Annotated in this window: 45 protein-coding genes and 1 riboswitch (1 of these 46 only partly in view); of the genes, 15 read left to right on the top strand and 30 right to left on the bottom strand. The window is 57.0% G+C overall.

Annotation, left to right across the window (positions count from 1 at the left end):
- Nucleotides 1-1,951, bottom strand: the 5' portion of a protein-coding gene (locus ACI5FR_RS12695; RefSeq protein ID WP_405454880.1) for an Ig-like domain-containing protein. Its footprint begins 1,433 nt before the window's first position; 1,951 of the gene's 3,384 nt are visible here — the first part of the coding sequence; the start codon lies at nt 1,949-1,951; its stop codon lies off the left edge, out of view.
- 259 nt (nt 1,952-2,210) lie between these two features.
- Between ACI5FR_RS12695 and ACI5FR_RS12700 the strand changes: the two genes are divergently transcribed.
- Together ACI5FR_RS12700 and ACI5FR_RS12705 are read left to right on the top strand one after the other, a co-directional pair.
- Nucleotides 2,211-2,915, top strand: a complete 705-nt coding sequence (locus tag ACI5FR_RS12700; RefSeq protein ID WP_405454881.1) for a sterol desaturase family protein — start codon at nt 2,211-2,213, stop codon at nt 2,913-2,915.
- On the top strand, nt 2,900-3,730 hold the full coding sequence (locus tag ACI5FR_RS12705; protein WP_405454882.1) for a hypothetical protein: 831 nt from the start codon (nt 2,900-2,902) through the stop codon (nt 3,728-3,730). Before ACI5FR_RS12700 ends, ACI5FR_RS12705 begins: the two co-directional genes overlap by 16 nt.
- On the opposite strand, the gene ACI5FR_RS12710 is transcribed toward ACI5FR_RS12705, so the two are convergent.
- Nucleotides 3,727-4,605: a DUF6999 family protein gene (locus ACI5FR_RS12710; RefSeq protein WP_405454883.1), complete on the bottom strand. Its 879-nt coding sequence runs from the start codon at nt 4,603-4,605 to the stop codon at nt 3,727-3,729. The two genes, ACI5FR_RS12705 and ACI5FR_RS12710, sit on opposite strands and share 4 nt — an antisense overlap.
- Nucleotides 4,602-6,467 carry a 3-oxoacyl-[acyl-carrier-protein] synthase III C-terminal domain-containing protein gene (locus ACI5FR_RS12715; RefSeq protein WP_405454884.1) on the bottom strand — a complete coding sequence of 622 codons (1,866 nt, stop codon included), beginning with the start codon at nt 6,465-6,467 and terminating at the stop codon, nt 4,602-4,604. The genes ACI5FR_RS12710 and ACI5FR_RS12715 overlap by 4 nt, the downstream gene beginning before the upstream one ends.
- 653 nt (nt 6,468-7,120) lie before the next feature.
- Here ACI5FR_RS12715 and ACI5FR_RS12720 point away from each other — a divergent pair.
- The 5 genes from ACI5FR_RS12720 to ACI5FR_RS12740 all read left to right on the top strand — a co-directional run bounded on the left by ACI5FR_RS12720 (nt 7,121) and on the right by ACI5FR_RS12740 (nt 12,646).
- Nucleotides 7,121-8,164: a LacI family DNA-binding transcriptional regulator gene (locus ACI5FR_RS12720; RefSeq protein ID WP_405454885.1), complete on the top strand. Its 1,044-nt coding sequence runs from the start codon at nt 7,121-7,123 to the stop codon at nt 8,162-8,164.
- A 29-nt stretch (nt 8,165-8,193) separates the two neighbouring features.
- A complete protein-coding gene (locus ACI5FR_RS12725; RefSeq protein ID WP_405454886.1) occupies nt 8,194-9,867 on the top strand; it encodes an extracellular solute-binding protein in 1,674 nt (557 codons plus the stop codon).
- A gap of 120 nt (nt 9,868-9,987) precedes the next feature.
- The gene (locus ACI5FR_RS12730; RefSeq protein ID WP_405454887.1) at nt 9,988-10,878 is read left to right on the top strand and encodes an ABC transporter permease; all 891 of its coding nucleotides are present in this window, start codon (nt 9,988-9,990) and stop codon (nt 10,876-10,878) included.
- 21 nt (nt 10,879-10,899) lie between these two features.
- Complete coding sequence (locus tag ACI5FR_RS12735) at nt 10,900-11,784, top strand: carbohydrate ABC transporter permease (RefSeq protein ID WP_405454888.1); 885 nt, start codon at nt 10,900-10,902, stop codon at nt 11,782-11,784.
- A 52-nt stretch (nt 11,785-11,836) separates the two neighbouring features.
- Nucleotides 11,837-12,646, top strand: coding sequence for an endonuclease/exonuclease/phosphatase family protein (locus ACI5FR_RS12740; RefSeq protein ID WP_405454889.1), 810 nt, complete (start codon nt 11,837-11,839; stop codon nt 12,644-12,646).
- A gap of 53 nt (nt 12,647-12,699) precedes the next feature.
- Here the strand turns inward: ACI5FR_RS12740 and ACI5FR_RS12745 are convergent, their stop codons facing one another.
- The gene (locus ACI5FR_RS12745; RefSeq protein ID WP_405454890.1) at nt 12,700-13,752 is read right to left on the bottom strand and encodes an alpha/beta hydrolase family protein; all 1,053 of its coding nucleotides are present in this window, start codon (nt 13,750-13,752) and stop codon (nt 12,700-12,702) included.
- 63 nt (nt 13,753-13,815) lie between these two features.
- The gene (locus ACI5FR_RS12750) at nt 13,816-15,162 is read right to left on the bottom strand and encodes an ABC transporter substrate-binding protein (protein ID WP_405454891.1); all 1,347 of its coding nucleotides are present in this window, start codon (nt 15,160-15,162) and stop codon (nt 13,816-13,818) included.
- A gap of 395 nt (nt 15,163-15,557) precedes the next feature.
- Here ACI5FR_RS12750 and ACI5FR_RS12755 point away from each other — a divergent pair, with 395 nt between their 5' ends.
- Entirely contained in the window at nt 15,558-16,952 is a 1,395-nt protein-coding gene (locus tag ACI5FR_RS12755; protein WP_405454892.1) for an extracellular solute-binding protein, read from the top strand.
- A gap of 79 nt (nt 16,953-17,031) precedes the next feature.
- Here the strand turns inward: ACI5FR_RS12755 and ACI5FR_RS12760 are convergent, their stop codons facing one another.
- The 5 genes from ACI5FR_RS12760 to ACI5FR_RS12780 form a co-directional block, all read right to left on the bottom strand.
- Nucleotides 17,032-18,222 (bottom strand): trans-sulfuration enzyme family protein, encoded by a 1,191-nt coding sequence (locus ACI5FR_RS12760; protein ID WP_405454893.1) that lies wholly within the window; start codon nt 18,220-18,222, stop codon nt 17,032-17,034.
- Nucleotides 18,219-19,388 (bottom strand): aminotransferase class I/II-fold pyridoxal phosphate-dependent enzyme, encoded by a 1,170-nt coding sequence (locus ACI5FR_RS12765; RefSeq protein ID WP_405454894.1) that lies wholly within the window; start codon nt 19,386-19,388, stop codon nt 18,219-18,221. The genes ACI5FR_RS12760 and ACI5FR_RS12765 overlap by 4 nt, the downstream gene beginning before the upstream one ends.
- Before the next feature lie 17 nt (nt 19,389-19,405).
- Nucleotides 19,406-20,335, bottom strand: a complete 930-nt coding sequence (metA, locus tag ACI5FR_RS12770) for a homoserine O-acetyltransferase MetA (RefSeq protein ID WP_405454895.1) — start codon at nt 20,333-20,335, stop codon at nt 19,406-19,408.
- 88 nt (nt 20,336-20,423) lie between these two features.
- A riboswitch (SAM riboswitch) is annotated at nt 20,424-20,553 on the bottom strand.
- A 533-nt stretch (nt 20,554-21,086) separates the two neighbouring features.
- The gene (locus ACI5FR_RS12775) at nt 21,087-21,923 is read right to left on the bottom strand and encodes a sugar phosphate isomerase/epimerase family protein (protein ID WP_405454896.1); all 837 of its coding nucleotides are present in this window, start codon (nt 21,921-21,923) and stop codon (nt 21,087-21,089) included.
- A 30-nt stretch (nt 21,924-21,953) separates the two neighbouring features.
- Nucleotides 21,954-23,027, bottom strand: a complete 1,074-nt coding sequence (locus ACI5FR_RS12780) for a Gfo/Idh/MocA family protein (RefSeq protein WP_405454897.1) — start codon at nt 23,025-23,027, stop codon at nt 21,954-21,956.
- 175 nt (nt 23,028-23,202) lie between these two features.
- Between ACI5FR_RS12780 and ACI5FR_RS12785 the strand changes: the two genes are divergently transcribed.
- The gene (locus tag ACI5FR_RS12785) at nt 23,203-24,123 is read left to right on the top strand and encodes an AraC family transcriptional regulator (protein ID WP_405454898.1); all 921 of its coding nucleotides are present in this window, start codon (nt 23,203-23,205) and stop codon (nt 24,121-24,123) included.
- 451 nt (nt 24,124-24,574) lie between these two features.
- Entirely contained in the window at nt 24,575-25,510 is a 936-nt protein-coding gene (gene corA, locus ACI5FR_RS12790) for a magnesium/cobalt transporter CorA (protein ID WP_405454899.1), read from the top strand.
- A gap of 448 nt (nt 25,511-25,958) precedes the next feature.
- Here the strand turns inward: corA and ACI5FR_RS12795 are convergent, their stop codons facing one another.
- Nucleotides 25,959-27,020 (bottom strand): HRDC domain-containing protein, encoded by a 1,062-nt coding sequence (locus ACI5FR_RS12795; protein WP_405454900.1) that lies wholly within the window; start codon nt 27,018-27,020, stop codon nt 25,959-25,961.
- Between the two features lie 345 nt (nt 27,021-27,365).
- On the opposite strand from ACI5FR_RS12795, the gene ACI5FR_RS12800 reads away from it, so the two are divergent.
- The 3 genes from ACI5FR_RS12800 (at nt 27,366) to ACI5FR_RS12810 (ending at nt 29,005) form a co-directional block, all read left to right on the top strand.
- Nucleotides 27,366-28,259, top strand: a complete 894-nt coding sequence (locus tag ACI5FR_RS12800) for a cation diffusion facilitator family transporter (protein ID WP_405454901.1) — start codon at nt 27,366-27,368, stop codon at nt 28,257-28,259.
- A 65-nt stretch (nt 28,260-28,324) separates the two neighbouring features.
- A complete protein-coding gene (locus ACI5FR_RS12805) occupies nt 28,325-28,624 on the top strand; it encodes a DUF3055 domain-containing protein (protein WP_405454902.1) in 300 nt (99 codons plus the stop codon).
- A 96-nt stretch (nt 28,625-28,720) separates the two neighbouring features.
- A complete protein-coding gene (locus ACI5FR_RS12810; protein ID WP_405454903.1) occupies nt 28,721-29,005 on the top strand; it encodes a hypothetical protein in 285 nt (94 codons plus the stop codon).
- Nucleotides 29,006-29,068: 63 nt separating this feature from the next.
- On the opposite strand, the gene ACI5FR_RS12815 is transcribed toward ACI5FR_RS12810, so the two are convergent.
- From ACI5FR_RS12815 to ACI5FR_RS12840, 6 genes are read right to left on the bottom strand one after another with little or no spacing between them, the layout of a single operon-like run.
- Nucleotides 29,069-29,353, bottom strand: coding sequence for an RNA-binding protein (locus ACI5FR_RS12815; protein ID WP_405454904.1), 285 nt, complete (start codon nt 29,351-29,353; stop codon nt 29,069-29,071).
- A 42-nt stretch (nt 29,354-29,395) separates the two neighbouring features.
- Nucleotides 29,396-29,590 carry a YezD family protein gene (locus ACI5FR_RS12820; RefSeq protein ID WP_405454905.1) on the bottom strand — a complete coding sequence of 65 codons (195 nt, stop codon included), beginning with the start codon at nt 29,588-29,590 and terminating at the stop codon, nt 29,396-29,398.
- 32 nt (nt 29,591-29,622) lie between these two features.
- Nucleotides 29,623-30,684, bottom strand: a complete 1,062-nt coding sequence (locus ACI5FR_RS12825; protein ID WP_405454906.1) for a sulfate/molybdate ABC transporter ATP-binding protein — start codon at nt 30,682-30,684, stop codon at nt 29,623-29,625.
- A 6-nt stretch (nt 30,685-30,690) separates the two neighbouring features.
- On the bottom strand, nt 30,691-31,584 hold the full coding sequence (cysW, locus tag ACI5FR_RS12830) for a sulfate ABC transporter permease subunit CysW (RefSeq protein ID WP_405454907.1): 894 nt from the start codon (nt 31,582-31,584) through the stop codon (nt 30,691-30,693).
- Nucleotides 31,585-31,603: 19 nt separating this feature from the next.
- The gene (gene cysT / locus ACI5FR_RS12835; protein ID WP_405454908.1) at nt 31,604-32,440 is read right to left on the bottom strand and encodes a sulfate ABC transporter permease subunit CysT; all 837 of its coding nucleotides are present in this window, start codon (nt 32,438-32,440) and stop codon (nt 31,604-31,606) included.
- A 60-nt stretch (nt 32,441-32,500) separates the two neighbouring features.
- Complete coding sequence (locus ACI5FR_RS12840; RefSeq protein WP_405454909.1) at nt 32,501-33,607, bottom strand: sulfate ABC transporter substrate-binding protein; 1,107 nt, start codon at nt 33,605-33,607, stop codon at nt 32,501-32,503.
- A gap of 554 nt (nt 33,608-34,161) precedes the next feature.
- On the opposite strand from ACI5FR_RS12840, the gene ACI5FR_RS12845 reads away from it, so the two are divergent.
- Nucleotides 34,162-35,010 carry a glycerophosphodiester phosphodiesterase gene (locus ACI5FR_RS12845; RefSeq protein WP_405454910.1) on the top strand — a complete coding sequence of 283 codons (849 nt, stop codon included), beginning with the start codon at nt 34,162-34,164 and terminating at the stop codon, nt 35,008-35,010.
- A gap of 72 nt (nt 35,011-35,082) precedes the next feature.
- Here the strand turns inward: ACI5FR_RS12845 and ACI5FR_RS12850 are convergent, their stop codons facing one another.
- The 3 genes from ACI5FR_RS12850 to ACI5FR_RS12860 are packed head-to-tail and all read right to left on the bottom strand — an operon-like array spanning nt 35,083 to nt 37,530.
- Complete coding sequence (locus ACI5FR_RS12850) at nt 35,083-35,955, bottom strand: 5'-3' exonuclease (RefSeq protein WP_405454911.1); 873 nt, start codon at nt 35,953-35,955, stop codon at nt 35,083-35,085.
- Between the two features lie 60 nt (nt 35,956-36,015).
- Nucleotides 36,016-37,113 (bottom strand): site-2 protease family protein, encoded by a 1,098-nt coding sequence (locus ACI5FR_RS12855; protein ID WP_405454912.1) that lies wholly within the window; start codon nt 37,111-37,113, stop codon nt 36,016-36,018.
- 45 nt (nt 37,114-37,158) lie between these two features.
- On the bottom strand, nt 37,159-37,530 hold the full coding sequence (locus tag ACI5FR_RS12860) for an arsenate reductase family protein (protein WP_405454913.1): 372 nt from the start codon (nt 37,528-37,530) through the stop codon (nt 37,159-37,161).
- 204 nt (nt 37,531-37,734) lie between these two features.
- Here ACI5FR_RS12860 and ACI5FR_RS12865 point away from each other — a divergent pair, with 204 nt between their 5' ends.
- Nucleotides 37,735-41,592 carry an S-layer homology domain-containing protein gene (locus ACI5FR_RS12865; RefSeq protein WP_405454914.1) on the top strand — a complete coding sequence of 1,286 codons (3,858 nt, stop codon included), beginning with the start codon at nt 37,735-37,737 and terminating at the stop codon, nt 41,590-41,592.
- 76 nt (nt 41,593-41,668) lie between these two features.
- Here the strand turns inward: ACI5FR_RS12865 and ACI5FR_RS12870 are convergent, their stop codons facing one another.
- The 10 genes from ACI5FR_RS12870 to ACI5FR_RS12915 all read right to left on the bottom strand — a co-directional run.
- Nucleotides 41,669-42,100 (bottom strand): threonine/serine exporter family protein, encoded by a 432-nt coding sequence (locus ACI5FR_RS12870; protein WP_405454932.1) that lies wholly within the window; start codon nt 42,098-42,100, stop codon nt 41,669-41,671.
- An 8-nt stretch (nt 42,101-42,108) separates the two neighbouring features.
- Entirely contained in the window at nt 42,109-42,909 is an 801-nt protein-coding gene (locus ACI5FR_RS12875) for a threonine/serine exporter family protein (RefSeq protein ID WP_405454915.1), read from the bottom strand.
- Between the two features lie 47 nt (nt 42,910-42,956).
- Nucleotides 42,957-43,262: an MGMT family protein gene (locus ACI5FR_RS12880; protein ID WP_405454916.1), complete on the bottom strand. Its 306-nt coding sequence runs from the start codon at nt 43,260-43,262 to the stop codon at nt 42,957-42,959.
- A 5-nt stretch (nt 43,263-43,267) separates the two neighbouring features.
- Nucleotides 43,268-44,233 (bottom strand): RluA family pseudouridine synthase, encoded by a 966-nt coding sequence (locus ACI5FR_RS12885; protein WP_405454917.1) that lies wholly within the window; start codon nt 44,231-44,233, stop codon nt 43,268-43,270.
- Nucleotides 44,233-44,805, bottom strand: coding sequence for a cob(I)yrinic acid a,c-diamide adenosyltransferase (locus ACI5FR_RS12890; protein WP_405454918.1), 573 nt, complete (start codon nt 44,803-44,805; stop codon nt 44,233-44,235). Before ACI5FR_RS12890 ends, ACI5FR_RS12885 begins: the two co-directional genes overlap by 1 nt.
- 7 nt (nt 44,806-44,812) lie before the next feature.
- The gene (locus ACI5FR_RS12895; RefSeq protein ID WP_405454919.1) at nt 44,813-46,372 is read right to left on the bottom strand and encodes a cobyric acid synthase; all 1,560 of its coding nucleotides are present in this window, start codon (nt 46,370-46,372) and stop codon (nt 44,813-44,815) included.
- Nucleotides 46,369-47,481, bottom strand: a complete 1,113-nt coding sequence (cobD, locus tag ACI5FR_RS12900) for a threonine-phosphate decarboxylase CobD (protein ID WP_405454920.1) — start codon at nt 47,479-47,481, stop codon at nt 46,369-46,371. The genes ACI5FR_RS12895 and cobD overlap by 4 nt, the downstream gene beginning before the upstream one ends.
- 13 nt (nt 47,482-47,494) lie before the next feature.
- Nucleotides 47,495-48,316: an adenosylcobinamide-GDP ribazoletransferase gene (gene cobS, locus ACI5FR_RS12905; RefSeq protein ID WP_405454921.1), complete on the bottom strand. Its 822-nt coding sequence runs from the start codon at nt 48,314-48,316 to the stop codon at nt 47,495-47,497.
- A complete protein-coding gene (cbiB, locus tag ACI5FR_RS12910; RefSeq protein WP_405454922.1) occupies nt 48,289-49,293 on the bottom strand; it encodes an adenosylcobinamide-phosphate synthase CbiB in 1,005 nt (334 codons plus the stop codon). Before cbiB ends, cobS begins: the two co-directional genes overlap by 28 nt.
- 45 nt (nt 49,294-49,338) lie before the next feature.
- Nucleotides 49,339-49,666 (bottom strand): bifunctional adenosylcobinamide kinase/adenosylcobinamide-phosphate guanylyltransferase (locus ACI5FR_RS12915; RefSeq protein ID WP_405454923.1); only part of this gene is annotated, 328 nt, incomplete at its 5' end.

The raw sequence follows: 49,666 nt of genomic DNA on the forward strand, positions 1-49,666 counted from the left end.
TGACGGTGCTCGAATCGCCTTTACGCAGGGAAAGGGACTTCTTGTCCACCTCGAGCTTCCGGGCTACGCTCACGTCGACGGAGATATTGACCGTCTTGGAGCCGTACGAAGCGGTGATCGTCGCTTGGCCGTTCTTGTACGCCGTAATCTTCCCGCTGGCCGACACTTCGGCGATATCTTCGTCGTCAGAGCTCCAGTTTGCCAGAGTAGTCACGTCGATCGGGTTCCCGTCGGCATATGTCGCCGTCAGCTTCAGCTGCTCCGTCCCGTTCACGCGAAGGAACACGTCGTTCTTATCCACTTCCAGCTTCTTAGCAATTTCTACGTTCACGGTCACGTTAGCCGTCATGTCGCCGAACTTGCCTGAGATGACCGCGGTCCCCGTGCCGATCGCCTTGACTTCGCCCTTATAGACCGTGGCAGCCTCGCTCTTGTCCGAGCTCCACTCCGCTTGCTGGGTGACATCTTCCGTCGTGCCGTCGGCATACGTGACGGTGAGCTTGATCGAGCGCTTGTCATTGACGCGCATATCCAGCTTGGATACATCCGCCTTCAGCCCTTGAGCCGTATCGACCCGCACCGGAATCGTAATCGTCTTGTCGCCGTATTGGGCGGTGATCTCCGCTTCCCCTTTGGTATACGTCCGTACCGTGCCCTTGGACACGTAGGCTACGCTCTCGTTGTCGGAGAACCAGTCCGCCTTGCTCGTGACGTTCTCGGTGCTGCCATCTGCGTATGTAGCCGTCAGGGTGAGATTTTCCGTAGCATTGCGGCGCAGCTGGAGATCGCTCTTGTTCGCTTCCAGCTTTCTCGCTACGCCGGAGTCCACGGTGATCGTCACCGTCTTGTTGCCATAGGCAGCCGTGATCGTTGCTTGGCCGACCGCTTGCGCCACGATGACCCCATCATCGACTTCAACTACGGAGTCGTCGCTGCTGGTCCAAGTCGCTTGCTGGGTGACGGTTTCCTTGTTGTTGTCTGCATATGTAGCCTCAAGCTTGATGGATGCTGTATTGCCCGGTTTGATGAAAATATCGGTCTTGTCCGCCTCCAGCTTCCGCACCGTCTCGACATTGACGATGATGGAGGCCGTCTTGCCGCCGTACCTGGCGGTAATCGTAGCCTGGCCCGCTCCATAAGCGGTGATCGTGCCCTTGATCGCGTCGGCTACGCCTTCCTTGTTGGAGGACCATTCCGCTTTGTCCGCGACGTCCTGGGTCGTGCCGTCCTCGAACATGCCGATCAATTGAATTTTCTCGGTTCCTTTGATCCGCAGGTCGAGTGTATCCTTGTTCGGATCCAGACGACGCACCACATCGACCGCGACGGGAACCGTCACCGTCTTGCCGCCGTAACGCGCGGTCACTACCGTTTCGCCCGAGCTCTTCGCGGTCACTTTGCCATTGACCACATCGGCTACGCTATCATTGTCGACGCTCCACTCCGCCAAGCCGGATACGTCCTCCGACGTGCCGTCCGTATAGGCGGCGGTCAACGCGATCTGTTCGAACTTGCCGACTCGCAGCGTCAAGCTTTGTTTATCTTTGCTGAGGGTGCGTACCTTTTTCACCACGGTTACATTAACGACTTGTGTCTTCCCCATAAACGTAGCGGTCACTATGGCCGTTCCTTCCGCCTTCGCCGCAATGGTACCCGAATAGACGGTCGCTACCGCCGGATCGCTCGAGTTCCAATCCGCCTTGATGGTAGCGTCGGCCGTAGCTCCGCTCACGTAGATCGCCGTAGCCGTTAAGGATATGGAATCCCCTTCCGCGACCGAAACTTCATTCTTCGAGAGCACCACCCGCGATATTTCATCCGCAGCCAGAACCCCCGCCGCTCCAGGGCCTATGATCAAAGTTAAGATCAGTACGAGTTGTACGATCGCGCGGTGAAGCCGCGCTCGGTTCCGTCCGGCCGTACCGGACGACGTATGCAAGCTTGAGTCCATCAGTGAAGTCCATTCCTTTCTTTTGTAAAATCCATACAAGAAAAAAAGGTACCCTATGTTTATCGGCCAGGCTTGTCCGATAGTTTAGGTGTCCATAAAAACTACACATTTAGTCCTAACTTGGACATCGACGGGAGAAGCAGGTTGAAGGCACTTGTACCGTTACCCGAGACAAACAATCCCTTAATCAGGTAAAATTAAGAAAGAATATGGGTTCCCCAGTCGTTCTAAATCTATTCAGAGAAAGTGAGAGACCAACGTGCTCGACTATACAAGTCTATTCGCGATTACCACCCTGGGGTTTTCCGGCCTATATTTCGGAAGCGCTTGGCTCTGCATATGGCTCATGGCAAGATCGAAGGGCGAGCGTATCGATGCCAGGGTCGTCCAACCGGCACAAGTCCGGATGGAGATTGTGCACTCCCTCATCTCCATTGCGATGTTCGGCCTCCTCACCGTCTTTACTTTGTGGCTTGTCAACCGCGGCTGGCTGCATGTATCCTGGACAATGTCGTTGAGTAAGCTCCCTGTGGAAATTCTAGCCCTCTTTCTCTGGAACGAAATTCACTTCTACTCGTGTCACCGCCTGCTGCATACGAAATGGTTGTACCGGCACGTCCATTATAAGCACCATCAATCCAAAACACCGACTCCGTACTCGACCTTCAGCTTTCACTATATCGAAGCTTTGCTGCTCGGAAGCGTGATGACCACGGCGCTAATCTTTTATTCTTTCTCTGTCATCTCACTGCTCACCTTGCCGCTCATGAGCATCGTCCTGAACACACTGGGACACTGCAACTTCAACTTTTTCCCGGGCCGCCCTGCCGACAGTCTGCTGAGCTTTACCGTCCGACATAGCGACCATCATGAGCGGAATACCGGCAACTACGGATTTTTCCTTCCCTACTTCGATCAGTTGTTCAAGACTTCCAGCAAAGAGAGAAGGTGGCGTTCATCGTAAGCCTGATCTGTTTTTGCCTAGGGTACTACTTGCTCGCGGCTCTCGTTCTTAGCGTCGGCTATCACCGAGCACTAAGCCATCGGGCGCTAATCCTGTCCGGCTGGCTGGAGAAATCGATGATTACGCTAGGGCTCGCCGCCGGAACCCCCGTCCAATGGGCCGGCAATCATCGTTATCATCATCAGCACACCGACGATGCCTTGGATCCGCATTCGCCGGTGCAAGATGGGTTCTGGTATGCGCATTGCGGCTGGTATCTGGGGACGAAAAATCCGATCCTTTGCGCGCTTTATGCGGTAGCAGGACCGATACGCACCCTGTTCGACGCCTTCTGGCGACCCAGAACGAACCAACAGCACAACGAGCTAGCTGCGGACGTGAAGCAAATCAAGTATTACGCTTGGCTCAGTAAGCCGATGCCTTATGCAAGCATCATCCTGATGCACATGGCCCTCCTGCTATGGGGCATGGTGTCGATGTGGGGAACCCCAGGTCTCATCGGTCTTTATTTCACGTATTTGGCGATCTATACCGTGGGGGATTTCACGGATAGCCTCGCACACCTCTATGGCAAACGCCCTTATCCGGTAAGCCATATGGCCAGGAACAACTGGATTGTCGGGATTTTCGGCGCGGGCGAGTGGCATGCCAACCATCATACCTTCCCTTCCAGTGCGAAGATGAGCCTGCAGAGAGGCCAATTCGATCTCTCCTGGCAGTTCATCAAGCTATGCAGGCGGTTAGGGTTAGCCAAGCAGATCAAAGTCGCCCCTTTGCAAGACGGGCAGACAGCCAAACAAACAGGCCCCCATTAGGAGGCCTGTTGTTTGTGCTTGAGCTCGACGAGCAAGGCATGCATCTGTTCCGTAGCGAGGCCGTGCAGCACCAGGCGGAATCCGGCGCGGAGCGTCGTGAGCGGAACCATCGGATGCTTGTTGTTGATGAGGGCGAGCCGGTCGTTGTTGCCGATGATTTTGGATGCTAAAATGCCGATCGTTTCATCCAGCTGCAGGGAATTCGTTGCCCGCCAGAAGTCGTTGTCCGTCAGGAACAATTGATACACCGGGGTGAAGCATTCGATGGCCGTCGTCAGATCGAGAAAGTTGGTCCACCGCTTCGGCATGGGCTCGATCGGAATCGGGTCGGAGGTGATGGCGTCAAAGTTCAATCGGTTTTGCTTGGTCACCTCGATCTGTTTCTCGCGAATTTCCCGGTTCAAGTTAATCACGAAGTTGTATAAGTTCAGGTCGTGCACGAGGAACAGGTCGTCCTTCACCGGCTTGAGGTTCGTCGGCTTCAGCGGATTCATCTCCACTTGGACGCCGGGAACATTGTCGCGGATGAACTGCAGCACTTCGGACCCCAGGTAGAAATGGCGCAATATCATATAGTTCGCATCGGGACTGACGAACGTCTTCATCCCCCAATACAGAACGCGATGCAACGCGCGGGAGGAGGTGAAGGCTTTTGGCACCAGGATTTTGTAGATTTGGAATAGCACGATAAGGAGGCGTGCCAACGGACGTAAGACCGGAAGCAGGAATTGCCGGGATTTACTTGAGCAGTCCTTGAGGTAAGCCGCTTTCGCTTCCTCGTTGAATGGAATGCTCTGGTCCAAGTAAATCGCCAGGAACGGGTTCGGGTCCCGCTTGTCGTGCGGCATGAGGTTGAAATAATCGGCCTGGCTCATGTGTTCCCCAGCTCCTCCAGTTGGAGTAAATACAGCCGCGCCGTCGTCTTGGCCGTCTTCACCATTCGGGCGGCGATCTCCAGCGTCAACAGCGGATGCTGCACCACAGCCTCCAGCCGTTCGAAATGCTTCTCATCCGAGTCGCTGTGATAGAGCAGGAAGGAGACATGCTCGTCTTGAAGACCCAGCTGGTCCCGGATCATCTCCCCCCAGTAACGGGCCATTCGACAGCCTAGCCCTTCTATAATCCACATCGCCCCGATTAAATCGACCGGATTGTCCCGGCTGGCCCGCTGGAACAAATAGGCGGATAGAGCCTCGCTGCCGATGTTTTTCTCCCCGGACTGGATATCCGTAAGCTTCCCGCCGATCGCGAGATAATTTCGCTCCAGAATCTGAAAGTCCCGATGCTCGTCGCGTGCGTGCGCAATAAACAAGGAACGCAGGTCGATATGATCGATCGAGATATAGGAAGCGGCGCGGGCAATCCACTGCGACCCGTCGATCACCTGCTGGCGGATGTTCTCCATCAGCAGCTTATAGTCTTCCAGCGTGAATTGCCCGTGATAAAGCTTATGAATGATCGGCACCTGGGCCAGCTTTTGCTCGAAATCGATCCAGATTTGAACGAACTGGCGAACCAAGTAGGATTGAATCTCATGTGTTTCGTCGAACTCGAGATGGGGCGCTTCCGGCTGTCGCTCGAGGAACGCCGTCGTTTCCTCGCTCTTGGAACCGACTACGGTCAGCAGCATGTAGGAAGTCTGGAACCGACCGCTCTCCGGGACCATGCAGAGGATTCGCTCCCCGGGAGCCAGCCGCCCTTCGTTCAGCAGCTCCTCCAGCATGATGTAGATCGAGGCTGCCCCCGTATTGCCTTTGGTGTAGAGGTTCGTGAACCATTTCTCCTCGGGAATCATAAGCCCGCCGAGCCGCAACAGCCGGAAGATCTCTTCCCGGAAAAAATGCGACGAATAGTGGCACACCATCCAATCGATCGCGGCCGGGTTCACTCTGCCTTCCTCGACGAGCTCGAAGTAGCGTTGTACCCCAACCTTGGGCATCTCGTTCACGAGTCGAATGTCCTGCTTAAGATTGATCGCGCCGGCGTTGGCTGCATCCCGGATTGTGGCATAATCCATCCAGGACGCGATCGGCTCCTCCGACTCCTTGTTCATCCCCGCATACATACATACGTCGTACAAAGGTGCGTAGGATTGGTTGTCGATCCACTCGATCCGCAAGGACAAGCCCGTACGGCTGGGCCGGTTCTGCAAGACCGCGGCGCCCGCTCCATCCGACAGCATGAACCGGAGGAAGTCCGTGTCGAAGGGGATGGCGCGGTCCGCATAGCTGCCCTGATCCTCGAACCGGGTGTGCTTGAACACGCGGCTGGGGAATTCGCTGGCGCAGGCGATGGCCGCTTCGTTCTCCCCGGACTGAATATGCAGGTACGCGTTCTTCATCGCTTGCATCCCGCTGCCGCATACCCCCTGGTGGGTCGCGATCTCCATCACCGGCAAACCCGTCTCCGCATGCACCATGCTGGCGAAGCCGGGCACGAGCAAGTCCCCCTGCGTCGTCCCTACGGCGAGAAATTCAACGTCGTCGGATCTTACGTTACCGTTGCGCTCCAGGGCGTCGCGGATGGCGAGGTGGGCCATTTCGGCATTGGAGTACAGGCTTCTCTGTTCTTTATTCAAGGCATAGTGGCGATAGCGAATTTGGTTTTGCTCCAGAATGCGCCGCATGGCTTTCGAGCTTTTCCCGCCGATTCGGCCCAAATAATCTTCGATCTCCTCATTGCCGATCGGCGGTCCTGGCAGGAATTTTCCCAGGCTTGTAATGTATACCGAATGCATGACAGACCTCCTTTTTGCCGAATAGCACCTACTATTCGGTTAGCTTCATCATCGTCGATTCGGGCAAGGATGCCTAGTACTAAGTTTCCATGGTACTTCTGTACAAATAAAGCTTGACCGGATAGTCCGCATATTCACGAACGGTCTTTGACTGCTCCAACACGTCTACTATGTCTCCCTCATCCTGCACATAGATTCCGGACCGATAACAGGCGTATTTCAAATTGGGCGAATAAAGCTCTTCCTTGAACTCGGAGTCCATATCGTCGGGATCGGGTTGGGTCGATTACCCTATTTTACAAGTAGACGACCTCCATTTGGCAAGCCCTGCTAAAGAATGATTTCCCTGCTCGATGTGAGCAAAATCTTCTCGCGCTAACTCAGTCCATTGCAGACCTATTCCGTTTTGTGAACAGCTTCACAGCTTGATTTTCTCAAAAAAATTTATTTATCTTGACAGTCAACTGTCCCATCGTTTACTTTAAATTCATTAAATCGGTTTCATAAAAAATAAAGCGCTATCATAATTTATTTATAGCCAATCTTCACATTTTCTTAATAGCGCGAAAACATCAAGCTAATAAAACCGGTTTAATATGAAATTGTCTTCAAAGGTGGATAGAGGGATTGAAAATCGAAGGGAGGTTCAAACCTTGGCAACCATTGCAGATGTGGCCCGAACGGCCGGCGTTTCCAAGAGCACGGTCTCGAATGTATTCAGCCAGAAGCGCCCGATCAGCAAAGAAGTTTCAGAACGCGTTCTGGCCGCAGCTCGCAAGCTGGACTACAAGCCGAACTACTGGGCCCGGAGTTTGGTGAGTAAGACGACCCACATTATAGGCATCAATATGCCCGGCGAACGGATGAAATTCAGTCAATTCCACTTATCGCTGCTGAACGGGGTCCTTTATGAATGCAGCATGAGCGGCTATCGACTCTTGGTCAACGCCTTGACCAAGACGTATCTGGACGATGTGCCTCGTCTCTCCTCCGAACCCGTAGATGGCGATATTCTACTCGACCCAGTCGAACATGATTCGCGAATTGCGGACAGGGTGCGCCAGGGGCTGCCGTTAGTCGTCATCGGTCGGCCGCACGCGGAATACGAGTCGAAGGTCTGCTATGTGGACAATGATAACGTGGCGACCGGCACGATGGTCGTGGACTACCTGCTGCAATTCGGCCACAAGCGCATCATGCTCCTCAATGCGTCGAAGGGCAAAACCGTCTCGACGGACCGTGGGCTCGGATACCGTCAAGCGTTGGAGTCGGCAGGCCAGACATTTGATCCCGCGCTGCTCGTTTACAAGGATCCGAATACGCCGTCCGCGGAGTATGGCTACGACGTAACGAAGAAAATGCTCAAGAAACACCCGGACATCACGGCCATCATCGCCGATACGGACAAAATGGCGCTCGGGGTATACCGGGCGGCGGCAGAGCTGGGGCTCAGCATCCCCGGGGACTTGTCGGTCATAGCTTTCAGCGACGAGTCGGTATTCTCAGCGGACTTCGTACCGCAATTGACCGGAGTCAAGCTGTCTGCCGAACAGCTGGGACATGAGGCTGCGAAGCTCTTGATCAACCAATGCGCGACCGGACATCGTTCCGTGCAGAGGGTGCTTATCCAGACGGAGTTGGTCGAACGCGGATCCTGCGGGCCGGCTCGGCCGAATGAGAGTGCGCCCACGAACTGATAAATAACTCTATCCGAGGAGGAGTTCATATGAAGAAGAAATCGATCATCCTGCTTCTAGCTTCGACGGCGGTGCTCGCATCCGCTTGCGGTGGCCAGGACGAGGGCGGAAGCTCTCCGAAAGCGACGGACGGAGCCTCTAAGCCGTCCAGCGCACCCTCAGCCGACAGCGCGAAGGTGGATCCGTTCAAGCTGCCGAACCCGGTTACGATAACCACCTTCAAGAGTGTGCCGGCTACCGGCAAGCTGCCGGCAGGCGATACCGTGGAGAATAACCAGTACTCTCGGTATATCAAGGACAAGACGAATATCGAGTTCAAGCTGTTGTGGTATGCAGCAGGGACGGACTTCGATCAAAAATCGAAGCTGTCCATCGCCAGCGGCGACATCCCGGACATGCTGCTGGTCGACGAGCAAACCTTCCTCTCCCTTGCGGATGCCGGTCAGCTCGAGGACTTGACCAAGGTATACGAGAAATATGCTTCCCCGCTGACGAAGGAGCTGTACGCTTCCACGAACAATAAAGCGCTGGAGAAGGCGACCTATAAGGGCAAGCTGATGGCCATTCCGAATATCAGCGTCCAGGCGGACGCGGCCAGCCTCGTTTGGGTTAGGAAAGACTGGCTGGACAAGGTCGGACTGCAGCCGCCGAAGACGATGGACGATGTGACGGCGATCGCCAAGGCATTCGTCGAGCGCGATCCGGACGGCAACGGCAAGGCGGACACGATCGGCTTGACCGGCTCTTCCGGTGCGGTCACCGTCCCGGGCAAAGCCAGCAGCCATAACTGGAAAGCCTTGTTCATGTCTTACGACGCTTATCCCGGCAACTGGATCAAAGACGGCTCGGGCAAAATCGTATATGGTTCTGTTTTACCGGAAACCAAGCAAGCGCTTTCAAAATTACGTGACATGTACGGCGCCGGTCTGATCGACAAGGAATTCGCGCTTCGCAAGGATCTGAACGAGCCGGTCGTAGGCGGGAAATCCGGTCTATTCTTCGGACCGTGGTGGGCCGGCGGAATCGTGGCCGACACGATGACGAACGATCCGAAGGCTAATTTCGAGCCCTATCTGATTCCGAATGCCAAAGGGCAATACAACAATCTGATGATTCCCGTCAGCAACCGTTTTGTCGTCGTGAAGAAGGGCATGAAAAATCCGGAAGCCGCCGTCGTCTATGCGAACACCTTCATCGCCGCGCAGCGGAAGGTCGATCCAGATTCGGCGAAGCTTGACTTCACCGTAGACGCCACTTATTGGCCGATCGGCAACGCTACGTACGACTATGCGGATGCCGTGGAACGGAAGGCGGAACAACTGAAGAAGGCGCTCAATGGAGAGATCAAACCCGAGCAGCTCAACCAAGAAATCAAAATTCTATACGACGCCGCCGTGGCGGATAAAGCCAAGCCGAAAGCCGATCTGAAAATCTGGCGCTCTTTCTACGGCTACACGGCACCGGCCGCTCTGCTGAAGCAAAAGATGAATCAGGTGTTCAGTGAATATACGGCTACGACTGCGACCATGGAGCGGAAATGGGCCAACCTGCAAAAACTCGAATCCGAAACGTTCCTAAAAATCGTAATGGGCGACGCCTCGCTCGACTCCTTCGATAAATTCGTAAGCGACTGGAAGGCTCAGGGTGGAGACGAGATCACGAAGGAAGTTCAGACGGAAGTCGACAAGCTGAAGAGCAAATAAATAAAAAAAACGGGAGATCAATAGAGCGCCTGACGGAGGCTCGGCTCCGGCTGCGTACCTGAGCGGCGCTCTTTTGCACCCCTTACGAAGTCCTGGGGTATTCGCGGAAAGGAACGGACCATGAACCTGAGATCGTTTCAAAAGCATTATCATCTCATGCTGCTGCCCGGCATTGTGCTGTTGATCATTTTTCATCTCATTCCGATGTTCGGGGTCGTCATCGCCTTTCAGAATTTCAAAATCGGCAAAGGCATTTGGAACTCGGACTGGATCGGCCTGGAAAACTTCACGTACTTGTTCGAGATCCGCGACGGCGGGGTCATCCTGTTCAACACCGTCTTCATCGCCGTGATGAAAATCATCGCCCATCTGATTATCCCGCTCGTGTTCGCCCTCATGCTGAACGAGGTTCGCATCATGGCCGTCAAGCGTTGGGTGCAAACGATCGTCTATTTGCCCCACTTCATCTCCTGGGTCATACTGGCCGGGATCATCGCCGATATCCTGTCCTTGAAAGGCATCCTCAATCAGGCGCTGGGCTGGTTCGGGATCGAGCCGATCATGTTCCTCGCCAGCAACACATGGTTCCCCGGCATCATCGTGGGCACCGACATCTGGAAAGAATTCGGCTTCGCCGCCATCATCTACTTGGCCGCGCTGGCCGGCATCAATCCGAATCTATACGAGGCCGCCGAGATCGACGGCGCGAGCCGGCTCCAGCAGCTCCGGTACATCACGCTCCCGAGCCTCGCCACTACGATCGTGCTGCTGGCGACGCTCAGCATCGGCAACATCCTGAACGCCGGATTCGATCAAATCTTCAATCTGTACAATCCGCTCGTCTACGATTCGGGCGACATCATAGATACGTACGTGTACCGAGTCGGCCTCGTCCAAGCCCAATACGGCTTCGCGACCGCCGTCAGCTTGATGAAGTCCGTGGTGGGCTTCGCGCTCATTATGATTTCTTACAAACTGGCTTACAAGTACGCCAATTATCGCATCTTCTAGGGAGAAAGCGGGTGAGGAACGGTGGTTCGGAATCGTACATGGGCAGCCCGCGTGTCCGAGGGGGCGCTGCTCGCTATCATGCTGGGCATTTCCTTGCTCTCGCTCGGACCGGTGTGGCACACGATCGCGGTGTCGTTCAGCGAGAACGCGGCCGCAGCCGGCGGGCTCGTCAAATTCTGGCCCAAGGGCTTTACGCTCGAATCGTACAAAAAAATATTGGAGGAGCCGCACTTCCTCCACTCGTTCTATGTATCGGTCAAACGGGTATTCGTCGGCGGCATCGTCAACTTCGTCCTAACCGTACTGATGGCCTATCCGCTCTCCCGGAGCGGAAAGGAGTTCCCGCGCCGCAACATCTATATGTGGTTTCTCCTTTTCAACATGCTGTTCAGCGGAGGGATCATTCCGCTATACTTGACCGTAAAGGCGCTCGGCATGTTCAATTCGATATGGGCGCTCGTCTTGCCTGGAGCGGTGCCGATCTTCAATGTCATCCTGCTCATGAACTTCTTCCGCAACATGCCGAAGGAGCTGAGCGAAGCTGGCTATATGGATGGAGCTGGCCCCTGGTACATGCTGACCCGGATCTTCCTGCCGCTGTCCTTGCCCGCGCTGGCGACCGTCACGCTCTTCAGCGTAGTGGGACACTGGAACGCTTTCTTCGACGGGATGATCTTCATGCGGAGCGTCGAGAATTATCCGCTGCAGACCTACATTCAACAGCTGGTCGTGCAGATCAATACGCAGGAGTTCGATTCGACCCAACTGGAACTGCTGCAGAAAGTATCGGAGAAAACGCTGAATGCGGCCAAAATCGTCGTATCCATGGTACCGATCCTGGTCGTCTATCCGTTCCTGCAAAAATATTTCATCCATGGCATCATGCTCGGCTCCGTGAAAGAGTAAATTCAACTCTTCGCTAACTGCCCAATCCTGCTTCAATCGGAGGAATTCCCAAATGTCTATGACCGTCATGACCTTCAATCTGCGCTACCCGGAAATCAAAGACGGGCCCGATTATTGGCCGAAGCGGATCGGGCGAGCCGCCGCCGCTATCCTGGACCACAAGCCGCTCGTCGTCGGCACCCAAGAAGGCTACCACACGATGCTGACGGAATTGGAGCCGTTCCTCGAGCGATATGCCTGGATCGGCGATGGACGCTTCGGCGGGCGCGAGAACGAGCACAACGCGATCTTCTATGACCGCGAGAAGCTCGAGCTCCAGGAGCATGGTCAATTCTGGCTGTCGGAGACGCCGGATGTCGCCGCTTCCCGCAGTTGGGACAGCATGTTCCCGCGCATCTGCACGTGGGCCCGATTCTCGCTTCGCGATGGCGGGGAGGGGGACCGCAGGACGGCCTTTTACGTGTACAATACGCATCTCGACCACCACAGCCAAGCCGCCCGCGACAACGGCATTCAAGTGATCGCGGCGCGGATGAGGGCACAGCGGTTGGAAGACGGCTGCCCGGCGATCCTGCTCGGCGACTTCAACAGCGCTCCGGCGGACTTGCCCATCCGCATGCTGAGAGGGGAAGTCGCTTTCGGGAGTGATAGGTCCGAACTTGCCGACGCCTACTCGATCCTGAACGAGAACCCGGGCTTGACCGCGCACAGCTTCCGAGGCGGCGAGGACGGCCAGCCGATCGACTATATCTTCGCCTCGCCGGAGTTCTCGATCCGGAGCGTCCGGGTCGACCGCGAACTGCGAGGCGGCGGCTACCCTTCCGACCACTATCCGGTCGTGGCGGAACTGGGGCTGGCCTAGTGGAAATAAAACAACCCCCAACATCCTCCTTGTTCCGGATGCCGGGGGTTGATCTATTTTACTTGATTCGTCACGGGCGACTCCATCAGCCATCGGTCGAGGAATGCATAGGCGAGCCCGCGGATCTCCGACGGGAAATCATGGCCCCCGGCGGTCATCACGGCCTGGAAGCGATCCTCGGTGCCGAGAAACCGGTACAATTCGCTCAGCTCGGCCATGCAAGCCCCGACGGCCTGCCAGTGCGGGAAAATAGGATCGCTCTGGCCGTAGTAATGGAAGGCCGGAATCGGCGCCGCCAGTGCGGCAATTTCATGAAACTCGAACGGCACCTCATACTCCCTCAAGTAATCCGAGACACGGGGGATGTGCGTATACCAGTCGCGGATGCCCCAATGGGTCGGCCTGTGATCGCCGTAGAACGGGCTGAACCCGCAGCTGCTCACGTACGCCCGGATTCGGGAGTCGAGTCCCGCCAGGAAATAGGCGTTGTACCCGCCGAAGGAATGGCCGATCGCCCCGATCCGGTCCGGATCGACGCGGTCGAGCGTGCAGAGCAGGTCGACGCCCATCTTGTGGTCGACCGTGTTCTTCCCCACCGTCGACCACTCCGGATGCAGCTCATAGAATGGCTTGCTGCGGAAGCTGAGCAGCCCCGGATAGATCCGCTCCCCGGCCGTAAGTGCATCGGGCGCCAGCACGGTGTACCCGCGAGAGACGAGCTCCAGCCCATACATTCGATTGACTCGGCCGTTCCGCGTCGCGACGTTATCCTTGCCGGACTCGTCCGTCGGGTGAAGGGCAAGGACGGCCGGCCTCCGGCCGTCACTTCCCGCTCCCTCCACAGATTCGTCCGGCAGCAGTAGATAGGCGGTCACCTTGTCGCCGTAGACCGTGTCGTACACGAGATGCACCCGCGTGTGATCCGCTTCCTTCGTTTCGCTCAGCACCTCGTAGGAGACAGGAACCCCATTAGGCACGCCGCCGATAAGTTCCAGCCAGCTCCGCTCGATTTCCCTTCGTTTAGCCTGCCAGCTCTCGGCATCCTCGAGGCCTTCGGTTAGCTTCCGAAGTCCATTCCGGTTTAATTCAAGTAAGTTGTAGCTCATCGCAGGTTGTCTCTCCTAATTGTATATATGGTTGACGTACATCATCTGCCTATTGCTCCACATTTACTTCGTGGCCGCCTTGATCTTGGCGACCTCCGCCTTCAGCTGTTCGTCCGTCTTCCGCAGGGCCGTATTGGAATCCGTTTTCCCTTGGGCCGCTTCCAAGAAATTGGTGCGCAATAGCGTATCAGCCACATTCGTCTCCACGACCGTCATGCCTTTCGCGCGTCCCGGACGGAGCGGAGCGAATTCGTAGTAGCCTACGGCCTTCATGTTTTTGCCTTTGTAGGCCGGAGCGTTCTGGCCGAGCACATTCATCATTTCCTTGTTGGCCACGGTCGGCAGGAACCCGTTTTTGGCATCCGTCATCTGCACGTCGTCGCTCAGCATCTCCATGATAACCTTGAAGGCGTCCTCCTTGTACTTGCTTTGCTTTGTGATGAGCAGGTAGCCCGGAGGAAACGTGCCGATCTTCTTGGGCGCGCCTTCGATAATCGGGATCGACACCATGTCCCAGTTTTTCAGCATGCTGAGGTCGAGGTAGGGGGAGTAAATGTCGGCATGCATCGCCACCGTACCCTTTTGGAACAAAGCCCCTTCTTCCGGAATCGTCGGCGCGATCGCGTTGTTCGGGATTTGATAGAACCGGATGTAGTTGTCGAATATTTTTTTCCATGTATCGAAGCTGGACAATTCGTCCTTCGACGGATCGAGCGTGGACAGCGAATATTCGTTGTACGTGAAGAAAGTAGCGACGTTGGCCGCGAATCCGCGATAGTTGACACCGTCCTCCACGCGAGACATCTTTTTGGCGATATCATAGATCTCATCCCAATTCATGCCGTCCTTCAGGTAGGGGACCCCGAACTTGTCGAACAAGTCCTTGTTGTAGTAAAGCACCCGCGAGAAGAACGGCGATACCGGCAGTCCGTATATTTCTCCGTTCGTGGCGGTCAAGTCCTGGAAGCCCTTGATATAAACCTGATTGAACCGGTTCAAGTCGTAATTGTATTTCTTGATCAGCTCGCGCATGTCGTATTCGAGGCCCAGGTTGAAATAATTCGTTTGGATTGTACTGGAGATGTTGCGGATGATGTCGGGAATCTCGCCCCGGGCGACGTAGTCCTGCATGGAGTTGCCGGCTCCGGCTGTCGGCAGCCACACGAGCTTGATATACGGGAATTTCTTAGTCAGCACGTCCTTGAACCGCTTGTTGAATTCATCCTCCGATACGCCGCCGGCATGAATCTTCAGCTCGATCGGATCACGCGGTTTTTCCGTAGCTATGGGAGTTGGAGTGGGAGAACCGGTGGTGCCCGCCGTTTCCGAACCGCTACCGCTGCAAGCGGACAGGAGGGTAACCAGCATCGTGCAAATCAAGCTAACCAATGTGAATTTGTTCTTCCTCATATTGGGATAGACCATCCTTTTCCGTGTGTAGTGGATTAGGCACTTCCATCTAGGATTTGAGTATCATGCGAGTAAAGCGTTTACACCTCCTTTGCAGTTCAAATAGAAACATTCCACCTGTGACTGAACCAGAGAATAGAGTTAATTCTTAATACTTATCTAATACTTATAATTCAATTTAAATATATTGTAAAGCAGAAGTAACAGTCAACAAGATGTTTGCTATACAGATTAATTAGTTATTTTACGATAATATGGGCATTTTTTTGTGTAAAACTAATATTTATCTAATATGTAATTATAATGTTGTATTCCCGTTACAATCTACAGTCGTTTGACAAATCGTACATCTCTAACTATCATCAGAGTAAATAGAGATAAAAGGATGATCCCCTATGACGCGACGGCCTAGCCGTACAACATTCCGCGTTCGTCTGGACGAGATGGTTTCCTCGATTCGCAAAAGCATTATTACCGGGTCCATAGAACCGGATCAATATTTGCCGTCGGAAAAGCAGCTCGCCGAGCAATATGGCTTAAGCGTTCAATCCGTACGCAAAGGACTTGACCTGCTCGTAAGCGATGGACTTATCGTGAAAATTCCGAAGATCGGCAGCAAGGTGATGGACCCGGCCGACAAAAGCGCCGTCACGATCCGGTTAGGGTATCAGCCTACGATTCCGGACGATGCGGACATTCACCGGCTAATCGCCATGTTCCATCAGGAGCACCCGAACATTCATGTCGAGGCGGTTCCGCTCGCCAACTTCTCGTACGATCATATCAGTCCGTACCTCGAGAGCGGCCTGTTGGACGTCCTTACATTGAACTATGAAAACTTTTTGCAATTTTCCGAGAGGGGCAGTCTGGACGATCTGGAAGCGCTGGACCGCCAGGAGGAGATTTACCCCTTCTTGTCCGACGCTTTTACGGAGGACGGCCTGCTGAGGATTCAACCGTTCGTTTTTTCACCGCTTGTCCTCTGCTACAATCGCTCCCATTTTGCCCAGCGCGGCCTGCAGGAGCCTAACAGCAGCTGGAGCTGGCAGCGATTAAGCGAATGTGCCGCTTCACTCGACATTCCGAACGAGCGCGTGGGCTTTCATTGCTATTTCTCCACCCCGAATCGAGCCGCCATTCTGCTCATGCAGAAGGGGGGCGCTTTCGAGCGCCATGAGAACGGCCGTCTGAAGCTATCCGGCACCCGCATGCTGGACGCCATACGGTACAGCCGGGAGATCTACAGGGAGACTCCCTCGCTGCCGAGCAGCCTGATGAGCTGGGAATCGCAGAAGATCGATATGTTCCGACAAGGCAAGCTGTCTATCGCCATCCTGAGCTACTTCATCCTGAATCATTTTCGCGATACCGATCTGGACTATGACATCGCTCCGGTTCCCCACTTCGGGACCCCTCTTACGGTGTTGATCATTATCGGCATGGCCGTGAACGCTCGTTCTAAGAACAAGGAGGCTGCCAAGAAGCTGGTAGATTTCGTGACTTCTCCCAAGGCTCAGCTGGCCATTCGGCAAAATACATGCAGTCTGCCCGCCCTGATTCCCGCCGCCGAATGGAGAGGTCCCGAAACCTCCAAGATCAACCGACCCTCGCGCTTCCCCATGTTCCGGGAGATTATGCCCAGCTACCGGCTGTTCAGCGACTTGAATGTCAAAGATAGCGAATTCCGCAAGCTGTTCGGCGAACTTCGGTTGTACTGGGCGGGATTGGAGAGCGAAGAAAATTTGTGCCGGGAAATTGAGTCCATCGGCTCACAGAATCACCCTACCTAACAAAGAACCTGACCGGGAAGTGCCGGTCAGGTTCTTTGGTTAGATATTCAGGCAGACATGGGGATGGCTCCCATTGCGATTAGTCGGCCAGCGCTTGCTCCAGGTCGGCGATGATATCTTCGATGTCCTCCAAGCCGACGGAGTAGCGCATGAGGCCGTCCGTGATGCCACGCTCCAGGCGCACTTCGCGCGGCATGGCGGCGTGGGACATCATGGCCGGGTAGGACAGGATGCTCTCCACGGCGCCGAGGCTGACCGCGACGATCGGCAGCCGGACGCGGCCCATCACGCGCTTCGCAAGCTCGCCCGAGCCGGCGTCGAATGAGACGACGGCGCCGTAGCCGAGCGATTGCCGCTCGTGAATGGCCCGGCCGGGATGATCCGGCAGGCCGGGATAGTACACCTGCGCCACGGCAGGGTGTTCGCTCAGCCATTGCGCCAGCCGGCGCGCGCTCTGCTCGTGGGCTTCCATGCGCGCCTTCAGCGTCTTCATGCCGCGGATGAGCAGCCACGAATCCTGCTGGCCGAGCACATTGCCGAGGCCGTTCTGCAGCTGCTTGAGCCGCATGCCGAGCGATTTGTCGGCCACTACGGCGAGGCCGGCCAGCACGTCGCTGTGGCCGCCTAGGAACTTCGTGGCGCTATGCAGCACCACGTCCACGCCCAGCTCCAGCGGCCGCTGATGGTACGGCGTCATAAACGTGTTGTCGATCATGGTGAGGAGCCCGTGTTCCTTCGCCCAGCCGGTCACAGCCGCAACGTCGGTAATGCGCAGCGTCGGGTTCGACGGCGTCTCCATGAAGACGGCCTTCGTGTTCGGTTTCCGTGCGGCCTTCACGGCATCGAGGTTCGTCATGTCGACGAATGTCGTCTCGATGTTCATACGCGTCAGGATCGTCGTGAGCAGCCGGTACGTGCCGCCATAGACGTCTTCCGTGCAGATGACGTGGTCGCCGCTCGACAGCAGCATAAACGCCGTCGAGATCGCCGCCATGCCCGATGCGAACGCGAATCCGCGAGTCCCGCCCTCGAGTGTGGCGATGTATTCCTCCAGCGCCTGCCGGGTCGGATTCCCGGAGCGCGCATAGTCGTACTCAGGCGGGTTGTCGAGATCGAAATGATGGAACGTAGACGCTTGATAGATCGGCACGCTCGCCGCGCCGGTATGCTCGCAGATCTCTCTCCCGAAGTGAATCAGCTTGGTCGCAAACTTGGCGTTCGCCTCGGGCTTGTGCAGGCGACCGCGCTTCGGCTCTTCCGGGCTTGTCATTGCGCATGGCCTCCTTCCAGCTCGGCGTGCGCCGCGTCGAATGCCGCCGACAGGTCCGCGATCAGGTCGTCGACATGCTCGATGCCGACGGAGAAGCGAAGCAGGCGGTCGTCGACGCCGACCTTGCGGCGAATCTCTTCCGGAATATCCGCATGTGTCTGAACCGCCGGATAGGTCATCAGCGACTCTACGCCTCCTAAGCTTTCTGCGAATGCAATGAGCTTAATATGGCGGAGTATCGGTTCGATCATACGTGCGTCTTTCATTTTGAAGGAGAAAATGCCGGTATTGCCCGACGATTGCTTGTTCTGAATCTCGTAACCCGGATGGCTCGGCAGCGCCGGATAGAACACTTCGTCTACCAGCGGATGCTCAAGCAGGAACTCGGCGATCCGTGTCGCGTTGAACTCATGGCGCTCCATCCGCAGCGCGAGCGTCTTCATGCCGCGCATCAGCAGCCATGAATCCTGCGGCCCGAGTACAGCACCGATCGAGTTGTGCAGGATCGCCATCTGCTCTGACAGCTCCTTGCCCTTGGTCACGATCAAGCCCGCCAATACGTCGTTGTGCCCGCCCAAATATTTGGTCGCGCTATGGATCACGATATCCGCTCCGAATTCGATCGGACGCTGCAGGAACGGTGTGAGGAGCGTATTGTCGACGATCGAGAGCAACCCTTTTTTCTTGGCCCAGCCGCACACGAGCTCCAGATCCGTGATCATCATCAACGGATTCGTAGGCGTCTCGATTACGATGCCCTTCGTCGTCGGGCGACAGTTCGCCTCGAGCGCGTCCAGGTCGTTCGTGTCCACGTAGGTGGCCGTTACGCCGAACCGCGTCATGATGCGCTCGATCAGCCGGTAAGTACCGCCATACAAATCGAGGGAGACGAGCAAATGGTCCCCCTGGCTGAACAGCGCGAAGATCGTTTGCAGCGCCGCCATCCCGGAGCTGCAGGCGAATCCGGCGTCTCCGGATTCCAGCTCGGCAATCGCTTGCTCCAATACGGAGCGCGTCGGATTTTTGGTGCGCGAATAGTCGAATCCCGTGCTCTGCCCCAATTTCGGATGACGGAAGGCGGTAGCCTGATAGACCGGATAACTGACGGCGCCCGTGACCGGCTCGGAGATGGACCCGATTTGCGCCAAACGGCTTTCGATTTTCATAAGACTCTTATTCCCCCTTAAATGTAAGAAGCCATATGCGCGTTCAAGTCGTAAGGCGTTTCCTGGTATACGTAGTAGTTAAGCCAGTTCGAGAACAGCAAGTTCGCGTGGGCTCTCCACGTACACATCGGTGTGCGGCTCGGGTCGTCTTTCGGGTAATAGTTCTTCGGCACGTCGATCTCCAGCCCCTTGGCCACATCGCGGTCATATTCCCACTTGAGCGTCAGCGGATCGTATTCGGAGTGTCCGGTGACGAAGATATGCTTGCCGTCCTTGGTCGCGGCGATGTAGACGCCGGAATCCTCGGACTCGGACAAAATCTCCAGATCGTCGATCCGCTCGATGTCCTCCCGGCGCACCTCCGTATGGCGCGATTGCGGGACGTAGAACACTTCATCGAACCCTCGCAGCAGCTTCACGTGCTTGAGCGTCGATGTGTGCGGGAACACCCCGAACACTTTGCTGTTGAGGCCATACTTCGGGATGCCGAAATGATGGTACAACCCCGCTTGGGACGCCCAACAAATGTACAACGTCGACGTCACGTTCGTGTTGCACCAGTCCATGATCTCCTGCAGCTCGCGCCAGTAGTTCACTTCCTCGAACTCCATCTGCTCGACCGGCGCTCCGGTGATGATCATCCCGTCGAAATATTCGTCCTTCACATCATCGAAATTTTTATAAAATTGCTCCAAATGTTCCGGAGACGTATTTTTGGACGTATGCGTCTTGGGGTGCAGCAGCACAAACTCCACCTGCAGCGGGGTATTGCCGATCAGCCGTAAAATTTGCGTCTCGGTCGTCTCTTTCGTCGGCATGAGGTTCAGAATCGCGATCTTGAGCGGGCGGATGTCTTGCTGGAACGCCACGGACTCATCCATCACGAAAATGTTCTCCTCGTTCAATATTTCCTTCGCCGGCAAATGATCTGGAATTTTAATCGGCATGGCTGACACTCCTTTCGTAAAATGAACAGCAAATAGCCTTTCTCCAGAGATGAAGAAAGGCCATTATCGCCGCGCGTTCGAATGTCCTCTCTCATCTCTCAGAAGCCCACATGCCGCTTCCGCAAGACTTAGCACCGTGCGCGCCAGTCGCCATTGCGACCAGGTTGTCGGTTGCCGGGTATCATCGGGCTAGTCCCTCCACCTACTCTTGATAAGAGTTCTGTGCTATTCGATTGTTAGTATTACTTTATAGCATCCGGGGCTTTTCGTCAAGGAGGGGGGATGGAGTGAAAAATGACAGGGTTTCTGACTCCGTGTTATGCTACGAGCCCGTGGGGCAGCACTGCGCTTGACTCCGTATAGGACTCCGAGCCCGTGGGGCAGCTCCGACCGCTGTTGAAATCCCGTCCCTTGGATAGCATTGTATAGGGTGGGGACGGGATTTCAAAGGCGGCCACTTCGTTTCTCCGCCTGCCCCACGGGCTCTCCGGCTTTCCGGGGTCGCCCTTATTATTTACTCCATTAAGGGGGAGTAAATAGAAAGACCTGGCCGGACTATATGCCCGGCCAGGTTAGGTAAGATTGGTTACTCCAAACCCACTGGTCCCTTAATCATGCCTTATCTCCGCCCGATCAGCGACCCCAAGTTTCGAGTTAGCGTGATTTTCGCGGAATCTCCGCTCAATCAGCGCCACAGCCAACCGAGTTAACATGAATCTCGCGTTCTCACAGCCGACTACAGCCCCGAACCTTACAGACCCGCGGCGGAGAATACTTTGTCGAAGCCGGCCTTCGAGCGTTGCAGGAGCACTTCCGGTGCGTCCGTCGGAGGCGATTGGGTCAAGATCTCTTGCGAGACCGGACCCGTGTAACCGGTCGCTTGCAAGGCGCGCAGGAACGCGGTCAAGTCGATCACGCCTTCGCCCGGATACAGGCGGCCGTTGTCGAGCGCTTCCTCGACCGGCACGTCCGGCGCGTCGTTGATGTGGACGTGCACGATCTGAGCCGGCTTCAGGCTCTGCAGTTCCTCGACCGAAGCGTTAGTCGTATACCAGTGATACGAATCGAGCAGCAGCCCCACATTCGAGGCGCCGATCGCGTCGATCCAGTCGAGCGTCTCCTGCAGCGTCCAGATGAACGGATTCGCCCAACGGGTCCGCAAGTGATGCGGCCCCACGTACTCGAGCCCCAAGCGAATCCCGTACGCGCCGAGAATGTCGGCACACAGGCGCAGCCGCCGGGTCGCGAGCGCCATGAAATGTGCGGCGTTCTCATCCACAGCCGGCAGCACGTACGTGCAGCAGCTCGTGCAGCCGACTTCGGCCGCAGCCGCCGCCGAAGCGGCCAGCCCGGCCAGACCGGAGCGGAACTCCGCTTCGGTCGTGCGCCATTGCACCGGCAGGCCGATGGAGCCAACGACTAGGCCGGTCTCCTCCAGCGTCGCCTGCGCGCGCTCCTTCCCCTCCTGGTCGAACCAGGAGCGGACATCCAAGTCTACCGCGCCGAACCCATACCGATGGGCCAAGCGGACGAACTGCTCGTTGCTCTCGATTTTACCCAGTCCCGCTCGCGTCAAACCTCTAATCATGGGGATCTCCTCCTTCTCCGCTCTGTTGGCTTAGTAGCTCCAGTCCAGCTTCACTTCGTTGCCCGTGCGCGACGACTCGTAGATCGCATCCAGGATGAGGTTGTTCGTGAAGCCGGTCATCACCGATGTCAGCGGCTGCTTGCCTTCAACCACGCACTCCAGGAAATGCCGGCTCAGCCGTCCGCGTCCGCCTTCATCGTTCGCCGGTGTAACCAATTCCGTTTCCATCGGACGATCGAAACGCTCCGTCAAGAACTTGCCGCGGTTGCCGCGGAGCGAAGCGCCGCCCTCGGTGCCCATCAGGTGAATGAACGGAATGCTGTCCGTATCCATATGCACCGCCCAGCTCACTTCCAGTGTCAGGGTGCTGCCATCCTCCATCCGAATGAGCGCGGTAGCGAGATCCTCCACGTTGTAATACCCTTCCCAGTTCGGCTTGCCCCATGTGCCGATGCCTTTGCGGACCGGACCGAACTCGGCGTAAGTGGCGCCCGACACCGACACCGGCTTCGGACTGCCCATCAGGTGCAGAGACAAGTCCAGCATGTGCACGCCGATATCGATCAGCGGCCCGCCTCCGGATTCTTCCATCCGGGTGAACCAGGTGCCCCAGCCTGGAATGCCTTTGCGCCGGTACCAGCCGGCCTTGGCCGTGTAGATGCGTCCCAGCTCGCCTGCCTCGACTTGCTGCTTCACCTGCAGCGGCAGCCATTCCCAGCGCATCTGATGCGCGACCATCAGCGTCATGCCGGTTCTCTCTTGAGCCCGGACGATGCTGCGGGCGCTGTCGGCGTTCAGCCCCATCGGCTTCTCGAGCAGCACGTGCTTGCCCGCTTCCATCGCCTGTACCGCCAGTGCAGCATGGTGCAGGTTAGGCACGCCGATGACGACCGCATCCACCTCCGGGCTGTTGATCAAGTCGGTCGGAGTAGCCATTACGTTCTTAATGCCGTATTGCTGGGCACGGCTGTCCGCCAAAGGCAAAAAAGCGTCTGTAATCGCCGTTATTTCGCATTGCTCCTGCAGCTTGCTGAATTCCTGAATATGCACGTTGCCGATATTGCCGGCGCCAATGATGCCTAACCGTACTCTGCTCCCACCCATTCGGTTCCATCCCCCAATTCATAGATTAGCTTCTTCAGACTCTACCGATATGATAAAATGAAACCGCATAACCTGCATGCCACATTTTACGGAAAATGCCTCGATTCTTCTGGTCCCGCCCGGAAACATGCTCAGGATGGGGGGGCGGACTTAGAATCACGCCGGAGGGTTCCCGATGACGCTGTACCCGCTCTATTATACGCAGATGCCGAACGATCATTCGGACATGCCTTTCAAATACGGGATTCATTCGCTCTCGAACGGGTTCGTGGCGCACCGTCACGACTTCCTCGAGTTCTCCTATGTGCTGGAAGGCACAGGCTGGGAAACGATCGGCGGCATCCGCTACCGCAAGCAGCCGGGCAGCTTCACGTTCGTGCTGCCCTATCAGGTGCACGAGATTCATACCGACCCGGGCTCCTGCCTGAAGCTGTACAACGGCGAATTCGCGATGAGCCTGCTATTCGATACCGGTTACGATGCCGGACTGCGCGGACTCCTGATCGGGGAAGACCCTCCCCTCCCTTCGCACGTACAGTTAAATCCGGAGCAGACCGACCGGTTTCGAAGGCTGCTGGACGAGCTATACGCCGAATATAAAGGGGACGGTCAATGGCGCATCCCGCTCGTTCGGGCCAAGCTGACGGAAGTTCTCGTGTACTTCGACCGCATTCGGCGTCAGTCCGCCGTATCCTCCCCCAGCAGCAATCCGCATCGCTTGGAAGAAGTGCGCGGCAAACGATCGGGGGAGAAGGCGCTATGGGCGATCATTCAATACATTCACTTGCATTATCAGGAAGAGTTGACCTTGAGCGGCGTCTGTGCGACGTTCCACCTGAGCGTTTCGCACCTAAGCGAGCTGTTTAAGAAACATTCGGGGCAAACGTTTCTCCAAGTGCTGCACGACGTGCGCATTCGACACGCTTGCGGGCTGCTGGTGTCCACGGAGATGAGCATGGAGCAGTTGGCGATGGAGGTCGGCTATGGCTCGTACAAGACGTTCTCCCGCATCTTCAAGCACCGCAAAGGTCTTACGCCCAGCGATTACCGCAAATCCCACGGGAATCCGATCGCCGGGTCGCGTGTAAGCACCTAATGCCCGCCTTTGACATATGGTATGAAGAACGTGTAAATCGCCGTAACCCTCGTACGCGTCTTGTGCGGGTTAGGGGTTCGGAGTATACTAGACAAGACTTGATGTTGAAGTTTTTTCATTTCGGCGATCTACAAAAATCGGTATCCATAAAGGAGGGAACGTCGCATGGACGGGGGCCGACCCAAACCTGCCAGTAAACGGCAATATATCGGACAACAGCCGGAATCTCGCGCCTGCGACGGTTCCTTGAGCAAGTGACCCTTTCTTTGTTATAGCGAGTCGCTGCACCTCTGTTGTCCCTATAGCCGTTCCCGTGCGGTCCGCACACAATTGAAGCGCCATAGCATGATGCAAGCCGCCGAATGAGGAATTCCGCCGCTGCATGATGCTTATTTCCGGTTTGTTGCTGAAAGCCGACAAATTGGGGGAAACTGCTAAGGGGTGATTCGCTATGAAAGTGAGATTGGTACAAAACGGACTTTTTACGACCATTGACGATACGCTGCAAATGTTGATTCCACCGGACAACGGTTTTTATTGGATTGACGCGAGCGTAGAGGATTTGGAGATTCTCCAGCCGCTCTTCCACCTTCACGAACTGGCCGTGGAGGACACGCTGACCGAGGAAGAGCAGCGGCCGAAGATCGAAATCTATGACTCGCACTATTTTATCGTGATCAATAGCATTCGGTATGACGATGAAGAAATTTTCCTGCGCGCCCTGAATATTTTTCTGTTCAAGCATGCGATTATTACGGTCACCCGCCAAAAAATCAACGAAATGCGCGCCATCAAGCCGATTCTGTGGGAAGAAGAAGTGAACACCGCGGACCGGTTCCTGTATCACCTGGTCGACATCGTGGTGGACAATTACTTCAGCGTCGGCGACCGGATCGAAGACAAGATCGAGATGCTGGAGGAGGACATCCTCGTCCATACGAAGAAATCGCACCTGAACGAGATTATTGGGCTGCGAAGCGAAATTTTGTGGCTGAAAAAAATGCTGGCTCCGCAAAAGGACGTCATCTGGACGCTCAATAAGAAGGAGCTCCGGCTTATCAACGATCAGCTGCAAAAATATTTCAGCGATATTTATGAGAACGCGGTGAAAATTACGGAAACGTTCGAGACGTTCCGCGATCTCGTCGGCAACTTGCGAGAAGCGTATCAGGCGAGCGTCGCGAACCGGGCGAACGAAATCATGCGGATCTTCACGGCGCTGACGACGATCTTCATGCCGCTTACGATCATCACCGGGATCTATGGCATGAACTTCGACAATATGCCGGAGCTGCATACACGGTTCGGTTACTTTATGGTCCTCGGGTTCATGCTCTTGACCGGTTCTTCCATGCTGTATTTCTTTAAGAAGAAGGACTGGTTCTGACGATACGCCGTCGCAGCCTAGGCATGTAGAGGGATTTCCGGTTAAATCCACCTAATCTGGAAATTGCGAGTAGTAAAATTGATTTGGATCGTACGCGCCGTCCATCTTGTTAATGAATGTTTACTAATAAGCATAGTCCCTTTACAGGTTTTGGCTTATTTGAACCGCTTTGGGTCGAATTGTAAACCTAACTTGCGTTAATTGTAAAGTGCGCTTCACTATTAACAGAAGTTAGCCTTACAAACCGGCGAAAACCGCCAAAATGGCGCGAAAATAGTCAGGTTACCCGTCTTAATTGTAAACTTCGGTTTACAGTCATTTTAGTTAGTTAGTCCGACACTGCGCCCCACCAGTAAGGAGAAAACCCTCTCGTCTCGCGAGAGGGTTGGGGCGTTTGTATGGGGGCTGTAGGGCGGGGATCCATTCAGAAACGGCTCTCGCGAACTGCCTAAGCCGATTGCTCCGTCTTCGGCTGCAGCGCGGACGCGTGGTCCGCGGATGCGGCCGCCACGGCCGCTAGAGCAGCGGCGTGGTGGCGGAATCGAAGCCGCAAGAGACGCAGCCACTCGTACGTCTTCTCGAGCTGCGCACCGGCAGTCTCACCCTCGGCGCCGTACAGCCGCTTCACGACCGGCTTGAGGAACCGGTCGCCCAGCTCGCCGAAAGCGCGCCACGCCTCGTCAATTTCCTGCTGCGGCCGGGCGATCAACACCTGCTCGATGATCGGATCGACATCATAGCCTTCCTTGTCCAGCTCTTCGATGCGGGACAGGAGCTCCCGGGCCGGAAGCTTCAGCGTCTGATGGAGCTCGGCCAGGCCGAGTCCTTGGCTGATGCCCTCCAAGAGCTTCGTCTTCGTCTCCCGGCGCTCCGCCTCGCTTCGCGCCCGAAGATCCCACTGCTGGCGCATCCAGTCCTCGAACGCGATCGGATCGACCTGCTCCGCTACCCAGTCGAGCGGGAATGTAGTGGTGCGCTCGTATGCCGCCGTAATCGCCAAGAGCGGCTCCCCATACAAGTTCGTCTTGTACTCGCCGAATCCCGGAATCTGACGCAGCTCTTCGATCGTATGCGGGACGAAGGCGCTGATCATCCGCAGCATCCGGTTGGACGCGAGGATAAATGGCGACTTCCCTTCCTTGCCCGCCTGCTCGTTGCGCCAGAGGCGCAGCGCCTGGAACAGCTCGTCCCGTCCGTTCGCTTCGCTATAGTAATGCAGCAGCTGCAGCGTTCTCGCCTTGCCGCCCGGCATGGCGGATTCGCCCGACAGGTCGACGAGCGCCGCGAAGCCTTCGCTCCGCTTGTTCTGCAGCCGATTGCGGAACTGCTGCATCATCTCGCCCCAGTGCATCCCTTCGTACCAGATGTCGCTCAGCGCCCCGCCGTCCTCCGTCTTCTCCGTCCAGGCGACTTGCCACTCGCCCCCCTGCTCCGTGATGGACACCTGCGCCGCGGCGACTCTCTCTTGCTCCGCCTTCCTCTCGAAGCTGTTCAAAAATACCAAATTCACCACTCTTCTACCTCCATTCGGCCATCAAAATGAAATCATTAGACAGCAAAAAGCACCTCTCCTACATGTCGTAGAAGAGGTGCTTCCTCCGTGTTAACGATTGCTTTCACTATACCATATTTCCCCATATGAGGCAATGATTAATTTTAGGCTTGAATCATTTGCCAGATTATCTCCGGCGTGGTACTATAAATTGATGACTTCTTATAGATTGGCGGAATGACGCATGCATACATCAAGGCCGAATCGATCATCCTATAATATGGAATTTCAGTGAGTCCTCAACCGGAAGGTTGAGGGCTTTTTGTTTCCCTAGGGAAATAAACGTGGCGGGGGGAATCATTTATGCAGGCAGCGAACAAACAATCATGGGCCGCGATCTGGATCAGCCTTGTGAGCAACATTGTTCTAACCGTTCTAAAAATTGTAGTAGGGGTCCTCTTCCGAAGCCAAGTCCTGATCGCGGACGGCATCCACAATGCCGGGGACGTGATCGCGTCGGCTACGGCCTTCGGGGCGATGCGCATCTCCAATCAGCCCGCGGACGAGGATCATCCATATGGGCACGGCAAGGCGGAAGTCGTCGGTGCGGGGCTCGTAGCCGTCATCCTCGCGCTCGCCGCGGTCTGGATCGGCTTTCAATCGATCGAGACGCTCCTGGGCCCTCCTCCGGAAGCGCATCTCATCGCGCTGGTCGCGGCCTTCATCTCGCTGATCTGGAAGCAGGCGCTATACGTCTACACGTACCGCGCGGGCAAACAGGCGAATAGCAAAAGCTTGCTAGCCACCGCCTACGATCATCTGGCCGACGTCTATGCGTCGCTCGCCGCCGTAGTCGGGATCGGCCTTGCGCTCATCGGAGAAATGTACGATTACACCTATTTGGCTTACGGCGACCCGGCCTCCGGGATCATCGTGTCCCTTCTTGTCCTGAAGCTAGCCGTGGAGATGGGACGGGAGTCGATCGACATCCTCATGGAGAAGACGGTCAAACCGGAGCAGATCGACCGTTATGCCCAGCTCGTGCATGCGATACCGGAAGTCAAGCGGATCGACCGTCTCCGCGCCCGGGAGCACGGCCATTATATTCTGGTCGATGCGAGGGTCAGCATTCCAGGCGAGTACAGCATTCAGGAAGGCCACGATATTAGCCGCAAAATCAAAAAGGTGATCATGGACGCAGACGCCCAGGTCGATGAAGTGCTGATTCATATTAATCCGTGGTACCCGGAACCGTAGAAGCTTTTTGCCGATTCGCCGCGTATCCTGTATAATCCATGAGGAACGCTAAGGAGGAGAATGCAATGACGGCCACTAATTTCGATTTTTTGTACGATCATTCCGAAGATACGACGACCCGCTTCGTCTCGTTCGTAGGGGAGTCTCTGCAGCGGTTTGACTTGGCGATTACGTCCACGAACCGGTTTTACGGCAAAAAACTGATCACCGACATACAATCCGGACGCACCGCCATTATCGGGCCCGATGACCTCGAAGAGCCCGGCTACCTGGAGTACGCCTACAAGCTCGAGGAAGAGCAAGCCGAAGAGCTGCGCACGTTCCTCGTCGAAGTCGTCGGCCTCGTGCACTTCACCGACATCTAACGAGGTCGGTACATAATCGCCCGCTCGCGGTGGGACACTGGAACCGTATGGCTTCGTATGGAAGCCGGAACCATCATCGCAAGCGAGGTGAGCGTCATGGCAAGGGACGAGCAGCGTAATAACAGCACGGAAGGCTTCTTGGAAGAAGATCGGGACGCCTATACCGATCTAGCCACGGTCGAGTCGCAACGGAATGACTTGGCGGCGGAAGAATTCCCCGAAGGTCCCTACGGATCGAACATCATAGCCGAGAAGCCGGGCAAAACGACTCCGTGGCGGGAAGACCAGCGCGGGGCAAGCCCCTATTCGTTCGAGAACCGGGAGCTGCACGAAGGGATCGACCGGGGCTACCCGGGCGATCACGAGACGCACGACGAATAGGCGGTGTTCTCAATAAAAGATCCTCTCCTTGGAACAAGGAAAGGATCTTTTTACGTCCTGCCTTCAATGCATCCGGCTCACCTGGAGCCCGCGGTCCGAGATGAAATCGAACAGCTGCTTCGTCAGCCCGCCCTTCCCGAATTTCAGGAACGTGTGCCGGGGATGTCCGTCCTGAAGCGACTGAAGAAAAGCTAGAATCGTCCGACGACGCTCTACGATATGCTGATAGCCGTATTCGTACAGCCATTCGTCGATCGTATTGTAGATTCCCCGGTTCAGCCCGTATTGCTCGAAACAGTAAGTGACAAATTTGAAATCCGGTCCTTCCGCTACATCTACCTCCAACATAGACGATGCCTCCCTCCCGTCTTCAACCGAACGCCTGCTACCCTACAAGGTCTCCGCCTTAACCTTCGATTTTTTCGCGGCATTCGATTCGCCTTCGAACCGTTTGCGCTCCGTGCGCTCGATCTGTACGATTCTCCCGTCATGCACGACGATCTGCACCGTCCCGTACTCCAAGCCGTTCACGCTTTGGATAATCCGGGCCGTCCAATGCTCATCAATCTCCAGCGGCTTCGCCATCACACATTCCTCCACTCTATAGAATTAGCGTGCTATATATGAACCGGCATAGGATCGTACTTCAATCGATTCTCCTGCGTCACGTGGTCGCTATCGTTGAACAGATACACCCGGTGGACCAGCACCTTGACGCGGTCGCCCGGCTGCAGCGCCGGCCGCTCCAACGACCGGTAGCCGTATAGCCGGCTGCCTGCCACTTCAACCTCGATCTGCCAGTTCGTCCCGCGGAAGATTACGTTCTTCACGACCCCGTCTTCCGCCGCGGAAGGCAAAGACAGCTCACCGGGCAGGCCGATCTCCAGGAACTCCGGCCGGATCATCGCTCTCGCCTCGTCCAGCTGCAGCCGTTCGAAGCCCTTCAGCTTCGAAGGATGGTCGAGCTGGGTCGATTCTCCGATGAAACTGACGACGAACGGAGTTTGCGGATGCTGATAGATTTCGATCGGCGAGCCTTGCTGCTCCAGCCGCCCTTCATGGATGATCATGATTTGGTCGGCCACCTCCACCGCTTCCTCCTGATCATGGGTGACGAAGATCGTCGTGATGCCGACACGGTCGATCATCTCCTTGAGCCAAGTGCGCAGCTCCTTGCGCACCTTGGCGTCGATCGCGGCGAACGGCTCGTCGAGCAGCAGCAGCTGCGGCTCCGGGGCGATCGCCCGAGCGAACGCCACCCGTTGGCGCTGCCCGCCGGACAGCTGCTGCGGCAGCCGCTTCTCCAGGCCGGCGAGCCCGGTAAGCTCGATCAGCTCGCCGACCCGCTCCCGGATCTGCGCCTTCGAACGCTTCTGCACCGTCAGGCCGAAGGCGATGTTGTCGAACACGCTCATATGCCGGAAAAGCGCATAGTTCTGGAAGACAAGCCCGATCCCCCGCTCCTGCGGCGGCAAGTCGTTGACACGCTGCCCGTGGAACCAAATATCGCCGGAATCCGGCTGCTCCAAGCCGGCGAGCATCCGGAGGATCGTCGTTTTGCCGCCTCCGCTCGGGCCGAGCAAGCCGATCAGCTTCCCCTTCTCGATCTCGAAGCTGACGTCCTTCGTCGCTTGGAAGCGGCCAAAGCTTTTCGTCAAGTGTTTGGCTGCAATATGCATAGCGCCTTACTCCCCTTCCCGGCTGTGCCGCGTTTGAAATTTCCATTCGATAAGGCTCTTCGCGATCAAGGTCACGACGGCCAGCAGGACGAGCAGCGAGGCAATCGCGAACGCGCCGGCGAAATTATATTCGTTGTACAAAATCTGAATGTGCAGCGGCATCGTATTCGTCGAACCGCGGATATGGCCGGACACGACGGACACGGCGCCGAATTCTCCCATCGCCCTGGCGTTGCACAGAATGACGCCGTAGAGCAGACCCCACTTGATGTTCGGAAGCGTGACCTTCCAAAAAATGCGCCAGCCCTTGGCGCCCAGCGTCACGGCGGCTTCCTCCTCCTGGCTTCCCTGCGCTTGCATGAGCGGGATCAGCTCCCGGGCGACGAAGGGGAAGGTGACGAAGATAGTGGCCAGTACGATGCCGGGCAAGGCGAAAATAATCTTGATATCGTGCGCTTGCAGCCAAGGTCCGAACCAACCGTGCGCCCCGAACAGCAGGACGTAGATCAAACCGGATATAACCGGCGAGACGGCGAACGGCAGGTCGATCAAGGTTAGCAGCAAGTTTTTGCCCTTGAAGCTGAACTTCGTGATCACCCACGCCGCCGCGATCCCGAAGATCAGGTTCGCGGGGACGGCCAGCGCCGCGACCGTAAGCGTCAGCCGGATGGCGGAAGCCGCATCCGGCTCTACCAGGGCTTCGGCGTACACTTCGGCGCCCTTGCGGAACGCTTCCGTGAAGATGCTGACGAGCGGCAGGATGAGCATGAAGCCCAGGAACAACAAGGCGACGGCGATCAGAATCCACTTCACGGTCGGGGATTCGGTAATATGTCTAGGTCTCGCCATGGTGACTGCGCGAGCACCCTGAGTAGGCGTGGTTGTTACATAACCGGCCATAGTTCCGCTCTCCCTCCCGTTACTGCGTCACGGCGTGTCGATTGGACCGCCATTGCAGGAAGTTGATGACGAGCAGCAGCAGGAACGAGATGACGAGCATGACGAGTGCGATCGCCGTGGCGCCCGTGTAATCGTATTGTTCCAGCTTCGTCATGATGAGCAGCGGCGCGATCTCCGTCTTCATCGGCATGTTGCCGGAGATGAAGACGACCGAGCCGTATTCGCCCACGGCACGGGCGAAAGCGAGCGTGAAGCCGGTGATGACCGCCGGCAGCAGCTCGGGGAACAGCACGCGGCGGAACGTTCTCCACCGGCTCGCCCCCAGGCTGACGGCCGCCTCCTCGACTTCCTTCTCCAGCTCCTCGATGACCGGCTGCAGCGTCCGGACGACGAAAGGGATGCCGATGAAGGTCAGCGCCAGCATGATGCCGAGCGGCGTGAAGGCGACCTTGATGCCCATCGGCTCGAGCAGCCGGCCGATCCAGCCGTTCTGCGAGTAGATCGTCGTCAAGGCGATCCCCGCGACCGCCGTGGGCAGGGCGAAGGGCAGATCGACGAGCGCGTCTATGAATTTGCGTCCGGGAAACGTATACCGGACCAGTACCCAGGCTACGATGAACCCGAACACCGTATTGATGAGACCGGCGCCGAGCGCCGTGCCGAAGCTCACCTTGTAGGCGGCGACGACACGGGGATCGGTGACCGTCTTCCAGAACTTCTCCCAGCCCATGCCGGAGGTCTTAATGAAAATAGCCGATAATGGTAAAAGGACGATCAAACTCAAATACAGGACAGTAAAACCCATGGACAGCCCGAAGCCGGGTATGATACTGCGCTTTCTCCAACCTTTTGCCATAAACCTTTCTCTCCTTGCCCTTATTATGACGTTCGTGGACGAGTAGCCGGTCTTGCATGTTTAAGGCTTGTAGATTTGGTCGAACACGCCGCCATCCGCGAAGTGCGTCTTCTGCGCCTTCTGCCAGCCGCCGAAGAGCGGATCGTCGATCGTGATCAGGCTGAGTTTCGGGAATTGCGTTTCGTATTTCTTCGCTACCGATTCCAGGCGAGGCCGGTAATAGTTTTTGGCCGCGATGTTCTGGCCTTCTTCGGTGTACAAGTATTCGAGATACGCTTGCGCCACTTCGCGCGTGCCCTTCTTGTCGACAACCTTGTCGACGACGGCTACCGGCGGCTCCGCCAGGATGCTCGTCGGCGGATAGACGATCTCGAATTTGTCCTTGCCGAACTCGTTAATCGACAAGTACGCTTCGTTCTCCCAGGCGAGCAGCACGTCGCCGATGCCGCGCTGGACGAATGTCGTGGTGGAATCGCGGGCGCCGGAGTCGAGCACCGGTACGTTCTTGAACAGCTTGCCGAGGAATTCCTTCGCCTTCGCTTCGTCCTTGCCGTTCTTGTTATACGCGTAGGCGTATGCGGCCAGGTAGTTCCAGCGGGCTCCGCCGGACGTCTTCGGATTCGGGGTAATGACTTGCACGCCGGGTTTGGTCAAATCCTCCCAATCCTTGATCCCCTTCGGATTCCCCTTCTTCACCAGGAAGACGATCGTCGAAGTGTAGGGAGAGCTGTTGTTCTTCAACTTGGTCTGCCAATCCTTGGCCAAAAGACCGGACTCCTGAACGGCGTCGATATCGTACGCGAGCGCCAATGTCACTACATCGGCTTCCAAGCCGTCGATCACTGCGCGCGCTTGCTTGCCGGAACCGCCATGCGACTGCTTGAAGGTCACGTCTTGGCCTTTCTTGTCTTTCCAATATTTCGCGAAAGCTTTGTTGAACTCTTGATACAGCTCGCGAGTCGGGTCGTACGAAACATTCAGCAGCTCTACGGGCTTCAGGTTCGTACCCGCCGCGCTCCCGCTCGGAGTCGCTCCCGAATTCGCGGAAGTGCCGGTCGATCCCCCGGAGCCGCCGCATGCCGTCAAGCCCACCAAGGATAGGGCCAATAAACTGACCACCGATAATTTACGCCAGGACCGAAGCACAGTTGGTTGATTCGCACTCATAACAATAACGCTCCCTTTTCAATATGTTTTGAGTCAAGAAAAGCTACCGCTAAAACACGAATGTACTTCCTCGAGCGGCTTCGAACATAAGCTTTTCTTATAAATATCAGACGTTTATCGGCAATGGCTGAACAAACAAGCGTGCTTCGCTCCGGCGGTCCGGTGGTCAAACTTCATTATTCCGATAAACTTACTAAGATATTGGATATCTTAGCACCCGGCTTCAGATGTGTCAATCCGTTTTCCACGATTTTTGGAAATAAATTACGAAGCTTCTCCAGCATATGCCCGAAGCCCGAATAGGCTGCTGTCATCCCGTATAAACATGGACATCCCGGGCCGGTTCCAAGGATAAACTTCGGCGGAAGCCGCAGAGCCGCTGCATTCTGTATAGTCAAAACTATTTTTTCACAACCTAATAGCATTCTCTCGATCAATCTGTTATTGTCTGTTATAAGTAGTGATTCTTGACACAGGCGGAACACATAGCGGCGCCCCCGCTCTGGGACTCCAACGGTCACCATGCACTTCACATCATGATAGGGGTCATGCTCATGCACAAATTGCTTCTAGTGTTCTCGCTTCTCCTCGCGGGGAGCTTAGCCGCCGGCAGCTCTTCCGCCCCCGACCGTTCCGCCGCCGCCTTGTCGGAGGCCCGTACGGAGGGGTATCTCCAAGTAACCGCCCATCGAGGCAACTCGGCCGTCGCGCCAGAGAACACGCTCAGCGCGATGTTGAAAGCGGTTCAATCCGGAGCCGGCTACAGCGAGCTCGACGTTCAGGAGACGTCCGACGGCGTCCTCGTGCTGATGCACGACCATAACGCCAAGCGTACAACCGGCATGAACAAGAACATCTGGGACCTTCATTCGAAGGACCTCCTGAATGCCAGCGCTGGAGCCTGGTTCAGCGGGGCGTATGCCGGGGAGAAGGTGCCGACGCTCGAACAAGTCATCGAGGCCGTGAAAGGCAAAATGCTGCTCAATATCGAGCTGAAGAACAATGGGCATCAGAAGCGGCTTGCCGAGAGTACCGTCGAGCTGTTGGAGCGGATGGAGTTCACCCAAGGGTGCACCGTCACCTCCTTCGATCCCGCCCTGTTGCAAACCGTCAAGCGATTGAATAAAGACATCAAGACGGGTTTGATCGTAAGCGAGAAGAAGGCGGACTTCGCCTCGATCTTCCGCAATGAAGCGATCGATGTCATCAGCATCGCCTATCCGCTCCTCGACGAGAACTTCATGCGCACCGCCGCGGAGCATCATAAGGAAGTGTACGCCTGGACGGTCAACGATCGGAACGCGATGGAGCGCATGATGCGATTGGGTGTGGCCAGCATCATCACGGATGTGCCGGATCAATTAATTGCCTTGGTGAAGCAAGAGCAAGAACGAGCACGATAATGTGAGCACAATAAAACGCCCTCCACATGGCTTAGTGATGCCGTGGAGGGCGTTCGTATTTACATAAGAATATTAGCCGATAAGCTTAACGAGACCCTTGAATTCCAATTCTTCGAACTTTGCAAGGACTTGTATCCGGTCGATCTCCCAAAAGCACGATTCCAGCGTACACGCGATCGGGACGTCCCTCCGGATCGTGGCGAGCTCCCTGCACAGATGCAGCATGTCGAGATCGGCCTCGATCTTCGACTTCACACCCTTCGGCAGCTGCTCGAGGTTGGCGAGAATGCCTTCAATCGACTCGAATTCCTGCAGCAGCTTCAGTGCCGTTTTTTCCCCAATGCCCTTCACGCCCGGGTAATTGTCGCTCGTATCGCCGATTAGCCCTTTCAGATCGATCACTTGCGCCGGGGTCAGCTGCTTCTCCAACTTCAGTGCATCGAGGTCATAGACCGCGTAATTGCCCGGCCCCTTTTTCATAATAATCACTCGAACCCGATCCGACACCAGCTGCAGCATGTCATGATCGCCGGTCAGAATCATCACGTCCACCTCTTCGCTGTACGCCAGGGACAGCGTGCCGATGCAATCGTCCGCCTCATACCCCGGAATACCTACATTAGGGATGCCGAAGCTCGCCACGACCTCCTTTACGAGATCGAACTGAGGGATCAGGTCCTCCGGCGCATCGGGACGGTTGCCCTTGTAATCCGCGAACTGCTCGGTGCGGAACGTCCGGCTCCCCATATCCCAGCAGCACACGACATGCGTAGGCCCGAACGTCTCGATCGCTTCCAGCATGTACTTCACAAACCCATACACCGCATTCACAGGTACGCCGGTGCTCGTGCGTTTTATATATCCGCTGTACGCGCTGGCGAAGTAAGCCCGGAACAGCAAAGCCATCCCATCCACCAGCATCACCGAAGGTTGTTTGTCCGACATGAGCTTCACGCCTCCAATATTTAAATTAATGATCGTTGCATTTCCCGGGAAATTTGTCGATTAGCGTCCGGTCAAGGAGTGCAAAAGCCTCGTATACGGGGGCAGCTGCTCCCCAATCGCCCAAAGCATCAGCAGAAGGAACAGCGCAAGTCCTCCATAAGCGAGTCCGAATTTCCAGCGCATCAGCCGAGAGACGACATAATATTGATCGTTCTCATACGGCGCATAATCGATTTCGTACTTCATGACGAGCCGCTTCGGAATCTGATTCCACTTGTATTCGACCCCTGTGCTGTGCACCCTGCGAATGATGCCCTGCTCCTGCATTTCGATTCGCTTCACGCGACCGACGAGTTCCCATCGGATCTCCACGAATTGCCGCCCGTCCAGCTCGCAGTAAGTCGTATAGTCCAGCTCGCCCTTATATTGGTATCCTTTCACCAGCCAGTCCGGATCCTCGATCTGATTGCATGGAACGTCCATACGGCCGTAGACGGTGTAGTTCGCTTCTTTGCTGCCCCGCCAGACGAACCGGAGGAACAAGTCGATTGTGAACAGCGCCCAGACGATGAAGAGCAGGATAGATTTTATGTAAATGACGATGAGGATTCCCGAGAACAGGCCTGCGACCCACATCCATCGCGTCACCGTGTTGGCGATACGTCCGCCGTCCAGCGGATGAATCGGGAGCAGATTGATCAGATTCAGCACGAAGCCGATATAGGCAATCGAATAGAACAGAGGATGGTTCGTCGCCCACGCTATGCACAAGCACACGAACGCCGCGGCCGAACCGAGGATGGGGCCTCCGATCGCTATGTACGCTTCCGTGACGGCGTCGCGCGGGTTGCGCTTCATCATGATCAGCGCGCCGAGGAACGGAATGAAGAACGGGGCGGTTACCGGAATTCCTTTGCGCCTCGCCGCCAACACATGGCCGAACTCATGGAATAGCACCATGATGACGACTCCGATAGCGAACTCCCATTGGTACATCCAGGCGTAGAAGAGAATGGCAACCCCCGCGCTTAGAATCGCACTCCCGGTTTTCCCCAGCTGCAGGATGGATACCAGCGTCTTAACCTGCGCCAGTATGAACGCGCCGATCGCGCTCACACCCCACCAGCGGGACTTCTCCGGCTTTCCTTGTCCGGCCACGGCTGCCACCCCCTCTCTCTACAGTAACCGCGTTTGACAAGCTTGTTAGGAAGGGGAGCCGGCCCCCCACACTTCTCCGTACTGTTCTTCCTTATAGCCTACCGTCACCCGCTGTCCGTCGTAGACGATCGGACGCTTGATGAGCCGCCCGTTTGAGGCTAGAAGCGCGATTTGCTCGTCTTTCGTCATGCCGGACAGCTTGTCCTTCAAATTCAATTCCTTATACACTTCGCCCGAGGTGTTGAAAAATTTTTTGAGCTCCAGGCCGCTGCGGTCTATGATCTCTTTTAACGTTTCGGCCGATGGAGGCGTCTCGAACAGGTTGATCGCGTCCGGCTCGATCCCTTTGCGCTTCAAGGACTTGAGGGCATCGCGGCAAGTATCGCACTTGGGGTATAGGTACATCGTCACTGGCATTGTCGCGTGCTCCTTTCTACCATTTCCGAACGAGAGTCCACTCTCAAGAATAGCCGACATGGCGGTAAAATACAAGATATCCGAAGTAGGTATTGTTTACTAGGTTTTGTAAGGAATTTTTCAGTTTTCGTCTCTAAAATGGAAGATGAGGCTTAGCGAGATTAGGCACAAAGACTCACGACGAGACGGAAGGGAATGTAGTCCATGAGCAATTCGATGGTGAGGAAGAAGATGGGAGCGCTGCTGCTCTGCATGCTCTTGTGGTTGAGCACGCTGCAGCTGGCTGCGGCTGCAGAGAAATTCAGCGATCTCCAGGGACACTGGGCGGAGCAAGCACTCCAAGCGTGGATTGATCGAGGCTATCTGCAGGGGTACGCCGACGGAACGGTTCAACCGGATCGGCCCATGACAAGAGCGGAATTCGTGACGATCGCGAATCGAGTGTTCGGCTTCAAAGAACAAGCCGCTGTGGCGGCAACCGATGTATCTGAAGACGATTGGGCTTATGCCCAAGTGGCCATCGCCATAAAAGCCGATTACATAACCGGGTACGAAGACGGCACATTCCGGCCGGAGCAGCCGGTCAGCCGGCAGGAAGCCGCTGTGATGCTGGCAGCGTTGAAGAAGCTCGGCGGGGGCGACGCGGCGGCGCTGGCTGCATTCCAGGATGCGGGGAGCGTTCCGCCGTGGAGCAAGCCCTCTCTCGCAGCTGTCGTAGCTCAAGGCTATATAGCCGGCTACGAGGATGGAACTATACGGGCCAGCCGTTCGGTTACACGGGCGGAAGCCGTCGTAATGCTCGACCGCGTCCTCGCAGGCGCACAGTCATCGGCTACCGTCGCCTATGACAAAGCCGGCACTTATGGCCCCAGCACCGGCAGCCAAAGCATCGCCGGCGATGTACGCATTGCCGCGAGCGGCGTCGTGCTGCAGAACGTGACGATCTCCGGCCGTCTCACGCTGGAAGAAGGAATCGGCGAAGGCGATGTCACTTTGCGGAATGTTACGGTCGCAGGCGAGACTTCCGTATACGGCGGAGGGGAGAACTCCGTGCATGTGGCGGATTCGACGCTGTCGACGGTCGAGGTCTCCAAGAAGTCGGGCACGGTGCGGATTGCGGCCGAAGGCAAGACGACCGCCAAGCAAGTGAACATGAAGAGCTCCGGCCATATCGATAACTCGAAGGCTGCGGGAAGCGGATTCGCTGCTGTGAACGTTGACCCCGGTACGGCCTCCGGATCGAAAGTGAAGCTGACGGGAAGCTTCGATCAGCTGGAGATTGCGGCTCCCTCCGTCGCGATTGAGGCTAGCGGCGGGACGATCAAGCGTGCAACCGCGACGGCTCAAGCCGGTGGCACTACGCTCACACTGAGCAAGGATGCCAAAGTGGGCGAACTCGTGCTCAACTCCGCGTTGAAAGTCGCGGGAGAAGGATCGATCGAGAAGGCGACGATCAACAAGGGTGCCGAGAGTACCACGTTCCAAACGGCTCCCAAGCAAAAAGTGCCGGGAACAGGTGTCATTCTAGGTGGTGGGGGCGGCGTTTCTTCGGCTCCGGCCAGCGATCCCGAGCCTCCGCTCACCAAGGAGTACACGGTAGCGGGCACTTATGGACCTGAATCCGGCATGGAGACGGTTACCGGAAACGTTTATATTCAAATAGGCGGGATCACCCTACGGAACATGACGATTACCGGCAACCTTACGATCGGGGAAGGCGTGGGAGAAGGCGACGTAGACCTGAACAATGTCACCGTGTTGGGCGAGACGAACGTGAATGGCGGCGGACCGAACTCGATCCATTTTAAGGATGCAGTACTGGTAAAGATCATCGTTAACAAACAAACGGGCGAAGTCCGAATCGTCGCCGAAGGCAAAACCAGCGTAAATCAAGTCAACGTGCAAAGCTCCGCCAAGGTGGATGGGTCTAAAGCTACTAACGGCGGGTTCAGCAGTGTCACCCTTTCCGATAAACTGCCGGAGGGCTCGAAGGTATCGCTGCTCGGCAATTTCGACAACGTATCGGTTGGTGCCAAAAGTGTAAACGTAGATGTGCCGAACGGAACGATCAAAAACTTGAGCGTGTCCAATAATGCCGGCGGTACCTCCTTGACATTGGGAAACAATTCTAAGGTGACTAGCCTCGTTCTGAAAGCTGCGCTTCAGGTGACAGGCCAGGGCACGATAGAAAATGCGACCATGGATGAAAGCGCCGCAGGCTCTACGTTTCAACAGCAGCCTTCGAATGTCAGCATGAATCCCGGTTCCGGATCGGGCACCGCTTTTCGGATGATGTTCGCGACATACAGCAACGGGGTCATCGACGTGCCCAGCATGATGAGCGGTTCGCCTCAGTTACAGCTAAGTCAGTTTGTTGTGAAAGCTGTTGCATCGGGCGTCGACCCCGTTGTTCTTATCCCGGCTGCATTGACCGTAGAGCAGAATAAAATTACGCTCGCGGTTCCGGAGATCATCGGCTCCGCGGATGGCTTCGCGGCTTATTCGGTGGAATACTGGAACGGAACGGAAAGACAATCCGTTAGTACGGGCAAGTTCAGCGTACCCTTGTTTAAAGTGCTGTCGGCTTCTGCAGTTCCGGACAACAATCAAGGGGCTACGATTAGCGGCGCGGTTACGCCCAATGCAACCGGTGTCAGGGTAACGCTGATCCGTCCAGACGACGTACTGCGACACTCGACTGAGGTTGCGATCTCACCAGACGGAACATTCGAAATGAGCACAGGGCATCTCTCGGACGTCGGGGCGTGGACTTACGAAGTGGAGGCTATGCACGGTAATTATAGGTCGCCTGCGGTGACGGGGGCCGTCATGGTTCGTACTCCAGTTAAACCCATTCTGGCTCAAGTAGCACAGAACCAGTCGAGCCTGGTGATGCGGACCGATTCGGCTCCCGGAACGGGCGCGTGGCTATTCGAGACTCCCTTCAATAATCTAAAAGTGACTTTAAGCAGTTCGGATATCTTGGTAGAGGGTCTACCGGAAGGACTTCAAGCTGTCGCTACCTATGTAAATCATTCTCCATCCGGGAATTGGTTCTCCGTTCGGCTGACCGGGACGGCCTTAGAGTCCGTGACGTCATCCGTTCCCGTTACTGTTACCCTAAAAGTGAGCGCCATTCTTAATCCTGATCTAAATGCTAATGCAAATTCGTTGCCGATCCCCGTGCAATTATTGCCAGCTGACTCGGAAGATACACAGGGGCCTTCTTCCGTGCCTAATTTTTCGATTGGCGCGGTTACGGCAACAGGAGGAACGATATTATGGGGAGCAGCATCCGATAATGTCGGGACAGTCGGCTATGCAGTGTACATGAATGGTTACCCGGCGGGTATTGTGACCACGACCACTTATACGGCTACGGGCTTGACTCCGAATACACAATACTTGTTCAGAGTGATCCCTGTTGACGCAGTGGGCAACAAAGGGGAGCCGAGAGACACCGGGATCGTTACGCTCGCCGCGCCCTCTGTACCGGATACTACACCACCGGGACAGGTACAAGGCTTAGTCACGAGCAGTGTTACTAGCACCGGAGCAACGCTGACTTGGATGACGGCATCCGACGACATAGGAACCGTCGGGTATGCGGTTTATGGCAATGGAACGCTCTGGGGTACGGTGACCGGATCGACGTACAACGCGATGGGGCTCACCCCTAATACCCAATACCATATCCGTGTGCAGGCATATGATGCTGCCGGGAATTATGGTGAAGCAGCGATAGTTACCTTTACTACGCTTCCGATTTCTACTGCAAAGATTGTCTTGAGCGACAATTCCTTTTCAGTAGGAACCATACCTCTTATTCAGATTACGGGAACAGGCACGAACTTCCAGGACGGTGCAACAACGGTTCGAATAACGAAATTTCCCGATAATGCCCTGGTAGATGTCCCCATAAATTTTGCGGTAATATCTTCAACACAGATAAATCTTACGATTGAGTCTAGCTTAGGTGACGGTATTTATTATTTAGAAGTGACCTACGGCTCCTCAACGGTAAAGAATACTTTTTTTGTGTATGTACTACCTACGCTATAGTAGCGGACCTAGTCACAAAAAACCTGACCGGAAACGGTCAGGTTTTTAAATGTGTAAATTTACAGATGAACAATTTTCAGTTCCGGCCCCGCCTTAGGAAATGATTAATAACCTCCGAGAACACGAGCCCCATCGCGATCGCGCCGGACAGCATACACACTTTGGCCGCGAGCTGAACCGCCTGGTCGTATTGGTTCTCCACCACGTTGCGCATCGCGTCGTACGCGAGCCCTCCCGGTACGAGCGGGATGATACCCGCTACGTGGAAGACGATGACGGGCGTTCGATAGATCCGCGCGAACAGCTGGCTCGTCACCGCCACGACGAACGAGGCCGCGATCGTGGACACGATCGGATCGAAGGCCAACTGCTGAGCGCCAACGTAGAGCAGCCAGCCGAGCGTGCCGACGATCCCGCCTTGCAGCAGCGTGTTCTTGGGCACGTTGAACAGGATGGCGAATGCCGCCGATGCGATGAAGCTGACCGCGAGCTGCTCGATCCCTTCCATCCATCCCATCATCCGGCTCCGCCTCCATTCATGAAGGCGAGTACAAAGGCAACGCCGGAGCCGATGGCGAAAGCGGTCAAAAACGCCTCTGCCCCTTTGGACATCCCGGAGACAAGGTGGCCGGCCATCAAGTCCCGCACCGCGTTCGTGATGAGCAGGCCTGGCACGAGCGGCATCACGGAGCCGATAATAATCGTATCCAGATCGTACCCGATGCCCAGCGCGAGGAACAAGGAAGCGAGCAAGCCGATGAGGAGAGACGCCAAAAATTCTGCTACAAACTTAATCGGCACGACCCGATGAAAATAATTCAGAAAGGCGAGACCCGCCCCTCCCGCGAGCATGGCCGGGATGAAATCGCGCCAGGTCCCGTCGAACATGATGAGAAAACACCCGCTCGCGACCGCCGCGGCGAGGATCGTGAACCATTCCGGGTACCCGGGTTTCGCAGAAGAGATCGCTTTCAGTTCACGGTACGCTTCATCGACCGTGAGCTCCCCCTGGCTGATGCGCCGGGAGACGGCGTTCACGAGCGTGACCTTGCGCAGGTCGGTCGAACGCGCCGAAATGCGTACCAACCGGGTAATCTGGCCGGGACCGTCGATGGAGAAGAAGATGCCGGTAGGCATGACGAAGCTGTGCGCATCGGTGAGCCCGTATGCCCGAGCGACGCGAGTCATCGTATCTTCCACCCGGTGCGTCTCGCCGCCGTTCTCGAGAATGATGCGGCCGGCCAGCACGCAGAGCTTCGCAATTTCAGATGTGGAACCCGCGGTCGGGTCGGCGGGGCGGCCGATAGGCTGGTCCATTCGCTTCCTCTCCTTGTCCGAACTATGTTAGCGCCCTCCGCGACCTTCTAGGGAGTAAACCGGTAGCGCTCCAGGTCCAGCCTGCCCGCATCGTCGACCTTGACGCCCTCATCCTGCAAAGCCGCTTGCTGCATGAGCCGCGAAGGCTCGTCCCGCAACGCGATGCAGCCTTGAGCATTGACGACGCGGTGCCAGGGCAACCCATGCTTGGAGCTCAGCGCATGCAAAATCCGCACGACCTGCCGGGCCGCGCGGGGACTCCCTGCCGCAGCCGCGATCTGGCCGTACGTCATGACGGACCCGGGCGGGATCTGCCCGATGACCTCTATCACTTGACGCGTAAAAGGTTCCATCGTCTCTACTCGCCTCCAGTCGTGCGTTGCTCCAAAAGCCGCTCCAGACCCAATAGATCGTTGGGCAGCGGCGCGTGAAACTCCACAGGCCGCTGCGTGCCGGGATGCGTAAAGGCGAGCCTCGCGGCATGGAGGGCGTGTCGGCCGACCTGAGCGTCCCAGCCAGGGTTCATTACGGCGGCTGGAGGCTCAGTCAAGCTGTCGAGACCGTACATTGCATCCCCGATCAGCGGGTGGCCGAGATACCGCATATGCACCCGGATCTGGTGCGTACGGCCGGTCTCCAGCCGGAGCCGCACCTTAGATGCCGCGCGGCCATATGACCGCTCCATCGCGTAGTGCGTGACCGAAGGATAACCGGCCGGCGTAACGATGCGAATATGCGGATGCTCCGGGTCACGGTCGATCGGCGCATCGACGGTCCCCTCGACCGGATTCAGGGTGCCATGCACGAACGCCACATATTCTTTGTCCACCTGACCCGCCTGCAGCTGCTCGGACAATTGCTGATGCACGTATGGATTTTTCGCAATGCACAGCGCACCCGACGTATCTTGATCGAGCCGATGGATGGGACGGAACCGCACCTTCACCCCGTTCAGCCTCCAATGATGCACGACCGCGTTGGCCAGCGTACCCGTATAATGGCCGTGGGTGGGATGGACGATCTGCCCCGCGGGCTTGTTCACGATCAACAGATGGTCGTCTTCGTACAAAATGTTCAGAGGAATCGCTTCCGGGAGAATGTCGTCGGACTCCTCCTCCGCCATCCGCAGCTCCACGAGGTCGCCGGCGCGGACCCGAACCGTCGTATACACCCGTTCGCCGTTGATCGTGAGCCCCTGCTCGGTCTGCTTCACCCGCGACAGCAGCTTGCGGGAGACACCGAGGCGATTCATCAGCACGGTCTTGAGCAGCATGCCTTCCTCTTCCGGCCGGATCGTATAGCGTAATGCTTCATAGTAATCCATTATTTTCTTCGAAACACCTCGGCACTGCGAATGTATTCGACGTCCGGCACTTGCTCCCGGGCGTTGGCGGTACGGGCAATCGTGAAGAACAGGTCGGAGAGGCGGTTCAAATACCGGCGCACCTCGTCATTGATCGGCTGCTCCTTGGCGAGCGTGACGACGCGGCGTTCCGCCCGCCGGCACACCGTGCGACAAACGTGCAGAGCAGAGGATACCGTGCTGCCTCCCGGCAAAATAAAGCGGGTGAGATCCTGCGTCTCCGCGTCGTACTTGTCAATCCAGGCCTCCAACTGATCGACCATCTCGGCCGTTACTTTGTAAGGCCGCAGCTCCTGCTTGAGCAGCGCCAAGTCGGACCCGCAGTCGAACAGCTCGTGCTGCACGTTCAGCAAGTCGGCATGCAGATCCGCATAACGCTCGCCGGCGGCGGACATGAAGCTCATCGCCTGACCGACGAAGCAGTTCAGCTCGTCTACCGTGCCGTATGCTTCCACCCGCACATCGTCCTTATCGACGCGCCCGCCGATCACGCCCGTCGTCCCTTTATCCCCAGTTCGCGTATAAATTTTCATAAGAAGATCAGCTCCTCTCCAGTCCTATCATCGCATAAATACGCGCCATATCCAAATGTTCCCTTACGTGCGCCGCCAACCGGTCGAATGCGGCTTCCCGCAAATGCTGGAATGGTGCGGCTTCCGGGACCGGCGCCCAGCCTTTAGCCGCCCGGATCGCATTAAGCCAAGACCGGCGTAAACCATCGTTATGCAAAATACCATGAATGTACGTGCCCAGGATGCGGCCGTTAGCCGTGACGACCCCGTCCGGATGATACGGCTCGCGAAGGTTCCGGACGTCGTGAATCCGGATCCGGAACGGGTGGCTGACCGGCTCGAGGAAGCGGGTACGGCCCATATGAATCTCATAGCCCGTGATCGCTTGCTCCCCATGTTCGAACAAGGACGAGAAACCCGCGATCCGCTCCGTGCGCTTCTCCGTCGCGAACACCGTCTCGACCGGCAGCAGGTTCATCCCCTCGAGCTCCGGCTTGTCGGACTCCACGAGCTCCGGGTCGAGCAGCCGCCGGCCGAGCATCTGGTACCCCGCGCATATGCCGAGGACGTAACCGCCTGAAGCAGCCCACTCCAGGACGCGCGTCTCCAGCTCGCTCTGCCGGAGGAACAGCAGGTCCTCGACCGTGTTCTTGCTGCCCGGCACGATGACCGCGTCCGGCGTCCCCCATTCGTCCGGCGAAGTGACATAGCGGACGGCGACATCAGGCTCGGCGAACAGCGGGTCGAAGTCGGTGAAGTTGGATAGACGCGGCAGGCGAAGCACGACGATGTCGAGCTGATCCGGACGCGCCGGCTCCCGGCGGCCTCGGCCCAGCTTCGCATCAAGCGATGCCGAGTCTTCGTCCTCCAGTCCCAAATCGCGCATGTACGGAATGACGCCGAGCACGGGTTTGCCGGTTTTCTGCTCGAGCCAGTCTAGCCCGGGTTGCAGCAGCGTCACGTCGCCGCGAAACTTGTTGATGACGAAGCCCTTGACCCGCTCCCGCTCTTCCGGAGTCAAAATCTCCATCGTGCCGACGAGGGAAGCGAAGACGCCTCCGCGGTCGATATCGGCGACCAGCACGACCGGCGCATCCGCCCAGCCGGCGAGCCGCATGTTGACGATATCGCGATCCTTCAGGTTGATCTCGGCCGGGCTGCCGGCGCCTTCGATGCAGACGATGTCGTACCGCTCGCGAAGGCGGTGCAGCGCCGCCCGAACGACATGCTCCGCTTCCGCCGCATACTTCTCGCGGTAGGAGCGGAAGTCGTAATCGCGAAGCGGCTTGCCGTGCACGACGACCTGGGACACCATATCCTGCTTGGGCTTGAGCAGAATCGGATTCATATCGGTCGTCGCGGCGATGCCGCAGGCGTCCGCTTGCATCCCCTGCGCCCGGCCGATCTCCTTGCCGTCCGGGGTCACGTAGGAGTTAAGCGACATGTTCTGCGACTTGAACGGCGCCACCCGCAGGCCGTCCTGCGTTAAGATGCGGCAGAGGGCGGCGGTCAGGACGCTTTTGCCGACATCGGATGCGGTGCCCTGGAACATAAGGGTGGGGGCTAGCGTTCCCTCTTTTACGCTCATCGTGCTCCCTCCTCTTCCGCTTCGATACTTCGGATCACCTCTTCTAAGGCTTGAACCAGCCGCTCGTTCTCGCCGCGCAGCTTGATGGCCACCCGGACGTACCGGTCGTCCAGTCCCCGAAACCGCGATGCGTCCCGGATCAGGATGCCGCGCTCGCCCATTCGCCGCTGTACCTCCTGCACTCGGAGCGGGCGGTTCGGGTTGCGCTGGGGCAAGGCGAACAGCACATAATTGACACGGCCGGGGAAAACAGTGAGCCCCAGCCGGCCCAGCTCCGCTCGCAGCCAGACGCTTTCTTCCGCCAACCAGCGTTGGGTTCGCTCTTCGTATTCGATATCGTCCAGCACGGCGGCCCCGATCCTTTGCGCGAAGTAATTCACGCTCCAAGGCACTTGACGCTCGCGCAGGCGACGTACCGAGTCCGGATGAGACACGATGAAGCCGAGCCGGATACCGGGAATGGCGTAAAACTTCGTCATCGAGCGCAGCACGTGCACGTGCGGAGTCCGGGACGCATCCCGCAACAGGCTGAAGGCGCGCTCGTCGGGGACGAAGTCCATAAACGCCTCGTCCAGCAGCAGCGGGACCCCCTCTCGCGCGAGCGCCCGCATCAGCTCGGGATCGAGAAGCTGCCCGGTCGGATTGTTCGGATGGCCGAGCGCTACCAGATCCGTCTGGCGAACCGCCTCGCGAATCGCTTGCTCCTGGGGCGAGAACCCGGATTCGGCGTGCAGAGGAATATCGACGGTCACTCCACCGATTTTGACGACGGCTTCCTCATACTCCGTGAAGGAAGGACGGGCGATTCCCGTCGCCCCTGGCCCCAGCACGCGGATCGCCAGATCGATCAGCTCGGCGGCGCCGTTGCCGACCAGGATGCTTTCCGGCTCGATATCGTACTTGTCCGCCAGCTTCCGCCGCAGCTCCCGTACCGCAGGGTCGGGGTAACGGCTAATCTCCCTCCAGCCCGACTGTACGATCTCACCGACCACCTCCGGCGGACCGAAGGGGTTCATATTCGAGCTGAAATCGAGAAATCCGCCTGCCGGGCGCCCGTATTCCGCTTCCGCTGTAATCAGATCGCCTCCATGTCCGTAACGCTCCAGCATTTGCCCCACTCCTTTATCCAATGATCGAGTATCCCCACCCTGCGGCAAGCAGCAGCAAAGCCGATTCCAGCAGCTCATTGATCGCGCCGTACGTGTCTCCGGTAAGTCCCCCAAGCTTGCGGGCAATATAGTGGGCGATCCACCAACCGACGACGATAGCGAATCCGGCTACTACGGCTGTGTGCCAAAAGGCGGTGACGATGTCCGAGACGAGCAAGAAGGATGCCGCCGTTAACCCTGTCGCCAGCAGGACGGCCAGCCCCGCCTCCTTGAACGTTACGGCTGCCATCAGCCGTCCCATGCCTTCTCCGGCCCGTGCATACGGCCACCCTGCAATCGCACCTACCATGCACGTGCGGCTCCAAATCGGTGCGAGCACCAGAGCGGGCATGCATACGGTGTCTGGGGTGTACTCCAGAAGCGAGTAGATGACAGCCGTCTTCAGGAGCAGCTGCCACCCTCCCGCCAGCACGCCCATCGCGCCGACTCGGCTGTCTTTCATAATCTCCAGCATGCGCTCGCGGGACCGATGGCTCAGCACGCCGTCCGCCGTATCCATCAGCCCGTCCATATGCAGCCCGCCGGTCAACGCCAGCCACAGCCCCAGGACGAGCACCGCAACCGGCAATGGCGGCAGAACAAGCGACAACAAGATCGCCGCGACCAGCAGCAGGAGCCCGAGCACGGCCCCTACGATCGGGTAAAACACCGCACTGCGCCGAAACAACCGGTCGTTGTAGTCCAGCTTCACCGGAATCGGGATCCGGGTCAATAGCTGGAACGCCGCCGCGCATCCTTGAAGCCATTCTACAGGTTGAGCCATGCGATTACGCATACCATGCCTCCCGCTATAAGCGCACTGACGCCGTAACAGATCCGGTTCGTCCGCACGATATCCTCAATTTCCAGCTCCCGGTTCGGCCGCCCCATCTTCGCCCGCTCGCTGACCGTCGATCCGTACACATTCGTGCCGCCGAGCTGAATGCCGAGCGCACCGGCTACCGCCGATTCCGGGACTCCGCTGTTCGGGCTGGGATGCAGATTGGCGAACCTCCGTATCGAACGAAGCGACTGCCTCGCGGACAAGGAAGGCTCGAGCAAGCAGTAGACCGTGATGAGGCCACCCGTGATCCGGGCCGGGATGTAGTTAAGGAGATCGTCGAACCGGGCGGACGCCCAGCCGAAATGCAGAAAGCGCTCGTTCTTGTAGCCGACCATCGAATCGAGCGTGTTGGCCGCCCGGTACAGCATGGCGGCCGGCGCTCCGCCCAGGAAAGCGAAGAAGAGCGGCGACACGACGGCATCGACCGTATTCTCGGCCACCGTCTCCACCGTAGCCCGCGTGATCTCCCGCTCGCTGAGCGAGTCCGTGTCGCGGCCCACGATGTAGCCGACGTACTTGCGGGCGTCCGGCAAGTTCCCTGCGCGGAGCGGATTGTAGACGAGCAGGGCGGCATCCCGCAACCCCCGGACCGCGATCGTCGTGGAGATGAACCAGACGTTCACCGCATAGCCGAGCCAGGGGTGCACTTGGTCCGCGATGAACCAGATTACGAGCACCACGAGGAAGGAGAGGGTCACGGTCAGGAGAGTGAGTGCGGCTCCACGCGCCCGGATTGACTTGGCAGGTAGAGGGCTCCCGGCCTGTCGACGAGCTTCTTCCTCGCGCCGGAGCCAGGCGGAGAGCTTATGAATGACTTTGCCGATCCAGATGACGGGATGGGTCAGCCATCGCGGGTCGCCGATCAGCCAATCGAGCGCGATGGCGGCTGCCACCATCCACGCGGTTTCTTGTATGGAGTAGAACAGCATGACAGCTTGCTCCTTGCATGGGGTTCGTGCGGTACACTTCTCTATCTAAATCAAACTATCGAGATCGAACGCTTGGCTCTTCAACTCGACCGGGATTCCGGCTGTTACGAGGAACACCCGGTCGCATACTTGCGCCAAGCGCTGGTTCATCCGGCCGGCCAAATCGCGGTACACGCGGCCGAGCTTGTAGGCGGGCACGATGCCGCTGCCCACCTCGTTCGTGACGAGCACGAGCCGGCCCGGGTACGCCTGCACCGCCGCGGCGAGCTCGTCGATCTTGCCGTGCACGAGCGGCAGCAGGGCCGGCTCTTCTTCGTGCGCCAGCACCCAATTCGACAGCCACAGCGTCAGGCAGTCGACCAGGACGACGGAG

The sequence above is a fragment of the Paenibacillus sp. HJGM_3 genome (assembly GCF_045062745.1).
Taxonomy (GTDB): domain Bacteria; phylum Bacillota; class Bacilli; order Paenibacillales; family NBRC-103111; genus Paenibacillus_AA.

What these genes read in the sequence shown, in the direction of transcription:
- ACI5FR_RS12800 (WP_405454901.1), top strand. Translation starts at nt 27,366, where the DNA reads ATGCAGGCAGCGAACAAACAATCATGGGCCGCGATCTGGATCAGCCTT.
- ACI5FR_RS12885 (WP_405454917.1), bottom strand. Translation starts at nt 44,233, where the DNA reads ATGGATTACTATGAAGCATTACGCTATACGATCCGGCCGGAAGAGGAA.
- cobD (WP_405454920.1), bottom strand. Translation starts at nt 47,481, where the DNA reads ATGCTGGAGCGTTACGGACATGGAGGCGATCTGATTACAGCGGAAGCG.
- ACI5FR_RS12870 (WP_405454932.1), bottom strand. Translation starts at nt 42,100, where the DNA reads ATGGAAGGGATCGAGCAGCTCGCGGTCAGCTTCATCGCATCGGCGGCA.
- ACI5FR_RS12765 (WP_405454894.1), bottom strand. Translation starts at nt 19,388, where the DNA reads ATGAAAATCGAAAGCCGTTTGGCGCAAATCGGGTCCATCTCCGAGCCG.
- cbiB (WP_405454922.1), bottom strand. Translation starts at nt 49,293, where the DNA reads ATGCTGTTCTACTCCATACAAGAAACCGCGTGGATGGTGGCAGCCGCC.
- ACI5FR_RS12780 (WP_405454897.1), bottom strand. Translation starts at nt 23,027, where the DNA reads ATGGGTGGGAGCAGAGTACGGTTAGGCATCATTGGCGCCGGCAATATC.
- cobS (WP_405454921.1), bottom strand. Translation starts at nt 48,316, where the DNA reads ATGCGTAATCGCATGGCTCAACCTGTAGAATGGCTTCAAGGATGCGCG.
- ACI5FR_RS12740 (WP_405454889.1), top strand. Translation starts at nt 11,837, where the DNA reads ATGTCTATGACCGTCATGACCTTCAATCTGCGCTACCCGGAAATCAAA.
- ACI5FR_RS12850 (WP_405454911.1), bottom strand. Translation starts at nt 35,955, where the DNA reads ATGTCGGACAAACAACCTTCGGTGATGCTGGTGGATGGGATGGCTTTG.
- metA (WP_405454895.1), bottom strand. Translation starts at nt 20,335, where the DNA reads ATGCCGATTAAAATTCCAGATCATTTGCCGGCGAAGGAAATATTGAAC.
- ACI5FR_RS12805 (WP_405454902.1), top strand. Translation starts at nt 28,325, where the DNA reads ATGACGGCCACTAATTTCGATTTTTTGTACGATCATTCCGAAGATACG.
- ACI5FR_RS12725 (WP_405454886.1), top strand. Translation starts at nt 8,194, where the DNA reads ATGAAGAAGAAATCGATCATCCTGCTTCTAGCTTCGACGGCGGTGCTC.
- ACI5FR_RS12845 (WP_405454910.1), top strand. Translation starts at nt 34,162, where the DNA reads ATGCACAAATTGCTTCTAGTGTTCTCGCTTCTCCTCGCGGGGAGCTTA.
- cysW (WP_405454907.1), bottom strand. Translation starts at nt 31,584, where the DNA reads ATGGCCGGTTATGTAACAACCACGCCTACTCAGGGTGCTCGCGCAGTC.
- ACI5FR_RS12875 (WP_405454915.1), bottom strand. Translation starts at nt 42,909, where the DNA reads ATGGACCAGCCTATCGGCCGCCCCGCCGACCCGACCGCGGGTTCCACA.
- ACI5FR_RS12865 (WP_405454914.1), top strand. Translation starts at nt 37,735, where the DNA reads ATGAGCAATTCGATGGTGAGGAAGAAGATGGGAGCGCTGCTGCTCTGC.
- corA (WP_405454899.1), top strand. Translation starts at nt 24,575, where the DNA reads ATGAAAGTGAGATTGGTACAAAACGGACTTTTTACGACCATTGACGAT.
- ACI5FR_RS12890 (WP_405454918.1), bottom strand. Translation starts at nt 44,805, where the DNA reads ATGAAAATTTATACGCGAACTGGGGATAAAGGGACGACGGGCGTGATC.
- ACI5FR_RS12825 (WP_405454906.1), bottom strand. Translation starts at nt 30,684, where the DNA reads ATGCATATTGCAGCCAAACACTTGACGAAAAGCTTTGGCCGCTTCCAA.
- ACI5FR_RS12760 (WP_405454893.1), bottom strand. Translation starts at nt 18,222, where the DNA reads ATGACAAGCCCGGAAGAGCCGAAGCGCGGTCGCCTGCACAAGCCCGAG.
- ACI5FR_RS12745 (WP_405454890.1), bottom strand. Translation starts at nt 13,752, where the DNA reads ATGAGCTACAACTTACTTGAATTAAACCGGAATGGACTTCGGAAGCTA.
- ACI5FR_RS12715 (WP_405454884.1), bottom strand. Translation starts at nt 6,467, where the DNA reads ATGCATTCGGTATACATTACAAGCCTGGGAAAATTCCTGCCAGGACCG.
- ACI5FR_RS12710 (WP_405454883.1), bottom strand. Translation starts at nt 4,605, where the DNA reads ATGAGCCAGGCCGATTATTTCAACCTCATGCCGCACGACAAGCGGGAC.
- ACI5FR_RS12820 (WP_405454905.1), bottom strand. Translation starts at nt 29,590, where the DNA reads ATGGCGAAGCCGCTGGAGATTGATGAGCATTGGACGGCCCGGATTATC.
- ACI5FR_RS12880 (WP_405454916.1), bottom strand. Translation starts at nt 43,262, where the DNA reads ATGGAACCTTTTACGCGTCAAGTGATAGAGGTCATCGGGCAGATCCCG.
- cysT (WP_405454908.1), bottom strand. Translation starts at nt 32,440, where the DNA reads ATGGCAAAAGGTTGGAGAAAGCGCAGTATCATACCCGGCTTCGGGCTG.
- ACI5FR_RS12785 (WP_405454898.1), top strand. Translation starts at nt 23,203, where the DNA reads ATGACGCTGTACCCGCTCTATTATACGCAGATGCCGAACGATCATTCG.
- ACI5FR_RS12895 (WP_405454919.1), bottom strand. Translation starts at nt 46,372, where the DNA reads ATGAGCGTAAAAGAGGGAACGCTAGCCCCCACCCTTATGTTCCAGGGC.
- ACI5FR_RS12730 (WP_405454887.1), top strand. Translation starts at nt 9,988, where the DNA reads ATGAACCTGAGATCGTTTCAAAAGCATTATCATCTCATGCTGCTGCCC.
- ACI5FR_RS12810 (WP_405454903.1), top strand. Translation starts at nt 28,721, where the DNA reads ATGGCAAGGGACGAGCAGCGTAATAACAGCACGGAAGGCTTCTTGGAA.
- ACI5FR_RS12755 (WP_405454892.1), top strand. Translation starts at nt 15,558, where the DNA reads ATGACGCGACGGCCTAGCCGTACAACATTCCGCGTTCGTCTGGACGAG.
- ACI5FR_RS12775 (WP_405454896.1), bottom strand. Translation starts at nt 21,923, where the DNA reads ATGATTAGAGGTTTGACGCGAGCGGGACTGGGTAAAATCGAGAGCAAC.
- ACI5FR_RS12840 (WP_405454909.1), bottom strand. Translation starts at nt 33,607, where the DNA reads ATGAGTGCGAATCAACCAACTGTGCTTCGGTCCTGGCGTAAATTATCG.
- ACI5FR_RS12860 (WP_405454913.1), bottom strand. Translation starts at nt 37,530, where the DNA reads ATGCCAGTGACGATGTACCTATACCCCAAGTGCGATACTTGCCGCGAT.
- ACI5FR_RS12815 (WP_405454904.1), bottom strand. Translation starts at nt 29,353, where the DNA reads ATGTTGGAGGTAGATGTAGCGGAAGGACCGGATTTCAAATTTGTCACT.
- ACI5FR_RS12750 (WP_405454891.1), bottom strand. Translation starts at nt 15,162, where the DNA reads ATGAGGAAGAACAAATTCACATTGGTTAGCTTGATTTGCACGATGCTG.